The 57,671-nt window shown below is 31.8% G+C and carries 39 protein-coding genes and 1 tRNA gene (2 of these 40 only partly in view); 27 read left to right on the forward strand and 13 right to left on the reverse strand.

Going from position 1 to position 57,671, the window contains the following annotated elements; translation table 11 throughout:
* Together H0I28_RS16555 and H0I28_RS16560 are read left to right on the forward strand one after the other, a co-directional pair.
* Window positions 1–2,488: the 3' portion of a reprolysin-like metallopeptidase gene (locus tag H0I28_RS16555; protein ID WP_218759822.1), read on the forward strand. It extends 1,235 nt beyond the left edge of the window; 2,488 of the gene's 3,723 nt are visible here — the last part of the coding sequence; its start codon lies off the left edge, out of view; its stop codon occupies window positions 2,486–2,488.
* Entirely contained in the window at window positions 2,485–3,165 is a 681-nt protein-coding gene (locus H0I28_RS16560; protein ID WP_218759823.1) for a hypothetical protein, read from the forward strand. Before H0I28_RS16555 ends, H0I28_RS16560 begins: the two co-directional genes overlap by 4 nt.
* A gap of 13 nt (window positions 3,166–3,178) precedes the next feature.
* Here H0I28_RS16560 and H0I28_RS16565 read toward each other — a convergent pair whose 3' ends face one another.
* Both H0I28_RS16565 and pruA read right to left on the reverse strand, forming a co-directional pair.
* Window positions 3,179–3,565, reverse strand: coding sequence for a DUF2306 domain-containing protein (locus tag H0I28_RS16565; protein WP_218759824.1), 387 nt, complete (start codon window positions 3,563–3,565; stop codon window positions 3,179–3,181).
* Between the two features lie 76 nt (window positions 3,566–3,641).
* On the reverse strand, window positions 3,642–5,267 hold the full coding sequence (gene pruA / locus H0I28_RS16570; protein WP_218732506.1) for an L-glutamate gamma-semialdehyde dehydrogenase: 1,626 nt from the start codon (window positions 5,265–5,267) through the stop codon (window positions 3,642–3,644).
* Between the two features lie 153 nt (window positions 5,268–5,420).
* On the opposite strand from pruA, the gene H0I28_RS16575 reads away from it, so the two are divergent.
* On the forward strand, window positions 5,421–6,122 hold the full coding sequence (locus tag H0I28_RS16575; protein ID WP_218759825.1) for an NRDE family protein: 702 nt from the start codon (window positions 5,421–5,423) through the stop codon (window positions 6,120–6,122).
* 64 nt (window positions 6,123–6,186) lie between these two features.
* Here H0I28_RS16575 and H0I28_RS16580 read toward each other — a convergent pair whose 3' ends face one another.
* The 3 genes from H0I28_RS16580 to apaG form a co-directional block, all read right to left on the reverse strand.
* Window positions 6,187–8,847: a chondroitinase-B domain-containing protein gene (locus H0I28_RS16580; RefSeq protein WP_218759826.1), complete on the reverse strand. Its 2,661-nt coding sequence runs from the start codon at window positions 8,845–8,847 to the stop codon at window positions 6,187–6,189.
* A 203-nt stretch (window positions 8,848–9,050) separates the two neighbouring features.
* On the reverse strand, window positions 9,051–9,956 hold the full coding sequence (locus H0I28_RS16585) for a DUF3667 domain-containing protein (protein ID WP_218732509.1): 906 nt from the start codon (window positions 9,954–9,956) through the stop codon (window positions 9,051–9,053).
* A 158-nt stretch (window positions 9,957–10,114) separates the two neighbouring features.
* Window positions 10,115–10,501 (reverse strand): Co2+/Mg2+ efflux protein ApaG, encoded by a 387-nt coding sequence (gene apaG / locus H0I28_RS16590; RefSeq protein WP_218759828.1) that lies wholly within the window; start codon window positions 10,499–10,501, stop codon window positions 10,115–10,117.
* A 402-nt stretch (window positions 10,502–10,903) separates the two neighbouring features.
* Here apaG and H0I28_RS16595 point away from each other — a divergent pair, with 402 nt between their 5' ends.
* The 8 genes from H0I28_RS16595 (at window position 10,904) to H0I28_RS16630 (ending at window position 15,277) form a co-directional block, all read left to right on the forward strand.
* Window positions 10,904–11,239 (forward strand): hypothetical protein, encoded by a 336-nt coding sequence (locus tag H0I28_RS16595; protein ID WP_218732511.1) that lies wholly within the window; start codon window positions 10,904–10,906, stop codon window positions 11,237–11,239.
* 54 nt (window positions 11,240–11,293) lie between these two features.
* Window positions 11,294–11,614, forward strand: coding sequence for a hypothetical protein (locus H0I28_RS16600; RefSeq protein ID WP_218732512.1), 321 nt, complete (start codon window positions 11,294–11,296; stop codon window positions 11,612–11,614).
* A gap of 90 nt (window positions 11,615–11,704) precedes the next feature.
* Complete coding sequence (locus H0I28_RS16605; RefSeq protein WP_218732513.1) at window positions 11,705–12,034, forward strand: hypothetical protein; 330 nt, start codon at window positions 11,705–11,707, stop codon at window positions 12,032–12,034.
* Window positions 12,035–12,135: 101 nt separating this feature from the next.
* Window positions 12,136–12,465, forward strand: coding sequence for a hypothetical protein (locus tag H0I28_RS16610; protein WP_218759829.1), 330 nt, complete (start codon window positions 12,136–12,138; stop codon window positions 12,463–12,465).
* 115 nt (window positions 12,466–12,580) lie between these two features.
* Window positions 12,581–12,910 carry a hypothetical protein gene (locus tag H0I28_RS16615; RefSeq protein ID WP_218732516.1) on the forward strand — a complete coding sequence of 110 codons (330 nt, stop codon included), beginning with the start codon at window positions 12,581–12,583 and terminating at the stop codon, window positions 12,908–12,910.
* A 96-nt stretch (window positions 12,911–13,006) separates the two neighbouring features.
* Window positions 13,007–13,336: a hypothetical protein gene (locus H0I28_RS16620; protein WP_218732516.1), complete on the forward strand. Its 330-nt coding sequence runs from the start codon at window positions 13,007–13,009 to the stop codon at window positions 13,334–13,336.
* Between the two features lie 94 nt (window positions 13,337–13,430).
* Window positions 13,431–13,793, forward strand: coding sequence for a hypothetical protein (locus tag H0I28_RS16625; protein ID WP_165731914.1), 363 nt, complete (start codon window positions 13,431–13,433; stop codon window positions 13,791–13,793).
* Window positions 13,794–13,918: 125 nt separating this feature from the next.
* Window positions 13,919–15,277, forward strand: a complete 1,359-nt coding sequence (locus tag H0I28_RS16630) for a sigma-54 dependent transcriptional regulator (RefSeq protein ID WP_218732517.1) — start codon at window positions 13,919–13,921, stop codon at window positions 15,275–15,277.
* Here H0I28_RS16630 and H0I28_RS16635 read toward each other — a convergent pair.
* Entirely contained in the window at window positions 15,270–17,699 is a 2,430-nt protein-coding gene (locus tag H0I28_RS16635; RefSeq protein ID WP_218759830.1) for an ATP-binding protein, read from the reverse strand. The two genes, H0I28_RS16630 and H0I28_RS16635, sit on opposite strands and share 8 nt — an antisense overlap.
* A 65-nt stretch (window positions 17,700–17,764) precedes the next feature.
* Complete coding sequence (locus H0I28_RS16640; RefSeq protein ID WP_218759831.1) at window positions 17,765–18,982, reverse strand: DUF5103 domain-containing protein; 1,218 nt, start codon at window positions 18,980–18,982, stop codon at window positions 17,765–17,767.
* Between the two features lie 204 nt (window positions 18,983–19,186).
* On the opposite strand from H0I28_RS16640, the gene H0I28_RS16645 reads away from it, so the two are divergent.
* The 12 genes from H0I28_RS16645 (at window position 19,187) to H0I28_RS16700 (ending at window position 31,237) form a co-directional block, all read left to right on the forward strand.
* Window positions 19,187–20,536: a Na(+)-translocating NADH-quinone reductase subunit A gene (locus H0I28_RS16645; RefSeq protein ID WP_218759832.1), complete on the forward strand. Its 1,350-nt coding sequence runs from the start codon at window positions 19,187–19,189 to the stop codon at window positions 20,534–20,536.
* 4 nt (window positions 20,537–20,540) lie between these two features.
* A complete protein-coding gene (locus tag H0I28_RS16650; RefSeq protein WP_218732521.1) occupies window positions 20,541–21,740 on the forward strand; it encodes an NADH:ubiquinone reductase (Na(+)-transporting) subunit B in 1,200 nt (399 codons plus the stop codon).
* 2 nt (window positions 21,741–21,742) lie between these two features.
* Window positions 21,743–22,489, forward strand: a complete 747-nt coding sequence (locus tag H0I28_RS16655) for a Na(+)-translocating NADH-quinone reductase subunit C (protein WP_218732522.1) — start codon at window positions 21,743–21,745, stop codon at window positions 22,487–22,489.
* A 3-nt stretch (window positions 22,490–22,492) separates the two neighbouring features.
* Window positions 22,493–23,140, forward strand: coding sequence for an NADH:ubiquinone reductase (Na(+)-transporting) subunit D (locus H0I28_RS16660; protein WP_218732523.1), 648 nt, complete (start codon window positions 22,493–22,495; stop codon window positions 23,138–23,140).
* Between the two features lie 79 nt (window positions 23,141–23,219).
* The gene (gene nqrE / locus H0I28_RS16665; protein ID WP_218732524.1) at window positions 23,220–23,948 is read left to right on the forward strand and encodes an NADH:ubiquinone reductase (Na(+)-transporting) subunit E; all 729 of its coding nucleotides are present in this window, start codon (window positions 23,220–23,222) and stop codon (window positions 23,946–23,948) included.
* A 2-nt stretch (window positions 23,949–23,950) separates the two neighbouring features.
* Window positions 23,951–25,261: an NADH:ubiquinone reductase (Na(+)-transporting) subunit F gene (gene nqrF, locus H0I28_RS16670; RefSeq protein WP_218732525.1), complete on the forward strand. Its 1,311-nt coding sequence runs from the start codon at window positions 23,951–23,953 to the stop codon at window positions 25,259–25,261.
* A gap of 240 nt (window positions 25,262–25,501) precedes the next feature.
* Entirely contained in the window at window positions 25,502–27,226 is a 1,725-nt protein-coding gene (locus tag H0I28_RS16675) for an OmpA family protein (RefSeq protein WP_218759833.1), read from the forward strand.
* A gap of 89 nt (window positions 27,227–27,315) precedes the next feature.
* Window positions 27,316–28,170, forward strand: coding sequence for a hypothetical protein (locus H0I28_RS16680; RefSeq protein WP_218759834.1), 855 nt, complete (start codon window positions 27,316–27,318; stop codon window positions 28,168–28,170).
* A 165-nt stretch (window positions 28,171–28,335) separates the two neighbouring features.
* Window positions 28,336–29,028, forward strand: a complete 693-nt coding sequence (locus H0I28_RS16685; RefSeq protein WP_218759835.1) for a hypothetical protein — start codon at window positions 28,336–28,338, stop codon at window positions 29,026–29,028.
* A gap of 34 nt (window positions 29,029–29,062) precedes the next feature.
* Window positions 29,063–29,725, forward strand: coding sequence for a hypothetical protein (locus H0I28_RS16690; protein ID WP_218759836.1), 663 nt, complete (start codon window positions 29,063–29,065; stop codon window positions 29,723–29,725).
* Between the two features lie 83 nt (window positions 29,726–29,808).
* The gene (locus H0I28_RS16695) at window positions 29,809–30,504 is read left to right on the forward strand and encodes a sensor histidine kinase (RefSeq protein ID WP_254712805.1); all 696 of its coding nucleotides are present in this window, start codon (window positions 29,809–29,811) and stop codon (window positions 30,502–30,504) included.
* Window positions 30,491–31,237, forward strand: coding sequence for a LytTR family DNA-binding domain-containing protein (locus H0I28_RS16700; RefSeq protein ID WP_218759838.1), 747 nt, complete (start codon window positions 30,491–30,493; stop codon window positions 31,235–31,237). Before H0I28_RS16695 ends, H0I28_RS16700 begins: the two co-directional genes overlap by 14 nt.
* 300 nt (window positions 31,238–31,537) lie before the next feature.
* Here the strand turns inward: H0I28_RS16700 and H0I28_RS16705 are convergent, their stop codons facing one another.
* Entirely contained in the window at window positions 31,538–31,717 is a 180-nt protein-coding gene (locus H0I28_RS16705; RefSeq protein ID WP_218752087.1) for a hypothetical protein, read from the reverse strand.
* Between the two features lie 232 nt (window positions 31,718–31,949).
* On the opposite strand from H0I28_RS16705, the gene H0I28_RS16710 reads away from it, so the two are divergent.
* The 4 genes from H0I28_RS16710 to H0I28_RS16725 all read left to right on the forward strand — a co-directional run bounded on the left by H0I28_RS16710 (window position 31,950) and on the right by H0I28_RS16725 (window position 33,830).
* Window positions 31,950–32,750, forward strand: a complete 801-nt coding sequence (locus H0I28_RS16710; protein WP_218759839.1) for an alpha/beta hydrolase — start codon at window positions 31,950–31,952, stop codon at window positions 32,748–32,750.
* Window positions 32,751–32,802: 52 nt separating this feature from the next.
* Window positions 32,803–33,252 carry a retropepsin-like aspartic protease gene (locus H0I28_RS16715; RefSeq protein ID WP_218732534.1) on the forward strand — a complete coding sequence of 150 codons (450 nt, stop codon included), beginning with the start codon at window positions 32,803–32,805 and terminating at the stop codon, window positions 33,250–33,252.
* A 20-nt stretch (window positions 33,253–33,272) separates the two neighbouring features.
* Window positions 33,273–33,722 carry a GatB/YqeY domain-containing protein gene (locus tag H0I28_RS16720; RefSeq protein WP_218759841.1) on the forward strand — a complete coding sequence of 150 codons (450 nt, stop codon included), beginning with the start codon at window positions 33,273–33,275 and terminating at the stop codon, window positions 33,720–33,722.
* A gap of 34 nt (window positions 33,723–33,756) precedes the next feature.
* A tRNA-Arg gene (locus H0I28_RS16725) sits at window positions 33,757–33,830 on the forward strand.
* Between the two features lie 68 nt (window positions 33,831–33,898).
* On the opposite strand, the gene H0I28_RS16730 is transcribed toward H0I28_RS16725, so the two are convergent.
* The 5 genes from H0I28_RS16730 to H0I28_RS16750 form a co-directional block, all read right to left on the reverse strand.
* Complete coding sequence (locus tag H0I28_RS16730) at window positions 33,899–34,858, reverse strand: T9SS type A sorting domain-containing protein (RefSeq protein WP_218759843.1); 960 nt, start codon at window positions 34,856–34,858, stop codon at window positions 33,899–33,901.
* 449 nt (window positions 34,859–35,307) lie between these two features.
* Window positions 35,308–44,484 carry a T9SS type A sorting domain-containing protein gene (locus tag H0I28_RS16735; RefSeq protein ID WP_218759845.1) on the reverse strand — a complete coding sequence of 3,059 codons (9,177 nt, stop codon included), beginning with the start codon at window positions 44,482–44,484 and terminating at the stop codon, window positions 35,308–35,310.
* 180 nt (window positions 44,485–44,664) lie between these two features.
* Window positions 44,665–44,886 carry a hypothetical protein gene (locus H0I28_RS16740; protein WP_218752093.1) on the reverse strand — a complete coding sequence of 74 codons (222 nt, stop codon included), beginning with the start codon at window positions 44,884–44,886 and terminating at the stop codon, window positions 44,665–44,667.
* Between the two features lie 624 nt (window positions 44,887–45,510).
* Entirely contained in the window at window positions 45,511–49,650 is a 4,140-nt protein-coding gene (locus tag H0I28_RS16745) for a glycine-rich protein (protein ID WP_218759847.1), read from the reverse strand.
* 430 nt (window positions 49,651–50,080) lie between these two features.
* A protein-coding gene (locus tag H0I28_RS16750; RefSeq protein WP_218759848.1) for a PA14 domain-containing protein crosses the window boundary here: on the reverse strand, window positions 50,081–57,671 show its 3' portion. It continues 4,898 nt past the right edge of the window; 7,591 of the gene's 12,489 nt are visible here — the last part of the coding sequence; its start codon lies beyond the right edge, outside the window; the stop codon is at window positions 50,081–50,083.

Raw genomic sequence — 57,671 nt, forward strand, 5'->3', positions numbered from 1 at the left:
TATCAGTTCTTCTGCTAATTGTGCTGTGTTGACAGATACAAATAATAGTGCACCAACAGCTAATGCAGGTTTAGATTATAACATTCCAAAATCGACCCCCTTTTTATTAAAAGGAGTTGGAGCAGATGTAGACGGAACTGCTAGTTTAACTTATAATTGGGAGCAAACAGATAATGAATCTGCAACAATGCCTCCGGTTGCAACCAATTCTGGAGGACCAATGTTTAGATCGTTACCATCTGCAACCAATTCAGAAAGGTATATGCCTGAATTGGAAACGGTGGTATCCGGTAGTACGGCATCAACTTGGGAAGTTGTGCCATCTGTAGCAAGAGATTTAAATTTTTCTTTTCTAGTGAGAGATAATCATTCTGGGGGAGGAAGCACTGCAAGAGATAATATGACAGTAACGGTAGAAGATGCAGAAGCTTTTACGGTTTCAGCTCCAAGTACAGCTGTCTCTTGGTATGCAGACACGACACAAAATATAACATGGAATAAAGGTACAACAGATATTGCCCCAATAAATTGCCAAAATGTAACGATTAAATTATCTGTAGATGGTGGAATTACGTTTCCTATTATTTTAAAAGAAAATACGCCTAATGATGGTTCTGAAAATATTGTAATACCAGAAAACCCAACTACATCTGCTAGAATTATGGTAGAAGCGGCAGATAATATTTTTTACAATGTAAATGCAACAAATTTTACAATAAATTCATCAACTCCAACATTTGTAATGACAAATACAAGTGGAGATCAGTCTGTTTGTAATACCGGAAATCAGTCTGTAAATTATATTTTAAATTTCGATTTTATAAACGGATTTTCAGAAAATGTAGCTCTTTCGGCTACAGGTCAACCAGAGGGATCAATAGTTAGTTTTAATCCATCAACCATAGGTGTAGATGGAAATGTGAATATGACTGTAACTGGTTTAAATGCTGTTACTGAACAACCTTACACGATTAATGTAGTAGGGAGTTCTACAAGTATTTCTAATAATATAGATGTTCAATTAAATATAACGACTTCTAGCTTTGATGCTTTAACGCTAATTTCTCCTGCTAATGATGCTGTTGAAGTAGATTTGAGTACAACCTTAAGTTGGGATGCAGATACCAATGCAAGTAATTACAATGTACAAGTAGCAACAGATACTGGTTTTACACACTTGGTTGTAAATGAAAATGTAACTTTAAATGAATATTCCTTATCAGAACTTTCTGTAAACACCACTTATTTTTGGAGAGTAAAAGCTGAAAATAGTTGTGCAGAAGGTAGTTATTCAAATGTATTTGAATTTAAAACATTAACACCTGTTTATTGTACTTCTAATTTTACAGATGATGTTATAGGGAAAGAATTTATAACTAATGTAACATTTAATACCATTAATAATAATTCTGGCAATGCTGCTGTAAATGGATATGAAGATTTTACTGCTATAGAAACGAAAGTGAAAAACGGAGAGGATCATCAAGTTTCTGTAACGCTAGATACAGGAGGGTTTCAAGATCATGTATATGTATTTATAGATTGGAATCAAGATTTTATTTTTGATAAAACAACGGAAAGGTATGATTTAGGAACAGAGTCTGCAGATATAGGAACTAAAACATTTATGATTACAGTGCCAGGTGATGCTAAATTTGGAAGCACAACAATGAGAGTTGTTATAGAATATGATGATTCTACAGGAGGTTATGGAGATGGTCCTTGTAATGCAGATCATTTAACAGAATGGGGAGAAACCGAAGATTATACAATTGTTGTTATAGATGTAAATAATGTTTCTGTGCAAACAACATCAGAAACTTGTGTAAATGAAAATGATGGTATTATTACGGTAGACGTATCGCAGACTTCTTTAGATTATAATGTAATATTATCAAGTTCTGAAGGTACTTCTACTTCTCCGATAGTTGGTTCTAGTAAAATATTTTCAGATTTAAGTCCGGGTATTTATGAGGTTTGTGTAGAAACAGTTCAACAAGACTTTACACAATGTTATGAAGTTGAAATTGTAGAGTCTCAACCAATATCATTAAAAGCGAGTGCAAGTAAAACATCAAAAATATATTCTTTTGCTATTGATGAGGGGACAGCTCCTTTTAGTGTATTTTTAAATAATAAGCTATTAAGAACTTCAAGCGAAAAGAGTTTTGATATTGAGTTAAATGAAGGAGGCTTGTTAGAGGTAAAAACAGCTAAAGACTGTGAGGGTGTGTTTAAAATAACAATAGATGCTGTTATACTACTTCAAAATCCAGTAGCAAATTCTATTGAATTATTACTTCCTTTAGGAGTTGAAAGTGATCGTATAGAAACACTAATTTATGATATAAATGGTAAATTAGTCTTTAAACAAATGGTAAATGTTCAAGGTAATTCAATGTCCATTCCGTTTCAACAATTTGCAAACGGTATTTATATTTTAAAATTACCAATTGCTGCCAAACCTATTAAAATATTAAAGAAATGAGAAAGGCGATAATTATTTTAAATTTATATAGTATTTGCTTTTTAGCTCTAAGCTGTTCTTCTAAGGATGATGAAAATAAAGCTCCGAGTATTGTTCAATTAGAATTTCCTACACAAGATCTGTTGTGTATAGATAATACAATTTCCTTTAATTGGAGTGATGCAACAGACTTAGAAAATGATGTTATCGAGTATACTATTATCATAGCCAAAGACAGGCAGTTAACAGATGTTGTAGAAAACAGAACTGTTAGCGAAAGTGAGTTAACTGTAACTTTAGAGAAGTCTACAGCGTATTATTGGCAAGTAAATGCAATAGATGTAGATAATAACCAAGAAAGTAATTCTGAAGTGTTTTCTTTTTATACAAAAGGAGATGGAGTTACAAATTATGCACCTTTTATGGCTGATTTACAAACGCCAGAAAACAATGGAAACGTTACTGAAGGAACTGTAGATTTAGTTTGGGAAGCATCAGATATAAATACAGCAGATACACTAACATATGAATTGTTTTTTGGTGAAGATGCTACTTTAACTTCTGTGGATAATACTCTTATTGTAAAGTCATATTCGGTTTCTGTGTTATCAGGAAAAACATATTCTTGGCAAGTAAATGTAACCGATAATGTTGGTGCAAAATCTATTGGGCAAGTTTTTACATTTACGGTAGATTAATAAAGTATTCTTATTATCTAAAAAAAAGAGTGTGTAAATATCTACCAGGAGTAAATGTAAAACCTCCAGCAATAACAATAGCACCAACATAGAGAAAGATCATTTTTAGTTTATGTTTTTTAATTTGTTTCTTTTTTATGGCAATAATAGCCGTAGGAATACTATAAAGTGTTAAAAAACTAAATAAATGAATAAGCCCAAAATGATTTAAAAACTGTGGGCCAACATAAGCAGGCATAAAAAGGGTAATAACTGCTGTAATCATCATTAACAGCATATAGGTTTTACCTAAGTTTCTATGAAAAGGAGTTCCTTTTTTTACAGCTAAAAGATAAGCGCCAATAAAGACACACGGAACAACCGTTATTAAATGTGCATACATTAAATATTTATATTCCATAGTTTTTTTACTAAAATAGGGAAATAAAAAAACCGTATCAAATTTGATACGGTTTTTTACTAAATATTATTTTTTCCTATCCTAAGAAAGGGTATTTATAATCTGTAGGAGAAACCAATGTTTCTTTTATCAATCTAACAGAAGTCCAACGTAATAAGTTTTGTGCAGAACCAGCTTTATCATTTGTTCCAGAAGCTCTTGCTCCTCCAAATGGTTGCTGACCAACAACAGCTCCAGATGGCTTGTCGTTAATATAAAAGTTTCCTGCAGCATTTTCTAATGCTTTAGAAGCTTTTTCTACAATATATCTATCAGTAGAAAAGATAGCACCTGTTAATCCGTATTCTGTAGATTCATCTACTAATTTTAAAGAAGCTTCCCAATCTGCATCCTCATATACATAAACCGTCATCACTGGTCCAAATAACTCAGTTGTCATGGTTGCGTATTTTGGAGATTGACTAACAATTACAGTAGGCTCAATAAAGTAACCAACAGATTTATCATGGTTTCCACCAATAATTATTTCAGCGTCTTTATCTTTTTTAGCAGCTTCGATATAACTTGTAATTTTATCAAAAGAACCTTCGTGAATCACTGCGTTTATAAAGTTTGAAGTATCTTCTGGAGATCCCATTTTTAACTCACTTACTTGTGCAATTAAATGTTTCTTAACCTCTGGCCAAAGTGACGCAGGAATGTAAGAACGAGAAGCAGCAGAACATTTTTGACCTTGGTATTCAAAAGCACCTCTTGTCATTGCAGTTGCAACTTGTAAAGGATTAGAAGAGTTGTGAACCCAGATAAAATCTTTTCCACCAGTTTCTCCAACAATTCTTGGATACGTTTTATATGTATGGATATTAGTACCAATTTGCTTCCATAATTCTTTAAAAACATGTGTAGAACCTGTAAAGTGTAATCCAGAGAAATCTGGAGAACTTAATACAGTATCAGAGATCATAACTGGATCCCCGTAAACAACGTTTATAACACCATCTGGCAAACCAGCTTCTTTAAATAAATCTACAATTACTTGTGCAGAATATGCTTGATGATCAGAAGGTTTCCAAACAACAACATTACCCATTAATGCAGCTGATGCAGGTAAATTTGCAGCAATAGATGTAAAGTTAAAAGGAGAAATAGCGTAGATAAATCCTTCTAAAGGTCTGTATTCAACTCTGTTCCAAACTCCAGGGGAAGATGTTGGTTGATCTTTAAAAATATCCGTCATGTATTCTACGTTAAAACGGAAGAAGTCAATCATTTCACAAGCAGCATCAATTTCTGCTTGATACACGTTTTTAGATTGCGCAATCATAGTTGCTGCATTCATTCTTGCTCTATAAGGTCCTGCTAGTAATTCTGCAGCCTTTAAGAAAATTGCAGCACGTTCCATCCAACTTACGCTAGACCAAGCCTCTCTAGCAGCTAAAGCTGTAGAAATAGCAGTGTCTACATGCGTTTTATCTGCTGTGTGATATTGCCCAACCACATGTTTATGATCATGAGGAGGAGTAATATTTTTAGTATTTCCTGTTCTAACTTCTTCACCATTAATGTGCATTGGCACATCAATATTGCTGTTATACATAGCTTTATAAGTAGCTAATAATTCTTCCTTTTCAGGAGAGCCCGGAGCGTACCCTTTTACAGGTTCGTTTACTGCTTTCGGAACATTATAAAATCCTCTTGACATTTGTGTGTATTTTAAGTTTTAATCGACTAATTTTGAGTTTCAAAGTTACAATTTTTGTTTCAATAATTTTAACTGAATTTTTATGTCCTTTGTTAAGGAATGTATAAAGATATCGTCTAAACGTAAAGTTTATCATAATTAATTATAAAATGTATGTGTACAGTAAGTTATTTGCCTTTAGGGAATAATGATTTTATCTTAACTTCTAATAGAGACGAGACTCCACTAAGAAATACAATTCCACCCCAAAATTATATAGAAAATGGTGTTCAGTTAACGTATCCAAAAGACGAATTAGCCGGCGGAACTTGGATTGGTTTGAGTGATAAAAGTCGATTGGTTTGCCTTTTAAACGGTGGTTTTAAAATACATACAAGAAAGAGTTCTTATAAAATAAGTAGAGGTCTTATTGTAAAAAATATTTTATCTGCTGATGATGGAGTGGCTTATATAAATAATTATGATTTTACCGAAATAGAACCTTTTACTTTAATTTTAGTGGATTGGAAAAATCAATTAGATACCTACGAATTGGTTTGGGATGGAAATATAAAACATTTTAATAAATTAACACAAGAACCTAAAATTTGGTCTTCTTCTACTTTGTACACAGAAAAAATGAAAGAAATGAGGCAAGTTTGGTTTTCTAATTGGTTGTTAGAAAATGATGAATTTCATCAAGAAAAAATATTAGGTTTTCATCAGAATGAAAATTTAGGAAATACTGAGACTTCTCCTAAAATGAAAAGAAATACTGTAGAAACTGTAAGTGTTACTTCTGTAAAAAAAGAAAAAAGTAAGGTTGATATTACTTATTTGGATGTTTTAAATCCTCTGAAAAGCAAAATATTATAATTTATAAAATAAAACAGCTATCTAACTTAGATAGCTGTTCTGTTCATTAAAATATTGCTTTTAATTATTTTGAAATTAGTATTTTCTTAACTGCTTTTTGTTTTCCGTTATTTACTTCAACAAAATACAAACCTGCATTTAAAAAAGATACATCTACCTTGCCTATAGCATTATTGTTTTCTAATTTAGTTTCTAAAATTTTAGTTCCTAAAATAGAGTATACTTTAACTGTGTTAAATTCTGTTGAAGTTCTGTTGATGTATAACATATTATTAGTAATAGGGTTTGGATAAAACTCTAAACCTAACTCTTCTGCTGAAGAAAATTCATCTACTCCTAAATTAGAAGAACCATAAAACTCTATTTCCGTAATGGCTGTCCAAGCACTTTCTCTTTTATCTGCAGTACTATTAAATCGTCCAAAACCTAATAATTTAACATAACGCGCTTCTGTATTTACTTGATATTGATTAAATTCTGTAGTGCTTATAGCTGTTAATAGTAAATCACCAGAAGTAGGTAATATCATAGAGAAATTATCATCTTCTGTTCCTGTGTTAGAGACGTAGATTTGAAATCCGAATGCGTCTGATTTATTAGTGGTGTTAAACTGAATTAAATTTAAAGTTTGTGAACTTCCTAAATCGTAAATAACGTATTCACCATCACCTTTGTAATCTCCAGAGATAATAGTACCGTCGTCTGCGGTCCATTCTGTATCTAAGTCTTTGTCTAAGGAATTAGTAGCAAACTCACTTTTAGAGCTGTTTTCTTTAGAGAAAGAATGAACGGTTACTTTATCTGTAGCTAATCCGGTTCCTGTATTAATTAACTTATATAAATCGGTTAAATCTGCACCTTCTTGCGTAATATTTAAAGTTCTTACAATATTATCTCCTCCAGCATCTTGTGTAAAAGTTACCGTACCGGTTCTGTTTGTAGTTTCTGTATTTTTTGTTACTGTAACAGAGATAGTTGCATTACCAGTTCCAGAATTAATATCAATAGAAATCCAATCATTATTAGATACTGCTGTCCAGCTAACGTTTGCATTTACAGAAACATCATTGCTTCCTGCGGCTGCAGTAAATGAAGGCATGCTGCTTACTGTTAAAGATTCAATTACTTCAATTGTACAATCACCATCAAGAATGCTATTTCCTAAATTATCAGCAAAACAAGCTCCAATTCCATGTCCAACCATATCATCTGTTGCTGGTCTATAAGCTCCCATATCAGCTCCTTTACCAATAGATCCTGTTCCTGAAAACGTTAAAATCTCGCCATCTGCTGTAGCTGTAATTGCTGTTTTTTCAGAAAAACCTTCATTGGTTTCGCCTAAACTTGTACCTGTATATACGTTTCCTGTATAAGTTAATTTTGTACCTAAATTTGTGTAAGAAGTTTCAGTATCGCCAGAAATAAGATTTGTTATATTTGGATTATTAACCGTGAAATAAATTAAGTTATTTGAAATTGTTCCTGTAGGGTCTGTTGATCCTTTATCTGTGTTATAAAATAAAGGAGCATTTGTGTTTACAATTGAATTATTAGAAACAATAATATTTTCAGTTTTTTGATATCCATTAGATACACTTGTAGAAGTACAATCAACAGAGTTATTATCAGATCCTCCTATAAATGTGATACCATTATTCCATTTGGCTTGGTCAAGAACTGTAACGCAATCTTGAATATAGTTGTTGGTAATTGTATGGTCGCTATCTGTTATTCTAATTCCACCTGTACCATCAACTCCTTCTCCTAAAAAGTAATTACCATCTACAGTTGCATTAGAGCCATGTCTAAGTACTAACGAGCCTCTAGACCTTCTAAATGTATTGTTTGTGTACGTATTGTTTTTACTTTTATTTGTAATAATTTCATTTTCACCATCGGCTTGTACAAAATAGTTATTACTAACAACGGCTCCACTATTTATATTTTGATATTCACTTGTACCGATACGTATGGTTTCACTATCTCCAGCATTACTTTTGCTGGCATCCATTTTTTCAAAATTATAGAAATAATTATTCATAATCGTATGTCCTACTAAATCACAACGAGTATTTACGGTTTCAAATCCATTATCTGGTTCACCATCTTCTGGTTCATCATAAGGAGGTGCCCAAGCATTATAGGCGTACTCTGCCAATACAATTGCACCTGCACTAGATTTATTTAAAAAAGAACAATTAATTACGGTATTATAAGTTCCAAATAAAACGATCCATCTATGTTTTGTAATCGATCCATCTTCTAAATCATCGGCAAGATCATCTGGTTCTATTTTTAAACCATCAATTACACAGTTCTGAATTGTACTATGGTGCGCAAGGTCGTAACCGTTTCTAAACTCTATAAAGTTACTGGCACCATAACCGCCTTTCCAATGAAAACCATCTACTACTAGATATTCACCAGTAGCAACTTTTACACCGTCTTCTGTTTCACCACCGATAGTTAATCTAGGTCCTCCGGTAAAAATTACACCACCAGGAGTTTCTGCTCTTAAGGTAACAGGGTTTTCTGCAGTACCAGATCCCAGAAACCTTATTCTTTCGTCTGTATCATAAGTTCCATTTTTTAAGATAATGACATCTCCAGGTTCGTAGAGTACATTTCTTACGTCTTCCGGATCGTCAATATTATACGTTGTCTGGGAGGTAGAAATTTGTGTGATTAATAAAAGTAATGCTGCTAAAAAATACTTTTTGTTCATGTTAATTGTTGTTTAATATTAATAATATTTGGTAAACCAGTTTGGTAAACCAAATATAGGGAATTAAATAGCTGAAAACAAGATGTTTATTTTCTGTGAAGGTATTAATGATTAAATGTTAAAAAGAAAGGAGATTTTGCTAAAACACTTTGTAAAAAAGTATAAAGCTTAAAGGATTTTTATAGAAAATGTAACATTTAGATCTAAAACAATGCAAAAGCAATAAAGGAAATAAAAACAACACCTAATGAAGTGAAAATCATAAATAAAACATTTGCAAATAAGTATTTAAATAATGTTTTAATAAAGCTTTGTTCGTAAAAGTTTTTCATTGCTAGAAATAAATATAATAAAAAAAGCAATAAAAATAAACCTGCATAACTGTCTGTTTTTATAAAGATGTTTAGAATATAAAAAATTGAAAGCAGCAAGAAAAAGAGGGTTTGCGTATGGAAAACAAATATTAAATGTTCTACATAGGTAAACTTACTTCGGATGTAAATAAATTTTAAAAAGAGTGTAAATAAGGGTAGTAGTATAAATAACGCAATTGAAGAGTAGGAAAGAAATTGCTTTTTTAACTTTTTGGAAACTGTGCTATCTGTATAAATAGTATTGATTAACTGAGACCTAGAATACCAAAATTTATTAGAAAAACTTTTATGTATTTTTAGGCTATCTAAAGCGTCATCTACATAAAGGTTAGGGTGCTGTTTTTGAAACTTCAACATTTTAACTATTTTTATTTCTTTGCCACCAACTTTAAGGAATGGCATTTTAGAAATAGTATCTTTAATAGCAGTTAATGTGGAATCTGTTTCTTTTAAATTTAAGATAGAATCCTTTTTTTGATCTTCTTTTAAATTGAGATTTATAGCATTAAAAATATCCGTATTGTTCGGATTTTTCCCATTTCTAAAATTATTAAAATCGTTATAGCTATCTGTAATACCAATAATTAAAAAGAAGATAACAGAAACAGTTAAGTAGAATTTAAATGGGTTAGAATAACGCTGTCTTTTCCCTGCAATGTAATTTTTAGAAACCTCTCCGGGTCTTATTAAAAGTGGAATTAATGTTTTCCAAAATTTAGCATCAAAATTAAACAACCCATTAAATAAATGATGAATAAAGCTGTAAAAAGTAATTCTATTTCCTTTATTCTCTTGGCCACAATCTGGACAAAATTTTTCATGTCCACTAAAAGGATGCCCACAATTTAAACATGCAGGATCTTTTATGATAATTGTTTTCTTTTTAGATTTGGTTAGTTTAATATTGATTGTGTGGTTAGTTGAAAGGTTGGTATAATTACTTTAAATTGTTCAAAAGTTTCTAGGTTTATCATGGTGTAAAACCCTTTCATCGCGCCAATGTTAGATTCTAAAAAACAACCAGAACCATACTTATATATGTCGTTTGGTTTTAAAATTGGTGTTTGTCCTACAACACCTTCTCCACTTACAATTTCTGTGTTATTAAGTGTATCAAAAATTGTCCAAAATCGATCTGTTAGTTTTACAGTTTCGGTAGATTTATTTTCAATAGTAATTATATACCCAAAAATGTGGTGCAGTCTGTTGTTTCTATAATTTGTGCCTTTGTATTTAGTATCAACAGAAATTTTTATGCCTTTTGTAATTTGGTTTATCATTGATAGTAAATGTAGTTTTTTTGATTTTAAATTACAAATGATTTTTAATCTGATTTATGTTTTTTTTAATTTATAGTACATATATGATTGGTTTTCTCATAAACAACTTTTACAAGATCTAAATATTCATAGATAGGGGCTACTCTGTTATTCTTTTTAGTTTTTTGTGTAATACATTTTCTTATTATGGACGCTCTTCTATCTTAGATTGTGTAAAGTTTACTCATTTACACAATTAATTACACATGTTTTACACGGGTTAATTAAAGTGGTATAAAAGCGACGGAGTTCTAAGTTCTTGTTTTTAAGGTGTTTACTGATGATTGTTACGAAGTGATTCTACATGGCATATTTATTTCTATATACTAATCAGAAATAATAACAACCTTAAAAACTTATATCATGAAAAAATTAATTTTTACAGTAGCAGTAGCAATTTTATCAAGTGGAGTTTCAATCTCAGCAGCAAACATCAACAATAGTAATCATTCTGATGAAGTAATTGTGATGACAGTAAATGAAGAATTTAAAGAAGTTGCTTTAGAAGATTTGCCAGAAGCAGTAAGTAATGCAATTTTAAAAGATTATGCAACGGCTATTATTGGTAAAGCATACGTAAACGAAAGTGAGCAATATAAAATTGAACTTACTATTGATGAAACTGAAAGTGTAGTTTACGCAGACAAAGAAGGTAATTGGTTAAAAGAAGAAGATGTTATTGCTAAACAAGGAGCGTAATTTTTAAACCAATAACTTTTAACTCAATTCTGAATACCAATTAAGTCCTTAATTATGAGAAAAATAATTTTAACTATAACTGTAGCAATCTTAACAAGTGGAATTTCAAGTTCTGCTTTAGCAAACAACAATATTAATTCTAACGAATATGTTGAGGTAATGCGTAAAGATTTTAAAGAAATTACTTTAAAAGAAGTTCCGGTAGCTGTTAAAACTGCAATTGTAAAAGACTTTATAGCTGCCTTTGTTACTAAAGTTTATGTGAATGAGAGTAAGCAATACAAGATTGCACTTACTATAGATGATGAAACAAAATTCGTTGTTTTTGCAGATAAAAAAGGGCATTGGTTAAAAGATAAAGAGGTAAGAGCATAAAAGTGTTGTAGTTATAGGCTAGGGATCTATAATTATAAATTTCAAAATACCTAATCACAAAAAATAATTAATAATTAAAAACATACAATCATGAGAAAATTAATTTTAACAGTAACCGTAGCACTTTTAACAAGTGGAGTATCAGTATTTGCAGCAAACAATATCAATACAAACAATGCAGATGAAATTGTTGTTGTAGTAACTAATGATGATTTTAAAGAAATTTCAGCAAAGGAATTACCAGAAGCAGTTTCTAATGCAATTATAAAAAACTTTCCATCAGCTACAGTTAACAAACTATATGTAAATGGTAGTGAACAATATAAAATTGATCTTACTATTGATGAAACTGACGCTGTAGTTTATGCAGACAAAGAGGGGAATTGGATAGAAGAAGGTGATGTTGTAGTGAAGGAGTAAAGTTATAATAGTCTATATAGTAAAGTAGTTGTAGGTCTTAGGATCTTCAGTTTATAAATATTCAATCTTAAAGTAATTAATAATTTAAAAAATACAAAACCATGAGAAAATTAGTTTTAACAGTAACCGTAGCACTTTTAACAAGTGGAGTATCAGTATTTGCAGCGAACAATATCAATACAAACAATGCAGATGGAATTGTAGTTGTAGTAACCAATGACGATTTTAAAGAAATCAGCGTAAAAGAATTACCAGCAGCGGTTTCTAGTGCAATTGTAAAAGATTTTGGAACAGCAACAGCTATTAAAGCATATGTAAACGGAAGTGAGCAATATAAATTTGAACTTACTTTAGATGGAGAAGAAAAGGTAGTTTATGCAGATAAAGAAGGGAATTGGTTAGAAGAAGCCGATGTTGTAACAATTGAATAAGTTGTAACAGCTGAATAATAGGTTTGTATCAGTCAAGAAAAATAAAGTAATTATAGATTTAAAAGTCTTTAATTTAAAAGTATTCAATCATAAAATAATATAAAAATATAAAATCATGAGAAAATTAGTTTTAACATTAACCGTAGCAGTTTTAACAAGTGGAGCAACAGTATTTGCAGCAAACGATATCAATACAAATAATGTAGACGAAATTGTAGTTGTAGTAAGTAATGACGATTTTAAAGAAATCACATTAGAAGAATTACCAGAAGCAGTTTCTAACGCAGTTTTAAAAGATTTTCCAACAGCTACTGTTGTAAAAGCTTATGTAAATGGCAGTGAGCAGTATAAAATAGAATTGACTACTGATGGAACTGAAAGTGTAGTTTATGCAGATAAAGATGGGAATTGGTTAGAAGAATCTGATGTTGTAGTAATAGAGTAAAGTCCGATTCATAAAAAATAAGTAACACAATTATAGGTCTAAGGAACCTTTAATTATCACACATTCAATCATAAAATAATATAAAAATATAAAATCATGAGAAAATTAGTTTTAACATTAACCGTAGCAGTCTTAACAAGTGGAGCAACAGTATTTGCAGCAAACGATATCAATACGAACAATGTAGACGAAATTGTAGTTGTAGTAAGTAATGACGATTTTAAAGAAATTACATTAGAAGAATTACCAGAAGCAGTTTCTAACGCAGTTTTAAAAGATTTTCCAACAGCTACTGTTGTAAAAGCTTATGTAAATGGCAGTGAGCAGTATAAAATAGAATTGACTACTGATGGAACTGAAAGTGTAGTTTACGCTGATAAAGATGGAAATTGGTTAGAAGAATCTGATGTTGTAGTAATAGAGTAAAGTCTGGTTCATAAAAACAAGTAACACAATTATAGGTCTAAGTGATCTTTAATTATCACACATTCAATTATAAAATAATCAAAAATATAAAATCATGAGAAAATTAGTTTTAACATTAACTGTAGCAGTTTTAACAAGTGGAGCAACAGTATTTGCAGCGAACGATATTAATACCAATAATGTAGACGAAATTGTGATGGTAGCAACCAATGACGATTTTAAAGAAATTGAAATAAAGGAATTACCAGAAGCAGTTTCTACCTCAATTTCAAGAGATTTTTCTACAGCCACTGTTGTTAAAGCATATCTAAATGATAGTGAGCAATACAAGATTGAACTTACTGCAGATGGAACAAAAGGTGTAGTTTATTTAGATAAAGAAGGTAACTGGTTAAAAGGTACAGACATTATAACAGCAAAAGAAGAAGGGGATTTTAGTGAAGAAAAAACTGAGTAGTAAAAAGGTTCAAAATTTTTTTAAACTCAATTTTTCAGAAGAGAAAGACATTTTTTAATTAAAATGTCTTTTTTTTGATTACAATCAATTTATCTTAATATTTTTGTAACAAATGTATAAGCTTTATGAAGGAGATTTTATTAGTTGAAGATGATGTAGCATTTTCAGAAATGTTGAAGCAGTTTCTTAAACGACATAAATATGTTGTGGAGGTGAGTTATAATATAAAAAATGCTTTGCAACAGTTAGAAAAGAAGAATTACGATTTAGTTTTTACAGATTTACGTCTTCCAGATGGTGATGGAATTGCCTTGTTAAAGCAAATAAAACTTAGTAAAAAGGCTACTCCAGTAGTTTTAATGACTAGTTATGCAGAAGTTTCTACAGCTGTACAAGCAATGAAACAAGGGGCTTTTGATTATATTTCGAAACCTTTTAACCCAACTGAGGTCTTAGAAGTTATTAGCAATGCTTTAGAGGAAAAGGCAGATGATGTTGCTGAACATCAACAAAAACAACAAAAAGAGGCACAGCAAGAAAAAGAAAGAAGTAAAGCAGATACTGGTTTTGTAAAAGGTATTAGCAGTTCTTCTAAAGTTCTTGATGAATATATTGCTCTTGTAGCTCCTATTAATATGTCTGTGCTGGTTACGGGTGAAAGTGGTACTGGGAAAGAGGTGGTTGCAAAAACAATTCACTTACAAAGTCCTAGGCATAACAAACCATTTATAGCGGTAGATTGCGGTGCAATACCTAGAGAAATAGCTTCAAGTGAATTTTTCGGACATAAAAAAGGATCTTTTACAGGCGCTAATGAGGATAAGATTGGGCATTTTGAGTCTGCAAATGGAGGAACTCTTTTTTTAGATGAAGTTGGTAATTTGTCTTATGAAAATCAAATACAACTGTTACGTGCTTTGCAAGAAAGAAGAATTAAACCAGTTGGAAGTAGTAAAGAAATTAATGTTGATATTCGCTTAATCACCGCAACAAATGAAGATTTACTTTTGGCAGTTGAAAAAGGCGATTTTAGAGAAGATTTGTACCATCGTTTAAATGAATTCTCTATAAAAGTCCCTAATTTAAAAGACAGAAAAGACGATTTAATCTTATATGCAGATTTCTTTTTAAACAAGGCAAACCAACAGTTGAATAAATCTGTAATTGGTTTTTCTAAAAAAGTATTAACTATTTTTCAGAATTATCAGTGGCCTGGTAACTTAAGGGAATTATCTAATGTGATTAAAAGAGCTACTTTATTAACAAAAACAGAAGTTATTGATGTAGATGTTTTACCAAGTGAATTAACTAAAGTAAAAGAAAACACTGTTTCATCAAACAAATTTTCTACAAAAGAAAACGAAAAAGTACTCATTATTAGTGCGCTAGAAGAAGCAGGAAATAATAAGACTCAAGCAGCAAAATTATTAAATGTTACTAGAAAAACACTTTATAATAAAATGAAAGAGTATGATCTTAATTAAGGTACTCTTCTAAAGTTGTTATAAAAATATTTAATTGTTTCTCAAAATCAATAAATTCGGCTTTATTAATAGTTGTCGTAGTTTCAAATACTTCTAAATAAGGAATTACGGCTTTTACCTCCAGCTGCTTAAACATACTAAGCATCTTGTGGCTTATTTCATTTAGCTTCTTAATATCAGTCTCTTCTTTGGCTTTTATCAGTGTTAAGCTATTCTTTTTAGTGTCTTCTAAAAAAATATGTAAGGTGTTTTTTATGGAAGCAATATCATTACCTAAAAAAGATTGTAAAGATTTTATACTAAAACCTACAGTTGCTTTTTCAGCACCTTCTACTACTTTGGTTTTAAGTGGTATGCTACTCGACTTAAAAAAGCGATGTAAAACATCTTGAAGTTGGTTAGAGTTAAAAGGTTTTATCAATACTTCTGCAAAGCCAATTTTTAAATACTCTTCTCTAGAAATATTTGCACGTCCGGTCATTGCGATAATCGGTTGGTTTTTGTAAAGTTTATGATTTTTAAGGATTTCCATAAAATGGATTCCATTCATTTTTGGAAGTTGAATATCTGTGATTACAAAATCATATGAAATTTCATCTATAGCATTAATAGCATTTTGTGCATTCTCAAATGTGTATACTTTAATATTAAATTGTTTTAAAAAATCATTTAAAAGTAGGCGAACAGAAGCATCGTCTTCTACAACAACAGCGGTTAAGTTAAAAGCAGTAGTTGTCTTTTTAGTTTCTTCAGTTTTTATAATTGGTTTGTCAGATAATTTTACTGGTATTTTTAAGGTAAAAGTACTTCCTACATTTAGTTTGCTATCTAGAGTTAGTTTTCCGCCTAAAAGTTCTACTAATTTTTTAGAGATGGTTAAGCCCAAACCAAAACCTTTTAAATTGTTGTCGCTTGCATTTTCTGCTTGATTAAAAGCATTAAAAATAGTTGCCTTTTTGTCTTTACTAATCCCGATTCCAGTATCTATAATTAAAATTTCTAAGGTACTTTTGTGGTCTTGTTGCTTTATAGAACTTTGAATAGTAATAGTGCCCTCGTTTGTAAATTTACACGCATTTACAATTAAATTATATAGAATCTGTTTAATTCGAAAAGGATCACTAATAATAAGACTGTTAATGGAATCGTCCTGTTTAATAACAAAGCGTACAGGTTTGTCTTGAATGATATTTTTCGAATTTAGAATAATCTCATTAATATAATTCTCTAGATTAAAAGGAATAGATTCTATAGCAATATGACCATTTTCTAGTTTAGAGAATTCTAAAAGATCATTTACCAACTGCCCCATATATGTAGATGCGCTTCGTATATGGTCTAAATAATTTTTGTCTTTTGTGTTTTCTGTCGATTTTTGGAGTAGTTCACTAAAACCAGAAATAGTACTTAGCGGAGTTCTTAAATCATGGCTTACCATAGAAATTAACTGTTCTCTACTTTTTAAAAGTGACTGTGTTGTGCTATTCGCCTTTTCTAACTGTAAACGATAGCGCTGGGTTTTCCAGAAATCACTTAAAATTATTATAGAAAAAATAATAATGATGATAAAACTAATTCCGGCTGCAAATAAGATAATTTTTCTACTCTGGTTTAATGTTGCTTCTCGTTGCTTGTCCATATTACTAGTGTAGAAAAGGATGTCTTTTTCAAGATTTTCTAACAATTCTTGTAGTTTTCTAGAAATGGTTAAATCATTATTTATAAGTTCATTTTGCTTTTTTCTAAGGTAGAAGCGCTGGCTGTTGTTTTTATTTTGAGCCTCTTTTAGCATTTTTCTAGAAATAGAAACTAACGAGTCTATTTGCTTTTGTTCAATATTATTGATAGAATCTTTGGGTACGTATTGGTTTAGAGCTAGTGCAAAATTTTCTAACTTAGAACTCGTTCCGTTATCAAAATATAAAGGATTTTTAATAAAATCATTTATTGTAATTTTTAAAAGTAAAGAGTCTATAGAGCCTAATTTATTTATAGCTTCAGTTATAGGCTTGTTAGAATCGTAGTTGGTATTTAGATCTTTTAAATCTATAATATTTTTCAATTTTTTATCAATAATTAATTTTATACTATCTAAAATAAACTCTTGAGAATTGTTAGTAACAATAAGGCTCAGTGAGTCTATTTTTGATACTAATTTTTTGTTTTCTTCTAGGTATTCATTAAATTTTGTTGGAGAATTTAACTGTAGTGCAGCTCTAGCGATGCTTTCATTTTTGTATATGTGGGCTATTAAAGTTCCGGTTCTAACAATCACATTTCTATCGGAGATATCTTGTTTTTGTAATTGTGTAAATGTTTTTAGTTCAGAAAGCACTAAAAAACCAGCAATAGTTGCTAAAAGACCAAGTATGATGTAGCCTATTATAACTTTAAAAGTAATATTCTTTTTTAATGATTTCATAAAGTAGTATGTGTGTAATATTTTTTAAAGCATGCTAATTTTATAATAAAAAAGCAATATTTTGTTTACCTATTCTGATTGAAATAACCTGTTCCAATACCGATTACACGTTCATAAAAACTACCAAAAGGTTTGTAATATACAATTACAGTGTACTCGTTTTCGGTTTCATAAAATGTACCAAGTATATCATTTGTATTTACATTTCCATTAGCATCTAAAGTAACAAAAGTGTAATTATAAAAACCTTGTTTTAAAAGCATATTTGCAGCATAGTATTTTTCCTTAGAATTATAGTCCATTCTGTTTTCTTCCGTAATATTAAAATCATTAAAAGCACCGTAAACATAAAGATCTTTATTAGCAATAGGTTCATCAGCTAAAACAGAAAAGTGCATCATTGCATAATCTGCTTCCGTTCTAGAATCATCTGCTTCTATAGTTCTAACCACAAATTGTCCGTTAATATCTGGGTTGTATTTGTATTCGTTAAATTGATTAAACGTATAAGGATATAAATAATGATGAAAAACATCTTCCTTAATTACTTTTACTACGTTTAAACTATTATTTCTAATAATCTTATTATCGAAATACAAGTACTCGTTTCCTCCCCAAAAATTAGTTTTGTTGGTGTACGTATATAATAATTGATTGGGTTTAAAAAAGGTAGGTTGTAGGTCTGTTATTTTTTCATTCCAATTATTATTTTTTAAGATAACAACATTTATTTCTTGACTAGGGTTGTTTATCTGTATGTTTGGATGTGTTATAGAAAACTGAACCGTTTGTTGTGTGTTTAATGTTTTTGTATTTCTACTTCTTTCTACGGATACACCAACGGTAGTCGCATTTTCGTACAAAACAAAACGCCTTGTAAACATAAGCTCATCATAACTATTTAAAACAGATAAAAGGTAGTTTCCACTTTTGGTAATTACTGTATTTACATTCGGTATTTGAACAGAATAATGGGAGTAACTTTGTAATGTGTTAAAAGAATTGGTTACTTCTATAATGGTATTTTGATCAAAACCATTAATGTATTGGCTAGATGACAATCTGCTAGGTTCCCAATCATGCGTCATGTGTGCTATTTTGTATTGATAATCTTTACTATCTGCATCTAAATCATCAAAAGATAATTCTAATACAGTGCCTAAAGGAACAATGGCAGAAAAGTTGTTTTCTTGCAGTGGTCTTAACTGAATAGATTTTATGTTTTGCGAAAAAGAGTTTAGGCAAAATAGGATTGAAACAGTGATTAGAAGCTTTTTATACATGTTACAAAAATAGTGTTCATTTGTTTTAATTATCAATATTTAAGCCAAAATTTATAACTTAAACGTTTTCATTTATTCGTGTTATTTAGATTAATTATAAATAAGAATATTTAACTAAGATAAAAGTTAAAATGTTTCACTCATACATAGCAAAAAGCCTAAATTTGCTTGATTTTTTAAGATAACTAACAATTCCAATTTACTATGTCAAAAGACATTCGTATTAAAAAAGGCTTAGATATTAAGCTTATTGGCGCTGCAGAAAAAACGACTAAAGAGGTTTCTTTAAGTAGTATTTATGCGGTTAAGCCAGAAGACTTTCACGGAATTACACCTAAACTTGTAGCCAAAGAAGGAGCAGAAGTAAAAGCAGGAGAAGTACTTTTTTATTCAAAAAGTGACGAACGCATTTTATTTCCTAGTCCTGTTTCTGGTAAAGTAGTAGAGGTTATACGTGGAGCAAGAAGAAAAGTATTAGCAGTTAAAATTTCTGCAGACACAACACAAGAATATAAAGATTTCGGGGCTAAAGATGCAGCTAAAATGTCTGCAGAAGAAGTTAAGAATCATTTATTTGCTTCTGGTTGTTGGCCATTTGTAAAACAACGTCCTTTTGATGTTGTTGCAAATCCAAACCAAGCACCTAAAGCTATTTTTGTTTCTGGTTATGCAAGTGCACCTTTAGCAGCAGACTTAGATTTTACTTTAGCAGGTAAAGAAGCCGAATTGCAAGCAGCAATTACAGCGGTTTCTAAACTAACTGAAGGTAAAGTGCATGTTTCTGTAGGAGCCAATTCTAACTCACCTTTAGCTAACATAAAAGAAATAGAATTGCACAAGGTTTCTGGTCCGCATCCTTCTGGGAATGTGAGTACTTTAATTGCAAATATAGATCCTATTAACAAAGGAGAAGTTGTTTGGGTAGTTACACCACAAGACTTAATTGTTATTGGAGAATTACTTTTAACAGGTAAGTATAATGCAACTAGAACAGTAGCTTTAACAGGTTCTAAATTTAGCAATCCACAATATGTTACTGCTATTGCAGGAGCAACTATTGCAGATGTTACTGCTGGAAATTTAGTAAATGATAATACAAGAATCATTAGTGGAAACGTACTTTCTGGAAAGCAAGTAAAAGAAGCGGATTCTTTAGGGTATTATGACAATCAGATTACTGCAATTCCAGAAGGAGATGATTATGAATTATTTGGTTGGAACAAACCAGTTTTTAATAAAGTATCTACATCTAGAGCATTAACTTTTTCTTGGTTAACGCCAAAGAAAAAATACGATTTAAATACAAACACAAACGGAGAGCATAGAGCATTTGTTGTAACAGGTTCTTACGAAAATGTTTTTCCTTTAGATATTTATCCAATGCAATTGTTAAAAGCATGTATGTATAAAGATTTAGATGAAATGGAAGCTTTAGGAGGTTACGAAGTAGCTCCGGAAGATTTTGCACTAACAGAATTTATTTGTGTATCTAAACAACCTCACCAGAAAATAATACGTGAAGGTTTAGATTTAATGAGAGAAGAATTAGGATAAGATTATGGGCTTAAAACAAAATTTACATAATTTAAAAGAGAAATATAAAGGAACCAAAATGGCACCTGCATTTAATGCAATCCATACCTTTTTATATTTACCAAATGATGTTACTCACGGAGGAACTCATATAAAAGCAGCAGACGATTTAAAGCGTACCATGAATACGGTAATTATGGCTTTAGTTCCTTGTTTGCTTTTTGGAATGTTTAATGCAGGTTATCAACACTATGCAGCAATAGATGGTTCTTTAAGAGCAGATGTATTAGCTAACTTTTTTACGTTAGATAATCTTTGGATTGGAATCTTAAAAGTATTACCACTAGTAATTGTTTCTTACGGAGTTGGTCTTGGAGTAGAATTCATTTTTGCGATCATTAAAGGTCATGAAGTAGAAGAAGGATACTTAGTAACAGGTATGTTAGTGCCATTAATTGTACCAGTTGATACACCGTTATGGATGTTGGCTGTTGCCGTTGTTTTTGGTGTAGTAATCGGTAAAGAAGTTTTTGGTGGTACAGGAATGAACATCTTAAACCCTGCTTTAACCATTAGAGCTTTCTTATTTTTCGCATATCCAACATGGATGTCTGGAGATAAAGTTTGGGTACACGATGCTGTAAATAGAGCAGGAACTGCAGATGCAATTTCTGGTGAAACTATTTTAGGTAGTTATGCTCAAAACAGTGAGGTGATTTATTCTAATTTTGATAAGTTCATGGGATTCATTCCTGGTTCTGTTGGAGAAACATCTACATTATTAATCCTTTTAGGAGCTGCTTTCTTAATCTTTACTAAGATTGGAAGTTGGAGAATTATTGTTTCTACATTTTTAGGGGCAGCCGTTATGGGATTAATCTTTAATCAAATTGTAGCAGCAGATATTATTACAGAATCTAGTTCGTTTTACGGATTAATGAATACGGTTTGGTGGGAACACTTAATGATTGGTGGTTTAGCATTTGGAGCTGTTTTTATGGCTACAGATCCTGTAACAGCATCACAAACAAATAAAGGGAAATGGATTTACGGTTTCTTAATTGGTTTTATGTCAATTATGATTCGTGTATTTAACCCTGCGTACCCAGAAGGAGTATTTTTAGCAATCTTATTAATGAATGTTTTTGCTCCAACAATAGATCATTATGTGGTACAAGGAAATGTAAAGAAAAGATTAAAACGTACTAAAGTTAAAACTGCCTAATTATGAGTAAGAGAACAGATAGTAATTCATATACAATGATTTTTGCCGTAGCAATGGTATTAGTTGTTGGTACTATGTTGGCTTTTACGGCTTCGTCTTTAAGACCAACCATAACTGCGAATCAACGTATAGAAAAACAGCAAAATATCTTGTACGCTATGGGCGTAAATGATAATGACGAAACAAGTGCAAACTTTGTTTCTACAGATATTGCTCAAGAGGAATTTAAAAAATACATTAAAAAACAATTAGTTATTCAAGGTGATAAAGTTACTGAGGATGATAAAGCATTTTTAATTGATATTAAAAAAGAACAAACAAGCGCAAAAGAAGGAAACGAACGTCGCTTACCTTTGTTTATAGGTGAGAAAGATGGTGTTACTTTTTATATTGCACCAATTAGAGGAAAAGGACTTTGGGATGCAATTTGGGCTTATATTTCTATAGATAAGGACATGGTTATACAAGGTGCTTACTTTGATCATAAAGGAGAAACTGCTGGTTTAGGTGCAAACATAAAACAACGTTTTTTTATGGATGATTTTATTGGAGAACACTTATTATCTAGCAATGGAAACTTTAAAGGAGTTGATGTAGCAAAAGGTAATAATGACCCTATGAACGTAGACAAAACGGATAATGAGGTAGATGCCATCGCTGGAGCAACAATTACAGGTAACGGAGTGTCTGCAATGATTAAAGATGAGTTAAAGCTTTACATTCCTTATTTTAAAACTTTAAAAAAATAATTTATGGGACTTTTATCAAAAAAAGACGCAGCATTAATTACAGATCCTTTATTAGATGACAACCCTATTACTATACAAGTATTAGGTATTTGTTCTGCTTTAGCTATTACAGCAGAATTAAAAGCATCTATTATTATGGCGTTTTCAGTAATGGCAGTATTAGCTGTAGGAAACGTGGTTATTTCATTAATGCGTAACATTATACCATCTAAAATTAGAATTATTGTACAACTAGTTGTAGTTGCTGCTTTAGTAATTGTGGTCGATTTAGTTTTAAAAGCTTTTGCTTACGAACTGAGTAAAACACTTTCTGTTTTTGTTGGGCTAATTATTACAAACTGTATTATTATGGGACGTTTTGAAGCTTTTGCTTTAGCAAACGGACCTTGGAAATCTTTCTTAGATGGAATTGGTAATGCTGCAGGTTATGGTTTAATTTTAGTTATTGTAGGTTTCTTTAGAGAATTATTAGGTTCTGGTACTTTATTAGGATTTAAAGTTTTAGGAGATCCTATTACTAAAACAGGTTTGTATGCATTTGGTTACGAGAATAATGGATTTATGATTATGCCTCCAATGGCATTAATTGTAGTTGGTATTATTATTTGGATACAGCGTAGTAAAAATACATCATTAATAGAAGAAAATTAAAATGAGTTTGTAGTAAGCAGTTATAGTTTGCAGTAAAATGCTCACTAAATACTGATACTAAAAACTGAAAACTAAAAATATGGAACATATAGAATTATTTTTCAAATCGATATTTATAGATAACATGGTATTTTCAGTATTCTTAGGAATGTGTTCTTACCTTGCCGTATCTAAAAAAGTAACTACTGCCGTTGGTTTAGGAGCTGCTGTAATTTTTGTATTAGCAGTAACTGTACCATTAAACTGGTTATTAGATCAATATATCTTACAACCAGGCGCATTAAAATGGTTAGGTGCAGAGTATGCAGAATACGACTTAAGTTTCTTATCATTCATCATGTTTATTGCAACTATTGCAACCATGGTACAGTTGGTAGAGATTATTGTTGAAAAATTCTCACCTTCATTATACAACTCACTTGGTATTTTCTTACCGTTAATTGCAGTAAACTGTGCTATTTTAGGTGGAAGTTTATTTATGCAATCTCGTGAGATTCCTACCTTAGGTTTAGCATTAACTTACGGAGTTGGTTCTGGAATTGGGTGGTTTTTAGCTATTGTAGCAATTGCTGCAATTCGTGAAAAAATTAGATACTCTAACGTTCCACCTGCTTTAAGAGGTTTAGGAATTACGTTTATCATTACAGGATTAATGGCTATTGGATTTATGAGCTTTGGAGGAATGTTAACTGGTGGTGGTGATGAAGAAGAAGAAAAGCCAGCTACAGAAGCTAGCATTAAGAAAGAAGAAGTAAAACCAGCTACGAAAGAAATTGTAGCTGTAAACACAAATACAAACCAAGAGTAGATATGATATTAGCAGCAGGTACAACAGGAACCATAATTGCAACAGTAGCAGCTTTTTTAGTATTAACACTGGTATTGGTAGCATTATTATTATTTGTAAAACAAAAACTATCGCCATCTGGTCCAGTAACAATTACTATTAATGGTGAGCGTAAAATAGAAGTTGGTTCAGGAAGTTCTCTTCTATCAACTTTAGGAAACGAAAAGATATTTTTACCATCTGCATGTGGAGGTGGTGGAACTTGTATTCAATGTGAGTGTCACGTAAATTCTGGTGGAGGTGAAGCTTTGCCAACAGAAATACCTAACTTTACTCGTAAAGAATTAAAAGAAGGAATTCGTTTAGCTTGTCAAGTAAAAGTAAAACAAGATATGGATATTTCTATTCCAGAAGAAATTTTTGGAATTAAGAAATTTGATGCCGTTGTTGTTAGAAATTACAACGTAGCGACTTTTATTAAGGAGTTTGTTGTTGAAATTCCGGAAGATATGGGGTATAAAGCAGGTGGATATATTCAAATTGAAATTCCAGCTTGTGAGGTAAAATATTCTGATATGGATATTACCGCACACCCAGAAGAGCACGATACACCAGATAAGTTTGAAGGTGAGTGGGATAAGTTTAACTTACGTCCATTAGTAATGAAAAATACAGAAACTATAGAAAGAGCATATTCTATGGCTTCTTACCCAGCAGAGGGAAGAGAAATTATGTTAAATGTACGTATTGCAACACCTCCTTTTGATAGAGTAAAAGGTGGCTGGATGGATGTTAATCCTGGTATTGCATCTTCATATATTTTCAACCTTAAAAAAGGAGATAAATGTGTTATTTCTGGACCTTATGGAGAGTTCTTTATTAATGAGTCTGAAGCAGAAATGTTATATGTAGGTGGTGGAGCAGGTATGGCACCAATGCGTTCTCACTTATATCATTTATTCAGAACCTTAAAAACGGGTAGAAAAGTAACATATTGGTATGGAGGTCGTTCTAAAGCAGAATTATTTTATATCGAACACTTTAGAGCATTGGAAAAAGATTTTCCAAACTTTAAATTCTATATTGCTTTATCTGACCCAACTGAGGCAGATAACTGGACAAAGAAAACAGATATTCATGATGAAGCTGGAGATGGTTTTGTTGGGTTTATTCACAATTGTGTAATTGATAATTATTTATCTAAACATGACTCACCAGAAGATTTAGAATTGTATTTCTGTGGACCTCCATTAATGAACAATGCAGTTCAGAAAATGGGTGAAGATTTTGGTCTTGCAGACGAAAATATTCGTTTTGATGATTTTGGAGGATAGACTTCAATCAACTATAATATTACAAACCGATTCAGAAATGAATCGGTTTTTTTGTGGGGTTAACTTTCTAAAATATACAGATACCCTTCTATATAACCTCATCATTACCATTTATAGATTGAAAACGTCAGTTTATATAATCACTCTATAAAAGATTGAAATTTAATAGAATATTTGTTCTGTATTAATCAGATAAGAAGCAATAAAGAAGAAATGCTTTTTTGTAAAACAAACTCTATTATGAAAAATTTATTAAAAGTAATATTAATGCTATTTGTATTTGCAAATGCATTTTTATCAATGGGGCAACAACAGTCTCTAGACAAAAATTATTTACAATTAAGTCCCAGAGTTGGATACGATTTTCCGACCTATAATAACAATACACCCTATATCGATTATAAAGGTGGTTTAGATTTAGGAATTTCCTTAGATTATTACTGGACATGGTTTGGGCTAGGTGTAGATTTTGATTACATCAAAAACAAGCCAGAAAGTACGTATCCAATTATTGCAAGTACTTTACCTACAACCTTATCCGAAGCTAAAATTACACGTATGTTTTATGGAATTGGCCCAAATGTGCAAATAAGAAGTAATTCTGGTAAATTTAAAACTGAATTTAATACACGTTTTGGATTAGCATCCATAAAAGGTGGTAGAACACTTTTAGCAGGTCCAACAGCAGCAAACATATTAAATTTTCATGCTGGTTATAATGCATCAAGTGTATTTACATTTAAAGGTCAGGTTCGTTTTACTTATTTCTTATCCGAAAATTTTGGAATTAATGCAGGAGCCTATTATATACGACACTTCGGTGTTACGGAGTTAAATGAAGGTGGACTTTCTGCAAGTTACCAACCCTTTACGGAGGATGCTGGAGAATTTTATATTGATCAAGGAAATCCGATGGTAAGAAGTGAACCGTGCGATTGCGATATTTCATCAGTTGGTTTATTTGCAGGGGTTACTTTCAAGTTCAGTAAAAAGGAAAAATCTTGTCCAGTTTGTGGTGAAAATCACACACCTTATTGTTGTGCAACTTGTGGTTGTAATGTAACGGTAACAGCCAAAGATAAATTTACAGGAGAAACGTTACCTAATACAGATGTTGTATTAACTGATCTAAATGGTAATATTGTACAAACTGCTACTACAAATTCTTATGGAGTTGTTGTTTTTACAGAAGTACCAGAAGATAATTATGTAATTAGAGGAAAACTATACAATGTTACATTAGAAGAAGGAAGCATTACAAAAGAAGATTTTAAAAACTGTAAAAAGGAAAGTGCAGGTATACAAAAAGTGATTGTATATGCTGATGAAAATTTCATTTTAAAAGGAAATGTGGTAGAATGTAATTCTCCTAACGGAATACAAGGCGTAGATATTATCTTAAAAGATAAGCTTAGAGCAGGGCAAAAAAACACACTATCTGATGCAGAAGGAGATTTTATCTTTCATTTAAAACAAGCTTCAAGGTATGGCTTAAATGGTAAAAAAGATGGTTATTTCTCTAATGAAGTAGAAGTGGCTACCGACTCTTACAATAGAGAAAGCACTTTATTTATTGATTTTGAAATGTGTATAGATCCATGTGGAGTTGCCATTAAATTAGACAATATAAACTTCGATTTAGACAAAGCAATTATTTTACCAGCTGCAAAACCAGATTTAGATTATGTGGTGAAGTTAATGCAAGACAACCCAAGTATTACTGTAGAAATGTCTTCTCACACAGATAGCCAAGGAGGTGATGCTTATAATCTAAGTTTATCTCAAAGAAGAGCAGATGCTACGGTAAATTATATTGTTGGTAAAGGCATTTCAAGAAGTAGGCTAGTTGGCCGTGGAGCAGGAGAGAGTGAATTAAAGAATACCAAATGTGCTAATAACGTACCATGTACAGATGACGAACATAGAATAAACCGAAGAACTGAATTTAAAGTAGTTTGCTTTTAATAAGAATTTGTTTGAGTTAATTAATAATTAGTAAACCAAGTCAAGGCAGTAAAATGCTGTCTTGACTTACATTTAAAAACCTAGAAAATATGAAAACGAGATATAAAAATAGAAGAATTTTAGAATATGTAAGTATACTTTTTAGCTTGTTCGTGTTGATGAATTTTGTGAGTTGTAGTAATGATGAAAGTTGTGATTATGATGTGGAAGATGACGGATTTCCTTTTGCGTGTAGTGAGGGTATGGATGTAGCTTTTTTAATTGATTATACTGGAAGTATGGGAGGAGCAATAGATGGTATTAAAAGTTCAGTTGCTGCAATTGCAAATACAATCGTTACTGAGTCTGGGGGAGATTATAGACTCTCTTTATCAATTTTTGATGAACAACCAGAAGGTAATTTACCAGCTTATGCTGCCCAAACGGATTATGTAAGTTTGCCTGCAGGGCAAAAAGTAGTAAATTCTACATTTGCAACAAGGGATCAGTATTTAACTATGATGGAAAAATTTGGAACAAATAATAAAACCTCATTTAGTAATCAATTAGCAAAACTAAATGGAGCATTAAGTTTAGGTTCTGGAGTTGGGTCACCAGAACCTGGAGGCTTATTATTTAATGAACTGATAAATAATAGTTTTGCAGGAAATTGGAGAACAACTAATATTACTAAACTAGCTATAATTATAACTGATGCTGTTGCAGGTGGAGATGATGATATTGCTAATGGAATCGATGACACGTATTTGGCATCTCTTGCAGCAAAAGCAAACCTAGATGGTATTCAGGTCATTTTAGTTTCATCATTGGCTACATCAAATTATGAAATAAGTTTAGTAGATATCAATAACGGAGGTTTAAAACTTATGAATGCAAACTTGAACAATGTAGGTACAGATATTATTAAGCTAATTGAGGATATTTGTGTTAATAATGAAAAATAATTAAACCAATATTACTAATAATCATTCATGAAAAGGCAATGGAGATTGTATCAAAGTTGCTTTTTTAAACATTATCTTCAAAACGAATACAGAGGTTATTTTTTTTGATATCAAACATTATTTTTAACATTTCATTAATTAACATTAACTTTAAAGAAAAAAAATATGAAAAATTTAAAAATCAAACATCTTTTTTACGCAACTATTACTGCTTTCATGTTTTATTCTTGTGCAAGCCCAATTGAAATATATGAAAAATCAGGGCACGCTATTACCATGAAGCAAAGCCACATTTTATATGAAAATTACAATGAAAACCTAAAACCTATTATTGAAAAAACTCAAAATTCTATTCTGCAAAGAGAAGGATATGAAGGGACTGAATATGTATTGGTTAGCATAGAACAATTAGAAAATTACATTCGATTTTTAAAGGAAGTAGAGAAAACGAATAAAGGTAATGAGAACAACAAAGTAACTGGAATTGCACTATTTTTAGGAGCTCATGATAAAACGAAAACACTTAGTTCTATGCCTAAATTTAATCATAATATTAAGAGTTTTGAAGAGATGAATGAGAAAAATGATAGGTTAGTTGGAGACATGAGACATAGAGAAACAGTTTTTTTAGCTCCAACCTTTAGAGAAAACCATAAAGATTCAATATTTACAAATGAGTTTCAAAGACATATTCCTTTTTTTATTGAATATACAGACCAAAATAATAAATATAAAGGAACCTATAAGTATTTATTGCCTTACCTAAGAAATAAGAAAACTGAAAGTGCTACAAGATCTTTAGAAAGAAACTCAAGTTTAAATGCAGATGAGTTTAATATTATGCCACCAAGGCAATAACTTCTATAAAATAGCAACTAAAAAATAAATAATTTTGTTAGAAGTAATATATGATTCTGTAGTTTACTATCATTTATATTTGCAGATTATTCCTGCAATTATTGGTTTATTTTATATTAAGAAACTAGATGTTAAATATCGATATTTTGTACTATTGCTTTGGTATGGGGTGTTTAATGAAATTTTTGCTTTATACTATGGTAGATATATTGTAATACAAAAAAATGCAGTTTTTTATAATATATATAATGTCATTTACTTTAGTTATCTATTTTGGTTATTCTTTTCTAAATTCAATAGTAAAATATTTAAGAAAATAATTATATTTTTTGGAGTTATATATTTTATAGTTGTTGCATATGAATTACTGATTAAACAAATAGATTACACTAGTCAGAGTTTTTTAGAGTCTTACATAATTGGTGGATTTAGTATTTTAATCTTTGTTGCCTATTATTTAATGATGTTATTAACATCTAGTAAGCAAGAAAATGTATATTCAAATTTATTACTATGGATAGCTATTGCACATTTTATCTACTATTTAGGCTTTATACCTTTTAAAGTAGGTCAAAATTATTTTGCAAATTTTAAACAGTTTCATCATTTGTTTAGTTTATTAATTACAATTACAAGTTTAAAAAGTATCATTTTAAGTATCGGTTTTATATGCACTCACCAGAAGGTTCAATCATAGGTTATTCAATATTAATACTCGTTTTTTTAGGGGTATTACTAGTATTGCTTTTTTTTGTGTTTATAAATCGGAAAAACAAATTAGTGCGTGATAATTTTGAAGCAACCATACAAAACCAAAAACGCCAACACGATTTAGAATTAAAGGCTTTGCGAAGTCAAATGAATCCACACTTTGTACATAATTCTTTAAATGCTATTCAATATTATATTCAACAGAATGATGTTGAAACATCAGAAAATTATTTAGCAAAATTCTCGAAATTGATGCGTCAGTTTTTTGATTATTCAAGACGGAAAAGTGTTAGTTTGAGTGAAGAAATTAGCTTACTAGAGAATTATCTTCAAATAGAAAAATTACGTTTCGAAGAAAAAATAGAATATGAAATAAAAGTAGATCCAGAATTAGATATTGAAGAAGAACAGATACCTTCTATGCTTATACAACCGTTGGTAGAAAATGCTATAAACCATGGTTTATTTCACAAAAAAGGGAATGGAAAAGTAACTGTAATATTCAATTTTATAAATGCAAATTGCTTTAAAGTTAGTGTAATAGATAATGGTGTTGGTTTAAAAAAAACGAAAGAACTAAATACTTCTATAAAAAGTCAAAATGCTTCACATTCCTCAGAAGTATTAACTGAGCGAATTCATTTTTTAAATGAAAGTGGTTCTTGGAATGTGTGCCATAAAATGATAGATCGTTCTATAGAAATTGGTAAAACAGGTACAGAAATTGTTTTAGAATTTAATCAAAATTATTATGACAAAAATTAAAACGATACTTATTGATGATGAGCGGAAAGCATTATCTATTTTAAAAAATAAAATTGAAAGATACTGTCCAGACTTAGATATTATTGCAGAAACTCAGAGTCCAGAAAAAGGTTTAGAACTTATAGATAAATTGCAACCTCAACTGGTATTTATAGATATTGCAATGCCTGTAATGAATGGGTTTGATGTTTTAGCAAATGTAAAGAAGCCTAATTTTGAAATTATTTTTGTAACCGCTTTTGACCAATATGCAATAGATGCTATTAATTATAGTGCTATTGGTTACTTATTGAAGCCAGTGGATAATGAAACTTTAATAGCAACCGTAATAAAGGCTTCTAAAAATATTGCTGATAAATCTGCCTTAGAAAAAAACAAATTACTGATAGAAAACTTAGGCATACAAAATTTTCAGAAGAAAAAAATAGTCATTCCATCTGCAGATGGATTAGAGTTTGTAAAAATAGATGCAATTATACATTGCGAAGGTGTAGATGGATATACTAAGATTCATTTTAGTAATCAAAAACCCATTTTAAGCTCACAAAGCATAGGTCATTTTAATAAAATATTACAGCAGCAAGATTTTTACTTAGTCCATAAATCTCATTTGATAAATCTAGAGCATATAAAAAAATATTTAAATGAAGGTTATGTATTATTAAGTGAGAATCATAAAGTGCCTGTCTCTAGAAATAGACGACAAGATTTTTTAAATAATCTAAAAGGTTAGTTTTTAAGTGTTTTTAAAAGGTAGTTAGTTCATTTAATGTTTCGTCAAAGAAGCTTTTATAGAGTAAAACGGCTCTTTATTTTCTTTCTCAATGATTTTAGAGAAATCCATTACATTTGTTATGTAGTCTAATGTGCATAATAACTCAATGACTTTGTATGACAAGTACTGTTTTACTGAACTTGTTTCTGTATTTGTCATCAACATAAAATTTAGTATTGAAACCGATTCATTTCTGAATCGGTTTTTTATACAAATAAATTTTGCTCTCTTAATAAAAAGGAAAATTTATGTTAAGTTTTATTCTTTAATTTCAATATCAACATTTCCGTCTCCATCAGTTTTTACACTTCCTTGTGGAGTTTCAATATTTACATTATTTTCAGTTTTAACTTCCGTCTTTTTTTCTGATTTTTTATCCTCTCTACAAGCGGTAAATGATATTGATAAACATACAAGTACAAATAATAATTTCTTCATTTTTTTATGTTTTTAATTCATAGTAAAATAAAGATAATTTTTTTCATTATTGAAAAAAAAAGGACGAATTATTTTTAAGTGCTCTTTTTTAGCTTTAGCTATTTTAAAGTGTTGTGGCTAATTTGTTTACTTTATTTAAGTAAGTTCAACATCTACAAACCCATATTTTTTAGCATTATAATTTGTATTTAAAATCTTTAAAAATGATTAATTTCGTTGTTCAAATTTTTAAATGATTTACTTAGTATATTTTTTACTACTAATACTAATAATAATAGGGATTGTTTTTATTGGACTTTATTTATTTCAAGAGGAATTTATTTTTTTGAATGGTGATAAATTAGATAAAAATTATCAATATAACTTTACAAACAAGTTTGAAGAAGTCTTTGTAAAAACTGATGGAGATAATGTAGTTAATGCACTTCACTTTCAATTACCAAATCCAAAAGGAGTTGTTTTATTTTGTCATGGAAATAAAGGGAATTTAACTAAGTGGGGAGATAGAGTTGCTTACTTTTTAGACTATAATTATGAAGTCTTTGTTTTCGATTATAGGAATTACGGAAAAAGTACGGGTATATATAATGAAGTAGCCATGTACAATGATGGTTTGGTTGTTTATAATCACCTAAAAAATAATTTCAAAGAAGAGAATATTGTGGTTTATGGGTTTTCTTTAGGCGGAACTTTTGCCACCAAAATAGCTTCTCTAAATAGCCCGAAAGAATTAATTATAGAAGCTCCTTTTTACAAATTTAAAAAAGCAGCGACTTATAAGTTTAAGTTTGTTCCAACTTTTTTGTTAAAATACCAATTTAGGTCTGATAAAGACATTTCTAAAGTAAGATGTCCTATTACACTGTTTCATGGTAATAAAGACACTACCACTTCTTATAAGCAATCTAAAAGGTTGTTAGCACTAAATTCATCAACTAAAAATAAGTATATAGAGATTGATGGAGGAACACATCATAATATTAGAGAATTTGCCATTTATAAAGAGAATTTAAAAGAAATCTTAGAGCGATAGTACTTCTTAAAATTTATAAATCGTATTTTTGATCACTTCAAAGAATAATAAAATGAGTAGTATTAAGAAAATTTTAAAGAAGAAGAAGTTCGTCAAAATAAAGCTAAAGAAAATTGCGACCAATCACTTGGAGTTAAAAGCAACAATCAATGGTGTAAAAGGGCGATTTATTCTAGATACAGGTGCTTCTAACTCTTGTGTAGGATTAGATATGATTACTCATTTTAATTTGGAAGCTCAAGAAAGTGAAACCAAAGCAGCTGGGGCAGGAGCAACCGATATGGAAACGTTGCAATCTGATAATAATTCTTTAAAAATAGGAAGCTGGAAAACAAATAAATGTCATTTAGTGTTGTTTAATTTATCTCATGTTAATACAGCTTTAACGCAGCACAAAGCAAAAGAAGTACATGGAATTATTGGTGCAGATGTGTTACAAAAGGGTAAAGCATTTATAGATTATCATAAAAAAGTTTTATACTTAAAGAAAACAAAAAAATAATTAATTTAAAATAAAATACAATGAGTTTGCAAAAACAAGTAATGGATAAAATGAAAGAAGCAATGAAAGCAAAAGATACGGTTGCTTTACAAGCTTTAAGAGCGGTTAAATCTGCCTTTTTATTAGCGAAAACGGAAACAGGTGTTCAAGCAGAAATTACAGAAGAGCAAGAAATTAAAATTATTCAGAAGCAAGTTAAACAAAGAAGAGACAGTGCAGCTATCTTTATAGAACAAGGTAGACAAGATTTAGCTGATCCAGAATTAGCTGAATTAGCTGTTTTAGAACAGTTTTTGCCAGAAGCCTTATCAGAAGAAGAAATTGAAAGTGTGGTTGTTGCTACGATTAGCAAAGTAGGAGCATCCGGAATGAAAGATATGGGGAAAGTTATGGGAATTGTTTCTGCTGAATTAGCAGGTAAAGCAGATGGTAAAACCATTTCTACTTTAGTAAAAAAGAATTTAATGTAAAAAATATTTTTGTTCTCTTTATAGAAAACAAAATGGCTGCGTAGTTCAACTGGATAGAATATCAGATTTCGGCTCTGAGGGTTGGGGGTTCGAATCCCTTCGCAGTCACAAAAAAAAAGGCTAAGAATTACATTTTGTAATTCTTAGCCTTTTTTAGTTAATTTAGATTAATCTAATTATTCAATAACTACTTTTTTGCTTATTGTACCTTTGTTGCTATACATTTTTACAATGTATAGTCCGGTTGGTATTTGATTTTTTATGGCTAACTTATAGCTGTTTTTCTGTTCTGTAATGTTCCATAAGCTTGTTTTTTTACCGAGTATATTAAAAAGTTCTATTTTCTGTATTGTTATTTCTTGATTTTTAGAAATTACAATATTTTTATTTTGATTATCAGCATAAATAGTAGTTTCTGTAATTAGTGTATTGTTTTCTAGTTTAAGTGTGTTTGAGGTAGATTCTTTAAAAGCTAAAACAAAACGATTAGAACAGACACCTTTATCTAAGGTTAAATTGATTTTTCCATCTTTAATGTTGTATGAATCTCCTGTAAGTTTATCCTTTATGTAAATTTCTCTAGAAATATTTTGAATTTTATCTACCATTAAATCTACTTGTCCAGAATACCCCATTGTAATTTCTAAAGGAACTTCTAAATCATCAGATATTTCTTGCACACCAGTAATTACATATTTTCTATGATCATCCTTAAATTTCCAATAGATGTCAGTTTCATTGTCGATAAATGACTCAGAATCGTAACCTTTTTCATAGTCAAATGAATTTGTTGCCTGAAAAGAGATTGCTATTTGATGATGTAACCTTAAGTTTTCTGTATTTGTATATTCAAACCCTAATTTAATGATTGGTAATAATTCAGTTTTGTTACTTCTTTGATTTTCAAAAGTTTTATTATAAGAAGCTTCTTTAGGTATTGGGTTTTTACATAATTCTGATGATGACCCTCTATTTGGAATTATATTGGCAAAAGTTTTAATATTTAAGAAAACGGATAGAAATACTATTAAATAGATAATTCCTTTAGTATAAGTTTTCTTTTCTTTAAGGTGTTGGTTTTTAGAAAAATTGAAGTTTTTTAAAAATAATTTCTGAGTGTTTTTAGTGTTATTCATTTTTTGGGGGATTATATTAAATAAACATTGTGTTAAATAGAATTACTGGGTATAGGCAAAAGTTTTAGTGTTAAAGAAATGGATAGAAGTAAACATTATTAAAAAGACAAGTTCTTTTTAATGGTGTTTTTTAGAAAAGTAGAATATTTAAAAAAATATTTTCTTGGTATTTTAGTGTTATTCATTTTTTGGGGGATTATATTAAATAAATACTGTTTTAAAAGTAACTAAATAATATTGGGTTTGCTAATTTTTTTCCTATAAATGATTAAATAATTGTTAATTACTGTATTATTATCTAATAAAACAAGTTTTTTGTTGAGGATTCAGTTGTTTTTTAGGTTGTAGTCACGATACTTCCTAATTATTATACCCTAAAAAAAGAATAAAAAAAAAGCTGAATAATGATTTCATTATTCAGCTTTAATTAATATAGTTATTTTTAGTGTTTATTCAATAATAACCTTTTTGTTTGTTTCACCTTTACTAGTATTCATTTTTACAATGTAAATACCCGTTGGTATTTGTTTTTTGATATCTAATTGATACGTATCTTTTTGTTCTTTAATGTTCCAAACACTCACTTTCTTACCAAGAATATCAAACAACTCAACTTTATTAATTTCGACTTCATTACTAATAGAAATAACAATTTGCTTGTTTTCATTGTCTGCATAAATATTAGTGTTTGAAGCTAAAATTTCATCTTCTACATTTAAAGCAGTGTTCGGAGAAAATGCAAGTACAAAACGATCTGGATAAACTCCTTTTTCTAAAGTTAAAGTTATTTTTTCGTTTTTAACATCATAAGAAGTTCCTGTAAGTTTATCTGTAATATAGATGTCTCTAGAAACATTTTGAATTTCATCTACCATTAAGTTTACTTGACCAGAATAATCCATTACTAATTCTAATGGTACTTCTAATTCATTAGAGATAGCTTGTACACCTGCAATTACATAGTTACTATCATCATTAGGGAATTTCCAGTAGATGTCTGTATTACCAACTTGATATACATGAGAATCATAACCTTTATCAAAATCAAATGAGTTTGTTCCTTGAAAAGAAACTGCTATTTGATGGTGCAGTAATGTTTCATCTGTGTTCTTATATTCAAAACCTAGTTTAATAATTGGTAACAAGTTAGTTGTGCTTGCTGTTTTGCTGCTTTTTTTGCTTGTTTTAAAGAATACAGATTGGTCTCCTTCTGTAACATAGGCTCTTTGGCTATTATTAAAGTTTACTGCTTGTGGTGTTGCTATTACCGCATCTCCTTCAATAAAGAATCCTTGACCCATTGCTATATAAGCTTTCGGCTCTTTGTATGTTTGATCACCTAAACCAGAAGTTCCGTTGTCATCATTAATACTAAGATCTTCTATTTTATCTGCTGCTACTCCTGTAACGAAGTTTATTGTTGCATATCCACCAATGTAACCACCAAATACATGCCCAGCAATTCCATCTCCTTCTCCTAGAACGCTTTCATGATGTTCCCAGAAATATAGTGTTCCAGTAGTATTAGCTAAATTATCTTTTATAAATTTCTTAGTATTTATAGCAGAAGGGTAAGGGTTACCAATTAAATAACTTTCTCCTCCAGCTATTTTAGAATCTGTGTTAAAATCACCGTCATTAGGTGTACCTGAAAAAGTATAATTTTGTTCTCTTCCTGGTCCTTTAAAAATATAACCTTCACCTCTGTTTATGGTACCACTTTTATATTTATGTACCCAATTAGATCTACCATCAGATCCAGGAACATAGGTGTATATCCAATAATCTGCTAATGAAATACCTGTAGTTGTAAAAGAACCATCATAGCCAGAAACAAAAGTAATGTCTTTTGGATTTGCTGGGTCTGTACCATCTTTTAATACATCTTGTACTGTATAAGTAGTACCTAGTGAGTTTACCGGAGAACTCATATAGCCATACCTGTATAAACTTGGTATTTCTGAGTTTTGGTCTACTAATAGTTTACCCATACTAGATGCAAAAGTACTTTTAATTGTACTTTCTCCACTATGTGTTTGTACTAATTGCGCTTTTGTACCTGCTAAACGAATATCACCATCTAAAGTAATATCATTAGTTACTACTAATAGTTGATCTGTTACTGTTAATTTTTGATTAGCATCTACTTTTAATTCTCTAGCACTTAATCTATTCTCGGTATGTTCGAAATTTTGATCAATTACTACAGAACGAGATCTATCTGGATAACCATTTGTATACACATTATTATCAGCTGTTGAAGTAGTAATGTTCACTCTATGTAAACCTAATAAAGTATTCGCTTCTTTGTCTGATGTTATTATTTCAGAGATTAAAGGATCTTGAGGATGTCTTTTAGTTCCTGTAACGTCTTTTTCTCCTACTATTTCGTATGTAGAAATTGCATCATCTATAAATACAACCCATTCTTCTGCATTATAATCTTTGTTTGTTGTTAAACTTTCGTCTATTCTAACAACAGAAGTATTGTTGGTAACATTAGAAACAACATCATATCTATGATCCCATGCATAAACTCCATTAGATGCAGATAATATAATGATATCGTTAAAAGTATCATCTAAATCAGTTAATGCATCATTATCTACAATTGTTCTACCTGTTACTGATTCAGATTCTGGAGTAAATGTATTATTCGAGTTTCTAAATAATACTGATTTCCCTGCAAGTAAAGGTGTTGTTAAAATGTAAGATGCATCAGGATCAATATTTGTTTGATCTCCTGTTTTATCTTTAAATAAATGAATTTTCACACTATTTGGAAGTATTGTAGAAGTACCTATGTTGGTAATTTCTATCCATTTTTCAGATCCAAGATGATATACTTGAGTTATCATAACATTAGCAACTTCTGGAATATCTCTATAATCTAAATTTCCACCAGTATTAACATCATTGTCTTCATCACCAAATGCATCTTCTAAAGAAGTGTCTGAGGTACCTATGTTGGTTACTTTATTACCATCACCTAACCCATCATTTACTGTAGATCCTGCAATAGCAGAGTCATCATTATCGTCAAAAGCATTATCTAAACCGTCATTATCATCATCATTACCAGAAGCAACATCTAATTGGTGTCCGTTTTCTGATATATCAGGAATATTATCATTGTCTGAATCTAAATCTAAATAGTCAGGATTATCTGTACCATCTGTATTTTCTGGAATCAAACCAATATTATTACCATCTTCGTATGTATCATCTACACCATTATTGTTTGTATCTGTTATTCCTGTAGCTATGCCAGACGGAGCATTATATTCATTTGTTGTCTGTGCTTCTACATTATCTGGAATACCATCATTATCTGCATCTATATCTAAAAAGTTAGGTATGCTGTCATTATCTTTATCACCTTTTGTGTATGTATTTGGTTTTCCATTTCCGTCTGTATCTTCACCTGTTATTACTAAAGGTGTATTTACATCTATAGATCCATCAACAGCATCATCAAAACCATTATTGTTTGTGTCTGTTGTAAGTGTACCATCAGCATTAATAGTATCTACTTTACCGTCTCTATTAGCATCAGTTCCTCCCGCTTCAATAATATCTACAATACCATCGTTATCAGAGTCTAAATCTATGCTATTTGGTATGCCATCTCCATCTGTATCTAAGTTTTCTAAATTATTACCTCCAGTAATATCAGCATCATAACGATCATCTAAACCATTATTGTTCGCATCGTTTATAAGAGTATTGTCAGCATTAATATCATCTACTAGTCCGTTTCCATCAGTATCTTCTCCGCCAGCTTCAATTAAGTCTGGTATACCGTCATTATCTGAATCTAAATCTAAAGAATTAGGTATTCCGTCATTATCTGTGTCTTCGCAATTATTTGAGAAAATGCTTACTAAATCTAGAGCAGCTCCAATTCCTATAGAACCTGGTACAGGAGGAGATGCTTGAAACTCTAATGATGTTTCTGTTGTAGTAGCTACAAATACTGTAGTAAAACGATACCATTTTTTAGGCCCCACAACTCCGTTTACAGCACCTTCAGCTATTGTAGTTAATGTTTTATCTAGAATATTAGAACTAGAGGCGTCTTTTACTTTTACATTTAAAGTAACATCTTGACCTGTTTCATGACCAATATCTTCTCCCCAATAAAAAGAAAGTGTATATGTATTACCTGGTACTGTAGAAATAGTTTGTGAAAGAATATTACTTACACCTCCATCACTTTTATCGTTATTACCAAGAACATCTACATATTGGTTTCCGCTATAAGCTGCTGCAAAATTACTAGTTATCCAACTTGGAGATTGTCCTCCAACCCATCCGTCTAGGTTCTGGCTATAATTCCAACCTGTTAACGTGTTTGTATTTAAAGTTTTTCCTATAAATGTACCGTAGGGTCCTGTTCCTCCATTAGGAAATTCAGTTGTACTTGAAAAATCTTGAAGTTCAAAATCTCCGTTTATAATTAAGTTACCACAACCTTCATCAGTATCTAAAATACCATCGTTATCATCATCTAAATCATAAAAATCAGGAACACCGTCATTATCAGTATCTTTAATGTCTCTATAGTCTAGATCTCCATTTCCAGGGAAGTCATTATCTTCATCTCCAAAAGCAGTATCTAAATCACTTGAAGTAGTTACTTCTTTAAGTGTACTAGAACCATCATTTACAGTAGTCCTTGAGTTTTCAGCATCATTGTTATCGTCAAAAATATCATTTAATCCATCACCATCTTCATCTGCATTGATGTCTATAATTACATTATTTGCAGTGTCTCCGTTTTCTGAAATATCAGGAATACCATCATTGTCTGAATCTAAATCTAAATAATCTTGATTATCTTTATTGTCTGTGTTTACTGGGATAAGACCAATACCACTAACTTCGTAATTATCATCTACACCATTTTTATTAGCGTCTAACATTGCTCCGTTAGGGTTGCTAGGTGCTATATAACCACTAGTTGTTTGTGCTTCTATATTATCTGGTATACCATCATTATCTGCATCGATATCTATATGATTTAATTTACCATCACCATCGTAATCTTTACTTGGATACGAGTTTGGTTTACCATCTGCATTTGTGTCTATACCTGTAATAATTAAGACATTATTTATATTTTCTGATGTACCATCTTGACCAACATCTCCATCAATTAGGTCGTTAAAACCATCGTTATCTGTGTCTACAAAACTATCAGCAATACCGTCTCTATTAGTATCTAAACCACCAGCTTCTATAACATCTGTTATTCCATCGTTGTCTGAATCTAAATCTTTTGTATCTGGAATGCCATCATTGTCTGAATCTGGGTATGTAATTGCATTGGTATTTGTACCGCTATTAACATCATAAAGATCATCTAAACCATCTCTGTCTAAGTCATTTAAAAGTTGGCTTGTTGTTGGATCTATATCATCTACTTTACCGTCACCATTAGTATCTACACCACCAGCTTCTACAATATCAGGAATACCATCATTATCTGAGTCTAAATCTAAATGATCAGGAATTCCGTCGCTATCTGTGTCAATAGATTCTCCGTTTCTACCTATAGTATTACCATCTAAACCTGTTTTAATAAGAGCAATACCATTTGTACCATCTGTTCCTGGTCCGTCTGAAGCATTTTCATCATAAATATCTGCTAAACCATCTTTATCTGCATCTAAATTTGTGTCTACATGTCCGTCTCCATTTGCGTCAATACCACCAGCTTCTATGATATCTGGAATACCGTCGTTGTCTGCATCTAAGTCTAAATGATCAGGAATTCCGTCGCTATCTGTATCAATAGAGCTACCATCACCACTTACCATATTACCATCTGCATCTGTTTCAACAAGTGCAGTACCGTTTGTACCATCTAATCTTGGTCCATCAGCAGCATTTTCATCATAAATATCAGCAAGACCATCTTTGTCTGCATCTAAATTTGTGTCTACACGTCCGTCTCCGTTAGTATCTGTACCACCAGCTTCTATTAAGTCTGTAATACCATCGTTATCTGAATCTAAGTCTAAGTGATCTGCAATTCCGTCACCATCAGTATCAATAGAAGTATCATCTCCACTTATCATGTTACCTGCTGCATCCGTTTTAATAAGAGCAGTACCATTTGTACCACTAGCACCAGGTCCGTTAGAAGCGTTTTCATCGTAAATATCTGCTAAACCATCTTGGTCAAGATCTGTAATGTCATCTACACGTCCATCACCGTTAGTATCTATACCACCTGCTTCTACAAGGTCTGGAATACCATCGTTATCTGAATCTAAATCTAAATAATCTTTAATACCATCTCCATCTGAATCTGGATTAGAAATAGGTGTACCTGCAACCCAATTTGGAGTACCTCCAGCAGTGTCTGTATCATCATACATATCAGCTAAACCATCACCATCTAAATCTACCATACTTGTAGGGTCTCCTGCAGTTGGGTAGTCTATTAATCCATCTCCATTTGTATCTATACCACCAGCTTCTACGATATCTGGAATACCATCGTTATCTGAATCTAAATCTAAATAATCTGGAATACCATCTCCATCCGTATCTGTAAGTGGACAAAAATTCATTGAGGTTATAGCAGAAGTTACATTACTATTTTGACTATCTTGATAAGTTTGATCTTTACCTGTTCTTATTGTAATCGTATCTACTAAACCATCTACTGAAAAAGTGAAAGTATTTTCTGTAACTGCTGTTCCACCACCACTTTGGCGACCTACAATTTGGTTTGATTTTACAAATTGCCAACCATTACTATTGTTAAAATTGGTTGGATTAAAATTACTGAAATTAGAATTATCTACAGTTATAGGTGAACCATTATAAGAAGCATTCATCTCATAATAATCATGATTATTTAACCCTGCTACATCAAAAGATAACCCCGAGACTGGTTTAGGAAATGTTATTGTTATCGTTGCATAATTTCCGGTTGATATACTCGATGTTTGAATAGGTTGAAAATAGATATGTTCACCAATGGCATTATTTGTATTTATTTGAATACCATTACTACTAAATTTTGCTAGACCATTAAAATCAACATCTACATTAAAAGCTCCGTTTGAAAGACCTTGTAAAGGTAGTTGTGATTCTAAATTTGTAGCTGTAGCGTAAGGGGTTAATGCTATTTCATTTATACCAGAAACCGAGCCTTCAAAACAATTTGCAGAATCGCTGTATTCTACTGAATCTGGAATACCATCATTATCAGAATCTAAATCTAAATAATCAGGTACACCATCTCCATCTGTATCTAAACAAGTAGCGCTATCAGAACTATCTGTTACAGCAGAAGTTGTACCTGAATAACCATCGCTACCAAGAACTGTACCTGATGTAGAAATACCTGTACCATCTATTTCGCCATCATTATCTGCGTCTGTAAAACCAGCTTCTTTAACATCAGAACATCCATCTCCGTCTGAATCTTTATTTATATAATCTGGTGTACCAGGACTTGTTTCTGTAGGTATTAAAGCAGTGCCAGAACAATCTGTGGAACTAGAGCTATATTCTGCTCCATAAATAAGAACACCTGGATTATAAGGTTCTATTAAAATATAATTGGTTGAAGCATTTGTAGTATAAGTATAAGTTGCAGAAGTAGTTCCTACTACAGAAATGTTTACATAGTTATTTAACCCTGTACCATCTGCACTATCTGCTTGTCTTACGCCTACATCTTGGTTGTAATTATTTACAGCTGCATGTATTGTTATTGTTGTATTTGCAGGTAATGTTTTTCCAAAATTTAAAACTAAAAAAGCGTTTTGTGTTGATTCTGCATATGAATTACTTGGTACTCCAATTGCATTTGTTTCATTGTTAAAGTATGGCTTTGATGTTCCTGTACTTACAGCATCTAAAGCATATGATGATTCTGACATACAGTTACCATCATAAATATCTGCTAAACCATCATTGTCTGAGTCAGTTAAGTCATCTGCAATACCATTGTTATCTGCATCCGTTCCACCTGCTTCTAAAAGATCATAAAGACCATCATTATCAGAATCTAAGTCTAAGAAATTTGGAAGATCATCTGAATCTGAATTAGTAGGAGTTAACCCTAATCCTGCTGAACTTGGTATGCCATCTTCATTTACATTACCATCGGCTAAACCATCGTTGTTTGAATCTGTACCACCAGCTTCTATAACATCAGTTATACCATCGTTATCAGAATCTAAGTCTAAATGGTTAGGTATTCCGTCTTCGTCAAAATCATAAACATCAGGTATACCATCATTATTTGTGTCTGTATAGTCAGTAGTACCGCCTGGTCCACTATTTCCATTGTCTTCATTATCTTGGTAATTAAATACACCATCATTATCTTCATCTCCAAAAGGATCATTTCCACCACTTTCTATAGTATCTAAAATACCATCATTATCAGAATCTAAATCTAAATAATCAGGTACGCCATCTCCATCAGAATCACGTCTAACAGTAATTGTAACTGTTGCGGTATCACAAGTTGTAGTATTTGGTGCAGGTAAACATACTTGGTATTCAAAAGTGTCTACTCCAACAAAATTTTCATTTGGTGTATATATATAAGTACCGTCTGCATTAAATTCTAAAGTACCATTACTTGGGCCTGAACCAATATTACTGTAAGTTGAACCATCTGGTACTTGATTGTTAGTTGTAACGTCACCGTTTAAAAAAGCTTGATTCCAAATAATTTCTTCTTGAGAGTCGGTAGCATAAGATTGTACGATAAAAAATTTACCATCACCATGATCACTAGAAGCTGCAGTCATTTGAACTCTAGTAATTTTAGAACCAGTAGGCGCTATTTCATTTAAATAAAACAATGCAATACCTAAGGTTCCGTTATTATCTAAAACACGATCTGTTAACCAATAATCAGAATCTGCACTAGGAGTAGCAATAGCTCCCTCATCACCTAAATTAGCATTATTACCAGTACCATAACCGGTACCACCATAGCCCCATTTAGCTCCATTATTTGTAACAACAAAAGTTTCTCCTAAAGATTGTTCTGTACCGCCAGATGCAGGTGTACCAAAAACCTCTATATGAAAACAGTTATTACCATTTCTTTCTGTAATAGCTACAATTGCTCCTTGATTTGAAGGGATTGCAGGGCTATATAATAATGATTGTCTTTGTGCTCCGGTAGTTTCTTCAGCGTTAAAATCATTACAAATTGCGGCCCCATTGCCGTATGCGGTAAAATAATGGTTTAAGTTTTTATCTTGAAAAGCAGCCAATGCTTTTATGTTCCAAGCTGAACTTCCATAATCACCATTGAAAGGATTTGGAGTTGCTCCACTACCTGTTATGGTTACATTACCATTTTCTCTAATGGAATTTTGGTTCTGACCAGCTGTACCTAATTTAGTTAATTGATAACCAGAAGGAACTGCGAATAGATTGTATTCTGCACCATCTATAGAAATACTTTCTAAATTTATTGGATCTGTTGTTGAAGTTTGATCACTTGCCCATTTAAAAGTTGCACCTGTTTTAATACTCGATGCATTTGTAGGTGTAGTTTGTGCTTGAATATTAGTGATAAAAAAGAAAAGGAAATTACATATAATTAATCCTTTTACAAATAAGTATTTGTTTTTCATATATTTTACTTTGATAAGTATGAATTTTAAATTTGCAGCACATTTTATTGCAGACTGCTATATTTAGCCACACAAGAAATTTAAAAGTGGGAACAATTACTCTTTACAAGAACCCACAATAGGTTTTGTTTAAAAGTAAAAGTCACTTTTATCTCTAAAGGTTAAAAATGAATTAATATTTTATACGGAGGATATGTTTTTTATAGCGAATTCTTGTCCAATTGCTATCTCATGCTCTATAGCATGGATTGGTCTATTTAAAAGATTGAAAATAGAAAAGATTGGAAATAAAAAGAAAGAAATCTTTTTATACTTTAAAAGCAGTACTTTTTTTGAAGGGTTGTCTAATCTAAAACGAGCTATTTCCCCAAATAGTTTCGTTTCTTTTAGATATTTAATCATTAAGAAAATTTTTTAAAAGCGCTAAAGTAGTCATTATTAACCAAACACCTATTATTTGACACTATTATTTTTAACAAGTCACATTTATTTTTTTTAAAAAAATAATTACTGTTTTTAGGTGATTATGATGATTCAATTTTCGCGAATTTTAATGCTGAAATTAGTTCAGAATGATAAGTTTTACTATTTCTTTGAATTTGTAGTACAAAAAAAACCAGTGAAATATTTTTCACTGGTTTAAATTTAAGATTTGCTCTTTTATGTTAGAAAGACTTATTTTTTTTACCAAGAATATGAAACAAGGCTAATTTACCAGAATAGCCCATTTTTATTTCTAAAGGAACTTCTAGTTTACCAGATATAGTTTGTATTCTAGTAATTACATATTTTCTATCATTATTAGAGAATTTTTAATACATATCTGTTACTCCAATTTTCTGCTAGGTAATTATTTGTATTTTAATTTTTTAATATTTAGGATGATAAAAACAGCATACAATATAGCTGTGATTCCAAGTAATAAAATTCCATTATCTATCTCTAGACCTGGTGGAGGAGGTGGTGGGTTTACTGGAGGTACTTGAGTTAGTAGCATCATTTTTTTTTAGTTTACATAGTTGTATTTTATATCATAATCTTTTTGTTAATAATACCTTTATCTGTATTCATTTTTACAATGTAAATACCCGTTGGTATTTGTTTTTTGATTTCTAATTGATACGTATCTTTTTGTTCTTTAATTTTCCAGGTATTTACTTTTTTACCAAGAATATCAAATAACTCTACTTTATTAATTTCTACTTCATTATTTTTAGAAATTACAATTTGATGGTTTTCATTGTCTGCATAAATATTTGTAAAGGCAGATAAAACATCATCATCATCTAAACCTAATACGTTACTCTCTGAAAAAGCAAGTACAAAACGATCTGTATAAATTCCTTTATCTAAAGTTAAAGTGATTTTCTCATCTGTAACATTATAAGAAGTTCCGGTAAGTTTATCTGTAATGTAAATATCTCTAGTTACATTTTCAGTTTCATCTACCATTATATTCACTTGTCCAGAATAATCAACAATTACTTCTAAAGGAACTTCTAGCTCGTTAGAGATTTCTTGAACACCAGCAATTACATATTTTTTATCATCATTAGGGAATTTCCAATACATATCTGTTTTACCAGTTTCATATACTTCCGAGTCATATCCTTTGTTAAAAGCAAAAGAATTTGTTTCTTGAAAAGTAACTGTAATTTGATGGTGGATATTTAGTTCATCAGTATTTTTATATTCAAACCCTAATTTTATTAATGGTAATAAATCTGTAGTAGTTGTATTTGTTTTTTTGTTTGCTTTAAAAAATACAGATTCTGGCCCTTCGGTAACATAGGCTCTTTGGCTATTGTTAAAGTTAACGATTCCGCCTGTAGTTTCGTCTCCTTCTATAAAGAAACCTTGCCCTATTGCTATATATGGTAGGGGAGAAGTATAAGAATAAGAAGCATCACCAGTGCCAGAAGTACCATTATCATTATTATCTGGAACATTACTGCTTGCAGCCGCTGTACCACCAAGGTTTATAGTTGCGTATCCTCCTACATATCCTCCAAATACATGTCCGTCAATTCCGTTTCCTTCTCCGTTAGCACTTTCTTTATGTTCCCATAAATAAAGTGTTCCGGTGGTTGTGGCTAAATTATCTTCTATAAATTTTCTGGCATTCATTGCAGAAGGGAAAGGGTTACCAACTAAGTAATCATCTCCTGCGCCTATAGGAAGTGCCGTGTCAAAACCACCATCATTTGGTGTACCTATAAAAGTGTAGTTTTGAGCTCTTCCTGGACCTTTAAAAATATAACCGTCAGCTCTATTAATAACACCATTTTTAAATTGTTGTACCCAATTAGCTCTACCGTTAGAAGCAGGAGCGTAGGTATATATCCAATAATCAGCTAATGAAATACCTGTTGAAGTAAAAGAACCATCAAAACCAGAAACAAACGTAATGTCTTTTGGGGTTGTAGGGTCTGTACCATCTTTTAATACATCTTCTACTGTATAAGTAGTACCAGATGAGTTTACCGGAGAGCTCATATAACCATATCTGTATAAACTTGGTATTTCTGAGTTTTGATCTACTAAAAGGCTTCCATTACCAGATATTTTAGTGCCTGTTGTATGCGTTTGTACTAATTGTGCTAAAGTACCTGCTAAACGAATATCTCCATCTAAAGTAATATCATTAGTAACTACTAATAGTTGATCTGTTACTGTTAATTCTTGATTAGCATTTACTTTTAGTTTTCTTGCACTTAATCTATTACCAGTATGTTCAAAATCTTGATCAATCACTACAGAACGAGATCTATCTGGATAACCATTAGTCCAAGTATTACTAGCAGAATTAGATGTGGTAATATCTATGTTATGTAAACCCAATAAAGTGTTTGCTGCTGTATTAGATGTTGTTATTTCTGATATTAAAGGATCTTGAGGATGTCTTTTAACTCCCGTAATTGCAGTGTTACCAACCGTTTGATAAGGTAAAATAGCATCATCAATAAATACTACCCATTCCGCAGCGTCGTAGTCTTTATTATAGATTAATGTTTCATCTATTCTTACATGCGATGTCTTATCTGCAAATGCTTCTATAATATCATATCTATTTTGGTAAGAAGAATCATCGTTAGCTGATGATAAGGTAACCATGTCATTAGCACCTGCAAAGTTGGTTATTACATCGTTAGTAATAACCCTTGTTGGGTCTGAGTTATCAAAATTAGTAATTGTATTATTTGTGCTTTTTAATAATATAGATTTACCAGCAGCTAATATATTTGGAAATGTATAAAAAGCATTTGGTGCAGTTGATTGAGTACCTGTTCTATCTACATATAGTTGAATTTGAATAAGGTTAGCAGCAATACTTTTGGTTTTGTTAATGTTTGTTACTTCTATCCATCTTTCATCATCAAATTGATATACTTGTGTTATCATGGCAATTCCATCATCAGAAATATCTCTGTAATCTACGTCTCCAAACGTTAATACATCTTCATCAATATCTGTAAAATTATCTGTTTGTGTGTTGTCAAAACTACCATTTACATCGGTATAACCTAAATCTGTATTACCCGTTTCTGCAAGGTCATTTAAACCATTAATACCAAAAGTACCTGTAGATACTCCGTTACCATCATTTGGTAAAACTGTACCAGATTCTATAACATCAAATATTCCATCACCATCAGCGTCTAAATCTAAATAATCTGGTAAAGTATCTGCGCCAATATTTGCTGTATCATCTGTATTTACAGGTGTTATTCCTAAAGAATTTTCACTACCACTTAAATTTGCGTCGTAAGTATCATCTAAACCATCCTTATCTATATCGTTTCCAGACGGTACTATATAATCTACGGTAGATTGTGCTTCTAAATTGTCCGGAATACCATCATTGTCAGAGTCTAAGTCAAAACTATTAATAATACCGTCTCCATCTTCATCACATTCTAGCGTTATAATTAAAACAATTAATCCATTACCACCATTTTGAGCGCTAGTACTACCTCCGGTACCAACTCCAGAAATATAATCACTATCTCCAGACATAGGAGGTAATTGTATGTTACCTCTAATTGTTTGATAGGCTGTGGCTAGTGAGGTGATGTAGCTAGAGCCACCACCACCACCACCTTCGTGATTATTAAGAAAAGAGCCACCACCACCACCATAGTAACCACCACCACCTGCAGCGCCATTTACTCTAGAATTACCACCTTGTAAAAAAGAACCAGCGTTACCATTTGTACTAGCGCCACCTGCAGTTTGGGTACCTCCAAGTCCATTTAATGTAGCTAAATTGTCTGTAGCGTCACCACCCGTTGCACCACCACCTTCACCTGCATGTGTGTTTGCATTTGAATACGCAGGCATGGAGCCACCACCACCGGCAATTGCTAGTAAATCGGCTTGAGTTACAGAACTTGGAGTATTTAAGGTAGTATAACTTATTGCAGACATACCACCACCTGCACCGAAATTTCTAAGAGCTCGGTTAAATATAGCAGAAGAACCAGCTCCTCCATTTCCATAAGTAGGTGAACCTGTAGAAGAATTTCCTCCTTCACCTACTGTTAGAATTAAAGTGTTATTTGTTATATCATTTTTAGATATTGTAAATTCTGTATACCCACCAGCAGCACCAACACCTCTTCCTGGTCGTTCATCTCCTCTACCACCAGCTCCCCATATTTTAGCGGTAACTGATGTTGCGTTAGATGGAACTGTATAAGTTTGATCTGTTCCAGTATAAGTATAGATTATCTTTTCTGTTGTAGGGCATTCATTAACATCTAAAATACCATCGTTATCATCATCAATATCTGTAACATCATCTACACCATCATTGTCTGTATCTACCATAGCGATATTAGTAATTCTATATTTTGATGTTTTTTCAGAATTGATACTTTTTGCTAAATAAGGTAAACCTGTTTCGTTTAATCTATTTGATACATAAGGTTGATCAATAAAAGGAACATTGTTCTTTTTATTATTAGAAATAATTTCTGTTAAATTTTGATCACTCCAAATTGAATTATTCGTGTTAGGAGTTGTAAATGCAATGTTAGTAGTATTGTCTTCAAAACTACTATTTAAAAACTGTGAGAAACTATTTATTGATATTAGAAAAAGAACCCATAAGACGTGTGTTTTGTTTAAACGAAACAATTTCTTTTTGGTTAGGAGGTTAATCATGAGGGGATATTTTTTATTACAAAAGTAGTAGATTATTTATGAAGAAAGGTGTTATTTAGTGTGGACTAATAATTTAAAGACTATTTAAGTTATAATAAATACGCATTAAATACCTATTTGGTTTTTATATTTCTTTATTATTTTTAGATGACTATTTTTTTGTGGTTTTTTTTGTTGATTAGTTAATTATTAACCTATTTTTTATAGAATTAATATTAATGTACTTTCATTATTTTTTTTATTTAATTAGGTCAAAATTGTTTGATATAGTGTTTGTATTATCTCTAGTTTATGTACTTTTTTATTTTTATAATATATTTTTACTAATATTTTTGTTGAAACTGTTATAAAAAAAATGAGTAACAGAAATTTAATTCTGTTACTCATTTTAATATTTAATTATTCTTTAATAAAAAAGGGGAGGAGCTTTTTACTCAATAACCACTTTTTTGTTAACAGTACCTTTGTTGGTATTCATTTTTACAATGTAAATACCCGTTGGTATTTGTTTTTTAATTTCTAATTGATACGTATCTTTTTGTTCTTTAATGTTCCAAAGACTTACTTTTTTACCTATAATGTCAAACAACTCTACCTTATTAATTTCTACTTCATTATTTTTAGAAATTACAATTTGGTGGTTTTCATTGTCTGCATAAATATTGGTATATGCATCTAATATTTCATCTTCTAGGTTTAAAGTACTACTTGGAGTAAAAGCAAGTACAAAACGATCTGTATAAATTCCTTTATCTAAAGTTATAGTGATTTTCTCATCTGTAACATTATAAGAAGTTCCGGTAAGTTTATCTGTAATATAAATATCTCTAGTTACATTTTCAGTTTCATCTACCATTATATTCACTTGTCCAGAATAATCAATAATTACTTCTAAAGGAACTTCTAACTCGTTAGAGATTTCTTGAACACCAGCAATCACATAATTTTTATCATCATTAGGGAATTTCCAATACATGTCTGTTTTACCAGTTTCATATGCTTCCGAGTCGTATCCTTTATTAAAAGCAAAAGAATTTGTTGCTTGGAAAGAGATTCCTATTTGATGGTGTAAGAATAAATTATCTTCATTGTTATATTCAAAACCTAATTTAATAAAAGGTAATGCATCAGAAGTAGTTTTAGATTTACTAGCTTGTTCACTTGTTTTAAAGAAAACAGATTCAGTACCTTCTGTAACATAAGCTCTTTGGCTGTTATTAAATTCTATTGTTCCACCAACATCTCCTTCAATAAAGAATCCTTGTCCGATTGCAATGTATGGAAGAGGTTCTGTATAATCAGTTTCACTTTCTGTGCCAGAAGTTCCATTGTTATCATTACTAGTATTTGCAGGTACATCTGCCGCAACACCACCACTTAGGTTTAATGTTGCATACCCTCCAATATAACCACCAAATATATGTCCGTCAATACCTTGTCCTTCACCAATAGCACTTTCTTTATGTTCCCAGAAGTAAAGTGTTCCTGTTGTATGATCTAAGTTGTCTTGTATAAACTTCTTAGCATTCATAGCAGAAGGGAAAGGGTTACCTATTAAGTAATCTTCTCCTGCACCTAAAGTGTTATGGGTATTGAATTCACCATCATTAGGAGTACCAACAAATGTATAGTTTTGTCCTAGTAATTTTCCAGGTCCTTTAAAAATAAATCCATCTCCACTATTTATTTCACCATCTTCATATTGGTGTGCCCAATTAGCTCTACCATTAGATTCTGGTGAATAGGTGTATATCCAGTAAGGTGCAAGTGAAATGGCAAGTGTATTTGTTTCATCAAAAGATCCATCATATCCAGAAACAAATTTGATATCCTTTGGATTGCTAGGGTCTGTACCATCTTTTAATACATCTTCTATTGTGTAGATGTTGGTTCCTGAATTTACAGGAGAACTCATATAACCATATCTGTATAAACTTGGTATTGTAGAATTTTGATCTACTAAAAGATTCCCCATTACACCTGTACTTGTAATTGTACTAGTACCAGTATGCGTTTGTACTAATTGTGCTAACGTACCTGCTAAACGAATATCTCCATCTAAAGTAATACCATTAGTAACAACTAATAGTTGATCTGTTACTGTTAATGTATTACCTGATTCAACTTTTAGTTTTCTTGCACTTAATCTATTACCAGTATGTTCAAAATCTTGATCAATTACTACAGAACGAGATCTATCTGGAAAACCATTAGTATATACATTATTACTAGAAGTAGAAGTAGTAATGTTAATTCTATGTAAACCTAATAACGTATTCGCTTCTGTATCTGAATTTAATATTTCAGAAATTAATGGATCTTGTGGGTGTCTTTTAGTTCCTAAAACTACAGTTTCACCAATTGGTTGATAAGGAGTTATTGCATCATCAATAAACACCACCCAATCAGAACTTAAATAATCTTTTAATGGTCCAAATGTACCATCTCCTCTGTCGTCTATTCTTACAAGAGAAGTTTTGTTACCAATATTAGAAACCATGTCATATCTATTTGCCCATGAATATGTTCCTTCTGCTGTTGAAAGCGTAATTATATCATTAACATTATCATCTAAATCTGTTAAATCTGGATTGGTAATTATATCAGTGGTTCCTAAATTGGTAATATCAGTAGTTCCATTGTTTTTGAATAATACCGATTTACCAGCAAGTAATTCTACACTCACGGATACTGATGGTGTTGTTGGAGCCGTATTAGGAGCCGTAACCATATCATCAATCGTTTTATCTTTGTACAATTGTACTTTAATGGTATTTGCAGGAATGGTTGTTGTACCAATATTGGTAATCTCAATCCATCTTTCTGCATCTACTTGATATACTTGTGTAATCATTGCGTTTGCTGGGTCTGGAATATCTCTATAGTCAAGATCTCCTGTACCAGGATTAAAATCTGCATCTGTATCACCAAAAGCATTTTCTAAAGAAGTTTCATCAACCACTTTATCGTTAGCACCTAGACCGTCATTTACAGTAACACCTGTTATTGATGAATCATCATTATCATCAAAAGCATCATCTAAACCATCATTGTCTGTATCAGTTCCTAAAGCTACATTTGCTGTATGACCATTTTCTTCAATATCTAAAACACCGTCGTTGTCTGAATCTGTATCTAAATAATCTGCTTCATCTGTACTGTCTGTGTTTACTGGAATTATTGTTATAACTCCTGTTGTTAGATTTTCATAAACATCATCTACACCATTGTTGTTTGTATCTGCAATTATAGTTCCTGTAGGAGCAATATATCCACTAGTGGATTGCCCTTCTACATTGTCTGGAATACCGTCGTTATCAGCGTCAATATCTAAGAAATTAGGTTTACCGTCTGTATCTGCATCTCCTTTTGTGTAGTTGTCAGCTATTCCATCATTATTGGTACCTGTACCTGTTGTAATTAGCGTATTACTTGAATTATCAGTTCCGTTAACATTACCATCTACAGCGTCATCAAAACCATCATTGTCAGCATCAGCCGTAACATCTATTTTACCATCTTTAGCGGTGTCTGTACCTCCGGCTTCAATAACATCTACAATACCATCGTTGTCTGAGTCTAAGTCTAAATGATTCGGAATTCCGTCTCCATCGGTATCTATTGTATTAGTAGAACCGTTAATCATATTGCCAGAACCATCTGTTTTTACAAGTGATTTACCGTCAGTTCCTGGAGTTCCAGGACCATCCGAAGCATTTTCATCATAAATATCTGCTAAACCATCGTTGTCTGCATCTGTATTTGCATCTACACGTCCGTCTCCATTTGTATCTACACCACCAGCTTCAATTAAATCTGGAATCCCATCGTTATCGGCATCTAAATCTAAATGATTTGGCAATCCATCTCCGTCAGTATCTGCATTTACACCTTCACCATTAATGAAAGTAATAGCTGCATCATCTGCTTTACCATCAGCATCTGTATCTGTTCCACCAGTTTGTAATAAAGCATCGTTTGTGTCTTCTACACCAGGAGTTCCATCATCATCTGTATCATAAATATCTGCTAGACCATCCTTGTCTGCGTCAGTTGTAATATCAACCAATCCATCACCGTTTGTATCTACACCACCAGCTTCTACAAGATCAGGAATCCCATCGTTATCGGCATCTAAATCTAAATGATTTGGCAATCCATCTCCATCAGTATCTGCATTTACATCTTCACCATTAATGAAAGTAATAGCTGCATCATCTGCTTTACCATCAGCATCTGTATCGGTTCCACCAGTTTGTAATAAAGCATCGTTTGTGTCTTCTACACCAGGAGTTCCGTCATCATCTGTATCATAAATATCTGCTAGACCATCATTGTCTGCATCAGTTGTAATATCAACCAATCCATCACCATTTGTGTCAATACCACCAGCTTCTACAAGATCAGGAATCCCATCGTTATCGGCATCTAAATCTAAATGATTTGGCAATCCATCTCCATCAGTATCTGCATTTACACCTTCACCATTAATGAAAGTAATAGCTGCATCATCTGCTTTACCATCAGCATCTGTATCGGTTCCACCAGTTTGTAATAAAGCATCGTTTGTGTCTTCTACACCAGGAGTTCCGTCATCATCTGTATCATAAATATCTGCTAGACCATCATTGTCTGCATCAGTTGTAATATCAACCAATCCATCACCATTTTTGTCAATACCACCAGCTTCTACAAGGTCAGGAATCCCATCGTTATCGGCATCTAAATCTAAATGATTTGGCAATCCATCTCCATCAGTATCTGCATTTACACCTTCACCATTAATGAAAGTAATAGCTGCATCATCTGCTTTACCATCAGCATCTGTATCTGTTCCATCAGTTTGTAATAAAGCATCGTTTGTGTCTTCTACACCAGGAGTTCCGTCATCATCTGTATCATAAATATCAGCAAATCCATCCTTGTCTGCATCAGTTGTAGTATCAACCAATCCATCACCGTTTGTATCTACACCACCAGCTTCTACAAGATCAGGAATCCCATCGTTATCGGCATCTAAATCTAAATGATTTGGCAATCCATCTCCGTCAGTATCTGCATTTACACCTTCACCATTAATGAAAGTAATAGCTGCATCATCTGCTTTACCATCAGCATCTGTATCTGTTCCATCAGTTTGTAATAAAGCATCGTTTGTGTCTTCTACACCAGGAGTTCCGTCATCATCTGTATCATAAATATCAGCTAGACCATCATTGTCTGCATCAGTTGTAATATCAACCAATCCATCACCATTTGTGTCAATACCACCAGCTTCTACAAGATCAGGAATCCCATCGTTATCGGCATCTAAATCTAAATGATTTGGCAATCCATCTCCATCAGTATCTGCATTTACACCTTCACCATTAATGAAAGTAATAGCTGCATCATCTGCTTTACCATCAGCATCTGTATCGGTTCCACCAGTTTGTAATAAAGCATCGTTTGTGTCTTCTACACCAGGAGTTCCGTCATCATCTGTATCATAAATATCTGCTAGACCATCCTTGTCTGCGTCAGTTGTAATATCAACCAATCCATCACCATTTGTGTCAATACCACCAGCTTCTACAAGATCAGGAATCCCATCGTTATCTGCATCTAAATCTAAATGATTTGGCAATCCATCTCCGTCAGTATCTGCATTTACACCTTCACCATTAATGAAAGTAATAGCTGCATCATCTGCTTTACCATCAGCATCTGTATCTGTTCCACCAGTTTGTAATAAAGCATCGTTTGTGTCTTCTACACCAGGAGTTCCATCATCATCTGTATCATAAATATCAGCTAGACCATCATTGTCTGCATCAGTTGTAATATCAACCAATCCATCACCATTTGTGTCAATACCACCAGCTTCTACAAGATCAGGAATCCCATCGTTATCGGCATCTAAATCTAAATGATTTGGCAATCCATCTCCATCAGTATCTGCATTTACACCTTCACCATTAATGAAAGTAATAGCTGCATCATCTGCTTTACCATCAGCATCTGTATCGGTTCCACCAGTTTGTAATAAAGCATCGTTTGTGTCTTCTACACCAGGAGTTCCGTCATCATCTGTATCATAAATATCTGCTAGACCATCATTGTCTGCATCAGTTGTAATATCAACCAATCCATCACCATTTTTGTCAATACCACCAGCTTCTACAAGGTCAGGAATCCCATCGTTATCGGCATCTAAATCTAAATGATTTGGCAATCCATCTCCATCAGTATCTGCATTTACACCTTCACCATTAATGAAAGTAATAGCTGCATCATCTGCTTTACCATCAGCATCTGTATCTGTTCCATCAGTTTGTAATAAAGCATCGTTTGTGTCTTCTACACCAGGAGTTCCGTCATCATCTGTATCATAAATATCAGCAAATCCATCCTTGTCTGCATCAGTTGTAGTATCAACCAATCCATCACCGTTTGTATCTACACCACCAGCTTCTACAAGATCAGGAATCCCATCGTTATCTGCATCTAAATCTAAATGATTTGGCAATCCATCTCCGTCAGTATCTGCATTTACACCTTCACCATTAATGAAAGTAATAGCTGCATCATCTGCTTTACCATCAGCATCTGTATCTGTTCCACCAGTTTGTAATAAAGCATCGTTTGTGTCTTCTACACCAGGAGTTCCGTCATCATCTGTATCATAAATATCAGCTAGACCATCATTGTCTGCATCAGTTGTAATATCAACCAATCCATCACCATTTGTGTCAATACCACCAGCTTCTACAAGATCAGGAATCCCATCGTTATCGGCATCTAAATCTAAATGATTTGGCAATCCATCTCCATCAGTATCTGCATTTACACCTTCACCATTAATGAAAGTAATAGCTGCATCATCTGCTTTACCATCAGCATCTGTATCGGTTCCACCAGTTTGTAATAAAGCATCGTTTGTGTCTTCTACACCAGGAGTTCCATCATCATCTGTATCATAAATATCTGCTAGACCATCCTTGTCTGCGTCAGTTGTAATATCAACCAATCCATCACCGTTTGTATCTACACCACCAGCTTCTACAAGGTCAGGAATCCCATCGTTATCGGCATCTAAATCTAAATGATTTGGCAATCCATCTCCATCAGTATCTGCATTTACATCTTCACCATTAATGAAAGTAATAGCTGCATCATCTGCTTTACCATCAGCATCTGTATCGGTTCCACCAGTTTGTAATAAAGCATCGTTTGTGTCTTCTACACCAGGAGTTCCGTCATCATCTGTATCATAAATATCAGCAAATCCATCCTTGTCTGCATCAGTTGTAGTATCAACCAATCCATCACCATTTGTGTCAATACCACCAGCTTCTACAAGATCAGGAATCCCATCGTTATCTGCATCTAAATCTAAATGATTTGGCAATCTATCTCCGTCAGTATCTGCATTTACACCTTCACCATTAATGAAAGTAATAGCTGCATCATCTGCTTTACCATCAGCATCTGTATCTGTTCCACCAGTTTGTAATAAAGCATCGTTTGTGTCTTCTACACCAGGAGTTCCATCATCATCTGTATCATAAATATCTGCTAGACCATCCTTGTCTGCGTCAGTTGTAATATCAACCAATCCATCACCGTTTGTATCTACACCACCAGCTTCTACAAGGTCAGGAATCCCATCGTTATCGGCATCTAAATCTAAATGATTTGGCAATCCATCTCCATCAGTATCTGCATTTACATCTTCACCATTAATGAAAGTAATAGCTGCATCATCTGCTTTACCATCAGCATCTGTATCGGTTCCACCAGTTTGTAATAAAGCATCGTTTGTGTCTTCTACACCAGGAGTTCCGTCATCATCTGTATCATAAATATCTGCTAGACCATCATTGTCTGCATCAGTTGTAATATCAACCAATCCATCACCATTTGTGTCAATACCACCAGCTTCTACAAGATCAGGAATCCCATCGTTATCGGCATCTAAATCTAAATGATTTGGCAATCCATCTCCATCAGTATCTGCATTTACACCTTCACCATTAATG

It is taken from the genome of Polaribacter sp. AHE13PA, from assembly GCF_019278505.1.
Lineage (GTDB): Bacteria > Bacteroidota > Bacteroidia > Flavobacteriales > Flavobacteriaceae > Polaribacter.

Excerpts from the sequence above, each read along its gene's own strand:
- H0I28_RS16680 (WP_218759834.1), top strand. The coding sequence starts at position 27,316 with ATGAAAACGAGATATAAAAATAGAAGAATTTTAGAATATGTAAGTATA.
- H0I28_RS16735 (WP_218759845.1), bottom strand. The coding sequence starts at position 44,484 with ATGAAAAACAAATACTTATTTGTAAAAGGATTAATTATATGTAATTTC.
- nqrF (WP_218732525.1), top strand. The coding sequence starts at position 23,951 with ATGATATTAGCAGCAGGTACAACAGGAACCATAATTGCAACAGTAGCA.
- H0I28_RS16650 (WP_218732521.1), top strand. The coding sequence starts at position 20,541 with ATGGGCTTAAAACAAAATTTACATAATTTAAAAGAGAAATATAAAGGA.
- H0I28_RS16580 (WP_218759826.1), bottom strand. The coding sequence starts at position 8,847 with ATGAACAAAAAGTATTTTTTAGCAGCATTACTTTTATTAATCACACAA.
- H0I28_RS16700 (WP_218759838.1), top strand. The coding sequence starts at position 30,491 with ATGACAAAAATTAAAACGATACTTATTGATGATGAGCGGAAAGCATTA.
- H0I28_RS16565 (WP_218759824.1), bottom strand. The coding sequence starts at position 3,565 with ATGGAATATAAATATTTAATGTATGCACATTTAATAACGGTTGTTCCG.
- H0I28_RS16705 (WP_218752087.1), bottom strand. The coding sequence starts at position 31,717 with ATGAAGAAATTATTATTTGTACTTGTATGTTTATCAATATCATTTACC.
- H0I28_RS16660 (WP_218732523.1), top strand. The coding sequence starts at position 22,493 with ATGGGACTTTTATCAAAAAAAGACGCAGCATTAATTACAGATCCTTTA.
- H0I28_RS16730 (WP_218759843.1), bottom strand. The coding sequence starts at position 34,858 with ATGAATAACACTAAAAACACTCAGAAATTATTTTTAAAAAACTTCAAT.
- H0I28_RS16715 (WP_218732534.1), top strand. The coding sequence starts at position 32,803 with ATGAGTAGTATTAAGAAAATTTTAAAGAAGAAGAAGTTCGTCAAAATA.
- H0I28_RS16720 (WP_218759841.1), top strand. The coding sequence starts at position 33,273 with ATGAGTTTGCAAAAACAAGTAATGGATAAAATGAAAGAAGCAATGAAA.
- pruA (WP_218732506.1), bottom strand. The coding sequence starts at position 5,267 with ATGTCAAGAGGATTTTATAATGTTCCGAAAGCAGTAAACGAACCTGTA.
- H0I28_RS16645 (WP_218759832.1), top strand. The coding sequence starts at position 19,187 with ATGTCAAAAGACATTCGTATTAAAAAAGGCTTAGATATTAAGCTTATT.
- H0I28_RS16655 (WP_218732522.1), top strand. The coding sequence starts at position 21,743 with ATGAGTAAGAGAACAGATAGTAATTCATATACAATGATTTTTGCCGTA.
- H0I28_RS16635 (WP_218759830.1), bottom strand. The coding sequence starts at position 17,699 with ATGAAATCATTAAAAAAGAATATTACTTTTAAAGTTATAATAGGCTAC.
- H0I28_RS16600 (WP_218732512.1), top strand. The coding sequence starts at position 11,294 with ATGAGAAAAATAATTTTAACTATAACTGTAGCAATCTTAACAAGTGGA.
- H0I28_RS16595 (WP_218732511.1), top strand. The coding sequence starts at position 10,904 with ATGAAAAAATTAATTTTTACAGTAGCAGTAGCAATTTTATCAAGTGGA.
- H0I28_RS16740 (WP_218752093.1), bottom strand. The coding sequence starts at position 44,886 with ATGATTAAATATCTAAAAGAAACGAAACTATTTGGGGAAATAGCTCGT.
- H0I28_RS16620 (WP_218732516.1), top strand. The coding sequence starts at position 13,007 with ATGAGAAAATTAGTTTTAACATTAACCGTAGCAGTCTTAACAAGTGGA.
- nqrE (WP_218732524.1), top strand. The coding sequence starts at position 23,220 with ATGGAACATATAGAATTATTTTTCAAATCGATATTTATAGATAACATG.
- H0I28_RS16640 (WP_218759831.1), bottom strand. The coding sequence starts at position 18,982 with ATGTATAAAAAGCTTCTAATCACTGTTTCAATCCTATTTTGCCTAAAC.
- H0I28_RS16630 (WP_218732517.1), top strand. The coding sequence starts at position 13,919 with ATGAAGGAGATTTTATTAGTTGAAGATGATGTAGCATTTTCAGAAATG.
- H0I28_RS16605 (WP_218732513.1), top strand. The coding sequence starts at position 11,705 with ATGAGAAAATTAATTTTAACAGTAACCGTAGCACTTTTAACAAGTGGA.
- H0I28_RS16625 (WP_165731914.1), top strand. The coding sequence starts at position 13,431 with ATGAGAAAATTAGTTTTAACATTAACTGTAGCAGTTTTAACAAGTGGA.
- H0I28_RS16560 (WP_218759823.1), top strand. The coding sequence starts at position 2,485 with ATGAGAAAGGCGATAATTATTTTAAATTTATATAGTATTTGCTTTTTA.
- apaG (WP_218759828.1), bottom strand. The coding sequence starts at position 10,501 with ATGATAAACCAAATTACAAAAGGCATAAAAATTTCTGTTGATACTAAA.
- H0I28_RS16710 (WP_218759839.1), top strand. The coding sequence starts at position 31,950 with ATGATTTACTTAGTATATTTTTTACTACTAATACTAATAATAATAGGG.
- H0I28_RS16685 (WP_218759835.1), top strand. The coding sequence starts at position 28,336 with ATGAAAAATTTAAAAATCAAACATCTTTTTTACGCAACTATTACTGCT.
- H0I28_RS16675 (WP_218759833.1), top strand. The coding sequence starts at position 25,502 with ATGAAAAATTTATTAAAAGTAATATTAATGCTATTTGTATTTGCAAAT.
- H0I28_RS16745 (WP_218759847.1), bottom strand. The coding sequence starts at position 49,650 with ATGATTAACCTCCTAACCAAAAAGAAATTGTTTCGTTTAAACAAAACA.
- H0I28_RS16575 (WP_218759825.1), top strand. The coding sequence starts at position 5,421 with ATGTGTACAGTAAGTTATTTGCCTTTAGGGAATAATGATTTTATCTTA.
- H0I28_RS16610 (WP_218759829.1), top strand. The coding sequence starts at position 12,136 with ATGAGAAAATTAGTTTTAACAGTAACCGTAGCACTTTTAACAAGTGGA.
- H0I28_RS16615 (WP_218732516.1), top strand. The coding sequence starts at position 12,581 with ATGAGAAAATTAGTTTTAACATTAACCGTAGCAGTTTTAACAAGTGGA.